This window comes from Microbacterium binotii (assembly GCF_021398715.1).
Lineage (GTDB): Bacteria > Actinomycetota > Actinomycetes > Actinomycetales > Microbacteriaceae > Microbacterium > Microbacterium binotii_A.
On the sequence record NZ_CP090347.1, the window covers coordinates 1,008,711 to 1,063,100 of the forward strand.

General features: G+C 67.2%; 59 protein-coding genes, 2 tRNA genes and 3 rRNA genes (2 of these 64 running past the window's edge). 36 read left to right on the top strand and 28 right to left on the bottom strand.

The window, feature by feature from the left end; translation table 11 throughout:
• From LXM64_RS05110 to LXM64_RS05130, 5 genes are all read left to right on the top strand, one after another.
• Nucleotides 1-23, top strand: partial view of a DMT family transporter gene (locus LXM64_RS05110; protein ID WP_234074899.1) — the 3' end only. The gene continues 913 nt to the left of window position 1, outside the view; only the last 23 of its 936 coding nucleotides appear in the window; its start codon lies beyond the left edge, outside the window; the stop codon is at nt 21-23.
• Nucleotides 20-613, top strand: a complete 594-nt coding sequence (locus LXM64_RS05115; protein WP_234074900.1) for a cysteine hydrolase family protein — start codon at nt 20-22, stop codon at nt 611-613. Before LXM64_RS05110 ends, LXM64_RS05115 begins: the two co-directional genes overlap by 4 nt.
• 142 nt (nt 614-755) lie before the next feature.
• On the top strand, nt 756-1,439 hold the full coding sequence (locus tag LXM64_RS05120; RefSeq protein ID WP_234074901.1) for a hypothetical protein: 684 nt from the start codon (nt 756-758) through the stop codon (nt 1,437-1,439).
• Nucleotides 1,440-2,978, top strand: a complete 1,539-nt coding sequence (locus LXM64_RS05125; protein WP_234074902.1) for a Y-family DNA polymerase — start codon at nt 1,440-1,442, stop codon at nt 2,976-2,978.
• Nucleotides 2,978-6,382: an error-prone DNA polymerase gene (locus LXM64_RS05130; RefSeq protein ID WP_234074903.1), complete on the top strand. Its 3,405-nt coding sequence runs from the start codon at nt 2,978-2,980 to the stop codon at nt 6,380-6,382. Before LXM64_RS05125 ends, LXM64_RS05130 begins: the two co-directional genes overlap by 1 nt.
• Nucleotides 6,383-6,428: 46 nt before the next feature.
• On the opposite strand, the gene LXM64_RS05135 is transcribed toward LXM64_RS05130, so the two are convergent.
• The 4 genes from LXM64_RS05135 to LXM64_RS05150 form a co-directional block, all read right to left on the bottom strand.
• Nucleotides 6,429-6,707, bottom strand: coding sequence for a Fe-S cluster assembly protein HesB (locus LXM64_RS05135; RefSeq protein WP_137417641.1), 279 nt, complete (start codon nt 6,705-6,707; stop codon nt 6,429-6,431).
• Nucleotides 6,708-6,820: 113 nt separating this feature from the next.
• On the bottom strand, nt 6,821-7,522 hold the full coding sequence (locus tag LXM64_RS05140; protein WP_234074904.1) for a hypothetical protein: 702 nt from the start codon (nt 7,520-7,522) through the stop codon (nt 6,821-6,823).
• On the bottom strand, nt 7,519-8,001 hold the full coding sequence (locus LXM64_RS05145) for a DUF6114 domain-containing protein (RefSeq protein WP_234074905.1): 483 nt from the start codon (nt 7,999-8,001) through the stop codon (nt 7,519-7,521). The genes LXM64_RS05140 and LXM64_RS05145 overlap by 4 nt, the downstream gene beginning before the upstream one ends.
• Nucleotides 7,992-8,588 (bottom strand): DUF6230 family protein, encoded by a 597-nt coding sequence (locus tag LXM64_RS05150; RefSeq protein WP_234074906.1) that lies wholly within the window; start codon nt 8,586-8,588, stop codon nt 7,992-7,994. Before LXM64_RS05150 ends, LXM64_RS05145 begins: the two co-directional genes overlap by 10 nt.
• A 142-nt stretch (nt 8,589-8,730) precedes the next feature.
• On the opposite strand from LXM64_RS05150, the gene LXM64_RS05155 reads away from it, so the two are divergent.
• The 3 genes from LXM64_RS05155 to LXM64_RS05165 all read left to right on the top strand — a co-directional run bounded on the left by LXM64_RS05155 (nt 8,731) and on the right by LXM64_RS05165 (nt 11,253).
• Entirely contained in the window at nt 8,731-9,321 is a 591-nt protein-coding gene (locus LXM64_RS05155) for a TetR/AcrR family transcriptional regulator (protein ID WP_234074907.1), read from the top strand.
• A gap of 66 nt (nt 9,322-9,387) precedes the next feature.
• Nucleotides 9,388-11,121, top strand: coding sequence for a ubiquinone-dependent pyruvate dehydrogenase (poxB, locus tag LXM64_RS05160; protein WP_137417636.1), 1,734 nt, complete (start codon nt 9,388-9,390; stop codon nt 11,119-11,121).
• A gap of 57 nt (nt 11,122-11,178) precedes the next feature.
• Nucleotides 11,179-11,253 (top strand) — tRNA-Arg (locus LXM64_RS05165).
• A gap of 21 nt (nt 11,254-11,274) precedes the next feature.
• On the opposite strand, the gene LXM64_RS05170 is transcribed toward LXM64_RS05165, so the two are convergent.
• Both LXM64_RS05170 and LXM64_RS05175 read right to left on the bottom strand, forming a co-directional pair.
• On the bottom strand, nt 11,275-11,529 hold the full coding sequence (locus tag LXM64_RS05170; RefSeq protein ID WP_234074908.1) for a hypothetical protein: 255 nt from the start codon (nt 11,527-11,529) through the stop codon (nt 11,275-11,277).
• Nucleotides 11,530-11,786: 257 nt separating this feature from the next.
• Nucleotides 11,787-12,407, bottom strand: a complete 621-nt coding sequence (locus LXM64_RS05175; RefSeq protein WP_234074909.1) for a hypothetical protein — start codon at nt 12,405-12,407, stop codon at nt 11,787-11,789.
• A 176-nt stretch (nt 12,408-12,583) separates the two neighbouring features.
• On the opposite strand from LXM64_RS05175, the gene LXM64_RS05180 reads away from it, so the two are divergent.
• Together LXM64_RS05180 and LXM64_RS05185 are read left to right on the top strand one after the other, a co-directional pair.
• The gene (locus LXM64_RS05180) at nt 12,584-13,030 is read left to right on the top strand and encodes a GNAT family N-acetyltransferase (RefSeq protein WP_234074910.1); all 447 of its coding nucleotides are present in this window, start codon (nt 12,584-12,586) and stop codon (nt 13,028-13,030) included.
• 302 nt (nt 13,031-13,332) lie between these two features.
• Nucleotides 13,333-14,031 (top strand): alpha/beta fold hydrolase, encoded by a 699-nt coding sequence (locus tag LXM64_RS05185; protein ID WP_234074911.1) that lies wholly within the window; start codon nt 13,333-13,335, stop codon nt 14,029-14,031.
• Here LXM64_RS05185 and LXM64_RS05190 read toward each other — a convergent pair.
• Nucleotides 14,028-14,696, bottom strand: coding sequence for a metal-dependent transcriptional regulator (locus LXM64_RS05190; protein ID WP_234074912.1), 669 nt, complete (start codon nt 14,694-14,696; stop codon nt 14,028-14,030). The genes LXM64_RS05185 and LXM64_RS05190 overlap by 4 nt on opposite strands.
• A gap of 5 nt (nt 14,697-14,701) precedes the next feature.
• Nucleotides 14,702-15,970, bottom strand: a complete 1,269-nt coding sequence (locus LXM64_RS05195; RefSeq protein ID WP_234074913.1) for a sodium:proton exchanger — start codon at nt 15,968-15,970, stop codon at nt 14,702-14,704.
• A gap of 290 nt (nt 15,971-16,260) precedes the next feature.
• Here LXM64_RS05195 and LXM64_RS05200 point away from each other — a divergent pair, with 290 nt between their 5' ends.
• Both LXM64_RS05200 and arr read left to right on the top strand, forming a co-directional pair.
• The gene (locus tag LXM64_RS05200; protein ID WP_234074914.1) at nt 16,261-16,635 is read left to right on the top strand and encodes a hypothetical protein; all 375 of its coding nucleotides are present in this window, start codon (nt 16,261-16,263) and stop codon (nt 16,633-16,635) included.
• A gap of 37 nt (nt 16,636-16,672) precedes the next feature.
• Nucleotides 16,673-17,089, top strand: a complete 417-nt coding sequence (arr, locus tag LXM64_RS05205) for an NAD(+)--rifampin ADP-ribosyltransferase (RefSeq protein ID WP_234074915.1) — start codon at nt 16,673-16,675, stop codon at nt 17,087-17,089.
• Between the two features lie 12 nt (nt 17,090-17,101).
• On the opposite strand, the gene LXM64_RS05210 is transcribed toward arr, so the two are convergent.
• Entirely contained in the window at nt 17,102-17,779 is a 678-nt protein-coding gene (locus LXM64_RS05210; protein WP_234074916.1) for a HEAT repeat domain-containing protein, read from the bottom strand.
• A 38-nt stretch (nt 17,780-17,817) separates the two neighbouring features.
• On the bottom strand, nt 17,818-18,624 hold the full coding sequence (locus LXM64_RS05215) for an alpha/beta fold hydrolase (RefSeq protein WP_234074917.1): 807 nt from the start codon (nt 18,622-18,624) through the stop codon (nt 17,818-17,820).
• An 81-nt stretch (nt 18,625-18,705) separates the two neighbouring features.
• Between LXM64_RS05215 and LXM64_RS05220 the strand changes: the two genes are divergently transcribed.
• Entirely contained in the window at nt 18,706-19,104 is a 399-nt protein-coding gene (locus tag LXM64_RS05220; RefSeq protein ID WP_234074918.1) for a VOC family protein, read from the top strand.
• Here LXM64_RS05220 and LXM64_RS05225 read toward each other — a convergent pair.
• The 3 genes from LXM64_RS05225 to LXM64_RS05235 are packed head-to-tail and all read right to left on the bottom strand — an operon-like array spanning nt 19,080 to nt 21,246.
• Nucleotides 19,080-19,760 (bottom strand): helix-turn-helix domain-containing protein, encoded by a 681-nt coding sequence (locus tag LXM64_RS05225; protein WP_234074919.1) that lies wholly within the window; start codon nt 19,758-19,760, stop codon nt 19,080-19,082. The genes LXM64_RS05220 and LXM64_RS05225 overlap by 25 nt on opposite strands.
• A 37-nt stretch (nt 19,761-19,797) precedes the next feature.
• On the bottom strand, nt 19,798-20,244 hold the full coding sequence (locus LXM64_RS05230) for an SRPBCC family protein (protein WP_234074920.1): 447 nt from the start codon (nt 20,242-20,244) through the stop codon (nt 19,798-19,800).
• Between the two features lie 45 nt (nt 20,245-20,289).
• Nucleotides 20,290-21,246: an epimerase gene (locus LXM64_RS05235; RefSeq protein WP_234074921.1), complete on the bottom strand. Its 957-nt coding sequence runs from the start codon at nt 21,244-21,246 to the stop codon at nt 20,290-20,292.
• Between the two features lie 86 nt (nt 21,247-21,332).
• On the opposite strand from LXM64_RS05235, the gene LXM64_RS05240 reads away from it, so the two are divergent.
• Nucleotides 21,333-21,722, top strand: a complete 390-nt coding sequence (locus LXM64_RS05240; RefSeq protein WP_234074922.1) for an ester cyclase — start codon at nt 21,333-21,335, stop codon at nt 21,720-21,722.
• Between the two features lie 5 nt (nt 21,723-21,727).
• Here the strand turns inward: LXM64_RS05240 and LXM64_RS05245 are convergent, their stop codons facing one another.
• Nucleotides 21,728-22,072 (bottom strand): histone-like nucleoid-structuring protein Lsr2, encoded by a 345-nt coding sequence (locus LXM64_RS05245; protein WP_234074923.1) that lies wholly within the window; start codon nt 22,070-22,072, stop codon nt 21,728-21,730.
• 27 nt (nt 22,073-22,099) lie between these two features.
• On the bottom strand, nt 22,100-22,948 hold the full coding sequence (locus tag LXM64_RS05250; RefSeq protein ID WP_234074924.1) for a LuxR C-terminal-related transcriptional regulator: 849 nt from the start codon (nt 22,946-22,948) through the stop codon (nt 22,100-22,102).
• A 131-nt stretch (nt 22,949-23,079) separates the two neighbouring features.
• Here LXM64_RS05250 and LXM64_RS05255 point away from each other — a divergent pair, with 131 nt between their 5' ends.
• Complete coding sequence (locus tag LXM64_RS05255; protein WP_234074925.1) at nt 23,080-23,433, top strand: DUF485 domain-containing protein; 354 nt, start codon at nt 23,080-23,082, stop codon at nt 23,431-23,433.
• Nucleotides 23,430-25,046, top strand: a complete 1,617-nt coding sequence (locus tag LXM64_RS05260; protein WP_137417608.1) for a cation acetate symporter — start codon at nt 23,430-23,432, stop codon at nt 25,044-25,046. Before LXM64_RS05255 ends, LXM64_RS05260 begins: the two co-directional genes overlap by 4 nt.
• 21 nt (nt 25,047-25,067) lie before the next feature.
• On the opposite strand, the gene LXM64_RS05265 is transcribed toward LXM64_RS05260, so the two are convergent.
• The gene (locus LXM64_RS05265) at nt 25,068-25,586 is read right to left on the bottom strand and encodes a methylated-DNA--[protein]-cysteine S-methyltransferase (RefSeq protein WP_234074926.1); all 519 of its coding nucleotides are present in this window, start codon (nt 25,584-25,586) and stop codon (nt 25,068-25,070) included.
• Nucleotides 25,587-25,785: 199 nt separating this feature from the next.
• Here LXM64_RS05265 and LXM64_RS05270 point away from each other — a divergent pair, with 199 nt between their 5' ends.
• Nucleotides 25,786-29,481: an AAA family ATPase gene (locus tag LXM64_RS05270; protein WP_234074927.1), complete on the top strand. Its 3,696-nt coding sequence runs from the start codon at nt 25,786-25,788 to the stop codon at nt 29,479-29,481.
• A complete protein-coding gene (locus tag LXM64_RS05275; RefSeq protein ID WP_137417605.1) occupies nt 29,468-29,650 on the top strand; it encodes a hypothetical protein in 183 nt (60 codons plus the stop codon). Before LXM64_RS05270 ends, LXM64_RS05275 begins: the two co-directional genes overlap by 14 nt.
• A gap of 4 nt (nt 29,651-29,654) precedes the next feature.
• Here the strand turns inward: LXM64_RS05275 and mscL are convergent, their stop codons facing one another.
• Genes mscL through LXM64_RS05290 form a run of 3 tightly spaced genes read right to left on the bottom strand, consistent with a single transcriptional unit; the run spans nt 29,655 to nt 31,029 of the window.
• Nucleotides 29,655-30,074 (bottom strand): large conductance mechanosensitive channel protein MscL, encoded by a 420-nt coding sequence (gene mscL, locus LXM64_RS05280; protein ID WP_234074928.1) that lies wholly within the window; start codon nt 30,072-30,074, stop codon nt 29,655-29,657.
• A gap of 34 nt (nt 30,075-30,108) precedes the next feature.
• Nucleotides 30,109-30,402 carry an FmdB family zinc ribbon protein gene (locus LXM64_RS05285; RefSeq protein WP_234074929.1) on the bottom strand — a complete coding sequence of 98 codons (294 nt, stop codon included), beginning with the start codon at nt 30,400-30,402 and terminating at the stop codon, nt 30,109-30,111.
• A 21-nt stretch (nt 30,403-30,423) separates the two neighbouring features.
• A complete protein-coding gene (locus LXM64_RS05290) occupies nt 30,424-31,029 on the bottom strand; it encodes a 5-formyltetrahydrofolate cyclo-ligase (protein WP_234074930.1) in 606 nt (201 codons plus the stop codon).
• 53 nt (nt 31,030-31,082) lie between these two features.
• Between LXM64_RS05290 and galU the strand changes: the two genes are divergently transcribed.
• From galU to LXM64_RS05330, 8 genes are all read left to right on the top strand, one after another.
• Nucleotides 31,083-31,967 (top strand): UTP--glucose-1-phosphate uridylyltransferase GalU, encoded by an 885-nt coding sequence (gene galU, locus LXM64_RS05295; RefSeq protein ID WP_234074931.1) that lies wholly within the window; start codon nt 31,083-31,085, stop codon nt 31,965-31,967.
• 16 nt (nt 31,968-31,983) lie between these two features.
• A complete protein-coding gene (locus tag LXM64_RS05300; protein WP_234074932.1) occupies nt 31,984-32,619 on the top strand; it encodes a GNAT family N-acetyltransferase in 636 nt (211 codons plus the stop codon).
• A gap of 57 nt (nt 32,620-32,676) precedes the next feature.
• Nucleotides 32,677-33,576 carry a large exoprotein gene (locus LXM64_RS05305; RefSeq protein ID WP_234074933.1) on the top strand — a complete coding sequence of 300 codons (900 nt, stop codon included), beginning with the start codon at nt 32,677-32,679 and terminating at the stop codon, nt 33,574-33,576.
• 46 nt (nt 33,577-33,622) lie between these two features.
• Nucleotides 33,623-33,695: transfer RNA gene (locus LXM64_RS05310), tRNA-Ala, on the top strand.
• A 934-nt stretch (nt 33,696-34,629) separates the two neighbouring features.
• Nucleotides 34,630-36,152 (top strand): 16S ribosomal RNA (locus LXM64_RS05315).
• A gap of 391 nt (nt 36,153-36,543) precedes the next feature.
• A 23S ribosomal RNA gene (locus LXM64_RS05320) occupies nt 36,544-39,648 on the top strand.
• 111 nt (nt 39,649-39,759) lie between these two features.
• Nucleotides 39,760-39,876, top strand: a 5S ribosomal RNA gene (gene rrf / locus LXM64_RS05325).
• The 16S, 23S and 5S rRNA genes sit together here, the layout of an rRNA operon.
• Before the next feature lie 81 nt (nt 39,877-39,957).
• Nucleotides 39,958-40,440, top strand: coding sequence for a YbaK/EbsC family protein (locus LXM64_RS05330; protein WP_137417598.1), 483 nt, complete (start codon nt 39,958-39,960; stop codon nt 40,438-40,440).
• On the opposite strand, the gene LXM64_RS05335 is transcribed toward LXM64_RS05330, so the two are convergent.
• The 3 genes from LXM64_RS05335 to LXM64_RS05345 are packed head-to-tail and all read right to left on the bottom strand — an operon-like array spanning nt 40,437 to nt 42,542.
• Nucleotides 40,437-40,901, bottom strand: a complete 465-nt coding sequence (locus tag LXM64_RS05335) for a SixA phosphatase family protein (RefSeq protein WP_234074934.1) — start codon at nt 40,899-40,901, stop codon at nt 40,437-40,439. The genes LXM64_RS05330 and LXM64_RS05335 overlap by 4 nt on opposite strands.
• A gap of 10 nt (nt 40,902-40,911) precedes the next feature.
• Entirely contained in the window at nt 40,912-41,259 is a 348-nt protein-coding gene (locus LXM64_RS05340; RefSeq protein WP_234074935.1) for a gamma-glutamylcyclotransferase family protein, read from the bottom strand.
• 8 nt (nt 41,260-41,267) lie between these two features.
• Complete coding sequence (locus tag LXM64_RS05345; RefSeq protein WP_137417595.1) at nt 41,268-42,542, bottom strand: DUF445 domain-containing protein; 1,275 nt, start codon at nt 42,540-42,542, stop codon at nt 41,268-41,270.
• A gap of 32 nt (nt 42,543-42,574) precedes the next feature.
• On the opposite strand from LXM64_RS05345, the gene LXM64_RS05350 reads away from it, so the two are divergent.
• On the top strand, nt 42,575-42,847 hold the full coding sequence (locus LXM64_RS05350; protein WP_137417594.1) for a metal-sensitive transcriptional regulator: 273 nt from the start codon (nt 42,575-42,577) through the stop codon (nt 42,845-42,847).
• On the opposite strand, the gene LXM64_RS05355 is transcribed toward LXM64_RS05350, so the two are convergent.
• The 4 genes from LXM64_RS05355 to LXM64_RS05370 all read right to left on the bottom strand — a co-directional run bounded on the left by LXM64_RS05355 (nt 42,848) and on the right by LXM64_RS05370 (nt 47,058).
• Entirely contained in the window at nt 42,848-43,852 is a 1,005-nt protein-coding gene (locus LXM64_RS05355) for an aldo/keto reductase (RefSeq protein ID WP_326490541.1), read from the bottom strand.
• Complete coding sequence (locus LXM64_RS05360) at nt 43,849-45,018, bottom strand: acyl-CoA dehydrogenase family protein (RefSeq protein WP_234074936.1); 1,170 nt, start codon at nt 45,016-45,018, stop codon at nt 43,849-43,851. The genes LXM64_RS05355 and LXM64_RS05360 overlap by 4 nt, the downstream gene beginning before the upstream one ends.
• Nucleotides 45,015-45,773: an alpha/beta fold hydrolase gene (locus LXM64_RS05365; protein ID WP_234074937.1), complete on the bottom strand. Its 759-nt coding sequence runs from the start codon at nt 45,771-45,773 to the stop codon at nt 45,015-45,017. Before LXM64_RS05365 ends, LXM64_RS05360 begins: the two co-directional genes overlap by 4 nt.
• A 79-nt stretch (nt 45,774-45,852) precedes the next feature.
• Nucleotides 45,853-47,058, bottom strand: coding sequence for an MFS transporter (locus LXM64_RS05370; protein ID WP_137417591.1), 1,206 nt, complete (start codon nt 47,056-47,058; stop codon nt 45,853-45,855).
• Nucleotides 47,059-47,426: 368 nt separating this feature from the next.
• Here LXM64_RS05370 and nrdH point away from each other — a divergent pair, with 368 nt between their 5' ends.
• The 5 genes from nrdH (at nt 47,427) to LXM64_RS16035 (ending at nt 51,667) form a co-directional block, all read left to right on the top strand.
• Nucleotides 47,427-47,660: a glutaredoxin-like protein NrdH gene (nrdH, locus tag LXM64_RS05375; protein ID WP_137417590.1), complete on the top strand. Its 234-nt coding sequence runs from the start codon at nt 47,427-47,429 to the stop codon at nt 47,658-47,660.
• 3 nt (nt 47,661-47,663) lie between these two features.
• Nucleotides 47,664-48,143, top strand: coding sequence for a class Ib ribonucleoside-diphosphate reductase assembly flavoprotein NrdI (gene nrdI, locus LXM64_RS05380; RefSeq protein WP_234074938.1), 480 nt, complete (start codon nt 47,664-47,666; stop codon nt 48,141-48,143).
• Nucleotides 48,125-50,281 (top strand): class 1b ribonucleoside-diphosphate reductase subunit alpha, encoded by a 2,157-nt coding sequence (nrdE, locus tag LXM64_RS05385; protein ID WP_234074939.1) that lies wholly within the window; start codon nt 48,125-48,127, stop codon nt 50,279-50,281. The genes nrdI and nrdE overlap by 19 nt, the downstream gene beginning before the upstream one ends.
• Nucleotides 50,282-50,342: 61 nt before the next feature.
• Nucleotides 50,343-51,320 carry a class 1b ribonucleoside-diphosphate reductase subunit beta gene (nrdF, locus tag LXM64_RS05390; protein WP_137417587.1) on the top strand — a complete coding sequence of 326 codons (978 nt, stop codon included), beginning with the start codon at nt 50,343-50,345 and terminating at the stop codon, nt 51,318-51,320.
• A gap of 212 nt (nt 51,321-51,532) precedes the next feature.
• Entirely contained in the window at nt 51,533-51,667 is a 135-nt protein-coding gene (locus LXM64_RS16035; RefSeq protein ID WP_267955134.1) for a hypothetical protein, read from the top strand.
• Nucleotides 51,668-51,736: 69 nt separating this feature from the next.
• Here LXM64_RS16035 and LXM64_RS05395 read toward each other — a convergent pair whose 3' ends face one another.
• The gene (locus tag LXM64_RS05395; protein WP_234074940.1) at nt 51,737-52,366 is read right to left on the bottom strand and encodes a sugar O-acetyltransferase; all 630 of its coding nucleotides are present in this window, start codon (nt 52,364-52,366) and stop codon (nt 51,737-51,739) included.
• Between the two features lie 132 nt (nt 52,367-52,498).
• Here LXM64_RS05395 and LXM64_RS05400 point away from each other — a divergent pair, with 132 nt between their 5' ends.
• Nucleotides 52,499-53,338: a helix-turn-helix transcriptional regulator gene (locus LXM64_RS05400; protein WP_234074941.1), complete on the top strand. Its 840-nt coding sequence runs from the start codon at nt 52,499-52,501 to the stop codon at nt 53,336-53,338.
• 52 nt (nt 53,339-53,390) lie between these two features.
• On the opposite strand, the gene LXM64_RS05405 is transcribed toward LXM64_RS05400, so the two are convergent.
• The gene (locus LXM64_RS05405; protein ID WP_234074942.1) at nt 53,391-53,726 is read right to left on the bottom strand and encodes a UBP-type zinc finger domain-containing protein; all 336 of its coding nucleotides are present in this window, start codon (nt 53,724-53,726) and stop codon (nt 53,391-53,393) included.
• 162 nt (nt 53,727-53,888) lie between these two features.
• Between LXM64_RS05405 and LXM64_RS05410 the strand changes: the two genes are divergently transcribed.
• From LXM64_RS05410 to LXM64_RS16040, 3 genes are all read left to right on the top strand, one after another.
• The gene (locus LXM64_RS05410; RefSeq protein WP_234074943.1) at nt 53,889-54,053 is read left to right on the top strand and encodes a hypothetical protein; all 165 of its coding nucleotides are present in this window, start codon (nt 53,889-53,891) and stop codon (nt 54,051-54,053) included.
• A gap of 65 nt (nt 54,054-54,118) precedes the next feature.
• Nucleotides 54,119-54,259: a hypothetical protein gene (locus LXM64_RS05415; protein WP_234074944.1), complete on the top strand. Its 141-nt coding sequence runs from the start codon at nt 54,119-54,121 to the stop codon at nt 54,257-54,259.
• A gap of 2 nt (nt 54,260-54,261) precedes the next feature.
• Nucleotides 54,262-54,390: the 5' portion of a hypothetical protein gene (locus tag LXM64_RS16040; RefSeq protein WP_267955135.1), read on the top strand. The gene runs 3 nt beyond the window's last position; the window shows 129 of its 132 coding nt (coding positions 1-129); its start codon is at nt 54,262-54,264; its stop codon lies off the right edge, out of view.

Sequence of the window (54,390 nt, forward strand, 5' to 3'; positions counted from 1 at the left end):
CGCGTGGTGGGATGAAGGCATGACGCGCGCGCTCGTGGTGATCGACATGCAGAAGGGGTTCGACGACCTGGAGTTCTGGGGGCCGACGGCGAATCCGCAGTGCGAGCGGAACGTCGCCGCGCTGGTGCAGTATGCAGAGGTCGAGGGCATCCCGGTCGTCGTGGTCCGTCACGACTCGCGCAGTGAGACGTCTGTGCTGCATCCGTCCGCCGCGGGCAACGCGCTCGTCGATGTCGTCGACCGCGCCCCGGCCGCGCTGCTGGTCACCAAGGACGTGAACTCCGCGTTCTACGGCGACCCCGACCTTCACGCCTGGTTGCAGGAGCGGGGGATAGGGGAGCTGCTGATCTGCGGTATCCAGAGCAACATGTGCGTCGAGACCACGGCGCGGATGGCGGGCAATCTCGGGTACGACACCACGGTGGTGTGGGACGCGACCCGCACCTTCGATCTCGATGCCGAGATCAGCGGTATGGGGCGTGTGACGCGAACGGCGGCGGAGATCATGGCCACCTCTGCGCTGGTCCTGCAGGAAGGCGGGTTCGCCCGCATCCGGACGACGGCCGAGATCGTCGAATCCGAGCGACGTGCGCACGATCGATCGCTGACCTGATGTCGCAGGCGGCACGTACGGTGCCGCCTGTCCCACCCCTCGTGCAGACGTCGCGGGTCGGCTCGCGAAGAGGATGTCCGAACTCGTTCGTATCTTCGAATCTGACATTGAAGAACTAGAACATCCGTTCTAGCCTGTCGGAGTGAAGGTGATCGTGCGAGAAGACGCCGTGGGCGAGGTCCATCGCCTCCGCGCGCAGCTCGAGCGCGTTCAGGGCCGGCGGATGGAAGCGGCCGTACGGCCGGTGCATCCGGCGCTGGCCGAGCTCCTTCCCGGCGGAGGGCTCCGCGCGGGTTCCGCCTACACGGTCGCTCCCTCGACGTCATTGCTGCTCTCGCTGCTCGCCCGTCCCTCGCGCGAGGGGGCATGGTGTGCGGCCGTGGGGATGCCCGAGCTGGGCGCCGAGGCCGCGGCGGGACTGGGGGTCGCGCTCGAACGCCTCGTTCTCGTCCCCGAGCCCGGCCCACGCTGGCTGGCCGTGGCCGCGACCCTCGCCGAGGTCATGCCGGTGGTCGCCGTGCGTCCGGCCGGCGCGGTATCGGATGCCGAAGCCTCCCGCTTCATGGCGCGACTGCGCGACCGCGGAGCGAGTCTTCTGGTGCAGGGGGTCTGGCCACAGGCGGAGGCCGCGCTGCAGATCGTCGACTCCCGGTGGGACGGACTCGGCGACGGCTACGGCTACCTGTCGTCGCGCACGGTGACGATCGCCGTGCAGTCGCGCCGCTCTCCCGTGCCCCGGCGGGCGCGTCTCATGCTCCCCGATCGCGACGGCGCGCTCACCGCCGTGGCTCCCGCCGCTCCCGTGCCCATGAGGGCGGTGGGCTAGATGCCCGTGCGCACTCTCGTCGTCTGGATCCCGGACTGGCCGGTGGTCGCCTTCGGACGCGAGAGCGGCGAGGATGCGGCGGCGGTCGCGGTCGTCGAGAAGAACGTCGTGGTCGCCTGCTCCGCAGCGGCCCGCGCCGAGGGGGTGCGTCGGGGCCAGCGTCGTCGCGACGCGCAGAGCGCCTGTCCTCGCCTGCAGATCGTGGCGATGGATGCGGCACGAGACCATCGCGCCTTCGCGCCGCTCGTGGCGGCGATCGAAGGTCTCGCGCCGCACGTGCAGATCATCCGCCCGGGGCTCTGCGCGCTGAAGGCGCGGGGGCCCGCCCGCTATTACGGCGGCGAGGAGGAGGCGGCGGACGTCCTGCGTGCGGCGCTGCACGAGGCGGGTGTGAGGGATGTCCGCATCGGCATCGCCGACGGCCCCTTCACGGCCGAGCAGGCAGCCCGTGCCGCAACGACCGCCGAGGCGCCGGTGCGGTGCGTGCCTCCGGGTCTTTCAGGACCCTTCCTCGCGCCCCTGCCCGCCACCTTGCTGCACGACGCCGGGGCCGAGACCTCGCTCGCCTCGCTGCTGGCGCGACTGGGCATCCACACGCTGGGCGCGTTCGCCGAGCTGCCGACCGACGGCATCCGCGATCGCCTCGGCGAGCAGGGAGTGCGGCTTCAGGCACTCGCCGCGGGAGCGGACTCCCGCACGGTGGCCCCCCGCGACGTCCCGCCCGAGCTCGATCGCGAGGTCGTGTTCGAGCCGCCCGTCGAACTCGCCGAGCAGGCGGCCTTCGGGATGCGGATGGCGGCGGAGGAGTTCATCGCGCGTCTCGACACGTTGCGGCTGGTGTGCACCGAGCTGCGTGTGGAGCTCGAGTCCGAGCGGGGAGAGCGCAGTGAACGGGTCTGGCTGCATCCGGGAACCTTTGACGCGGCGGCGGTCGTGGACAGGGTGCGTTGGCAGCTCGCCGAGCAGCAGGAGCTGCGCAGCCCCGTGGCCCGCGTGCGCATCTCGCCCGAGGCCGTCGACGATCAGGCTCACCACGTGCCGGGGCTGTTCGGCCGAGGCGAGCGCGAGAAGGTGCACCATGCGCTCTCGCGGGTGCAGGCGATGCTCGGGCATCGGAGCGTTCTGACGCCGGTCATCGCCGGTGGGCGCTGGCTCGATGAGCGCCAGGTGATGGTGCCCTGGGGTGACCGCGCGGTCGCCCCGCGCGACGCGTCGCTGCCCTGGCCGGGTTCGCTGCCGGCACCGCTGCCGACCACGGTGTTCCCCGTGCCCCGTCCGGCCGAGGTGCGCGATGCCGAGGGCGCCCGCATCCTCGTCGACGAGCGCGGGGCGCTGTCGGGCACGCCCGCCGACATCGCCGTCGCAGGAATCCGGCGCGGGGTGCTCTCGTGGGCGGGACCGTGGACGGTCATCGAACGCGAGTGGGATGCGGCCCGCCGCCGTGTGGCGCACCGGTTCCAGATCGTCGACGCCGCCCAGGTCGCCTGGCTGCTCGTGCACGAAGACGGTCGCTGGAGCATCGAGGCGAGGTACGACTGATGGGCTGGCACAACCCTCCCGTCCCGTGGTCGGAGCTCGAACGCGCCCTCAGCGACGCGCGTCGGCCGAGGCCCGTTCCCGCCGGGGCGGACGGCGGCGACAGCCCGGCGTGGTCGCACAAGCGCGGCCCCTACGTGCCGCCGGCGATCGAGCGCCCCGAGCAGGTCGTTCCCTACGCCGAGTTGCACGCGCACTCGTCGTACTCGTTCCTCGACGGGGCGTCCTCGCCCGAGGAGCTCGTCGAGCAGGCGGAACGACTGGGGCTGCACGCCCTCGCCGTCACCGACCACGACGGCTTCTACGGCTCGGTGCGGTTCGCGGAGGCGGCGGAGCCCCGCAAGTTGCAGACGGTGTTCGGAGCCGAGCTGTCGCTCGATCTGCCCGCCCCGCAGAAGGGACGCCCCGATCCGGTCGGACGTCACCTGCTTGTGCTCGCCCGCGGGCACCAGGGGTACCACCGTCTTGCCGGCGCCCTCACCCGGGCCCAGCTGCGGGGCGCGGAGAAGGGGCGTCCGGTGTACGACGTGACCGAGCTCGCCGAGCAGTCCGGCGGGCCGCGCGATCCGCAGTGGGCCGTGTTCACCGGATGTCGCAAGGGCGCCGTGCGCCAAGCGCTCGCGCTCGAGGGTCCCACCGGGGCGGCGCGCGAACTCGACCTGCTCATCGACCTGTTCGGACGGGATGCGGTGCAGGTCGAGCTCATCGATCACGGCGATCCGCACGACACCCGCACCAATGACGTCCTCGCCGCCCTCGCCGTCGAGCGCAGTCTTCCTGTCGTCGCGACCGGCAACGTGCACTACGCGGTGCCCGAGCGCCGGCTCCTGGCGGCGGCGATCGCCGCCGTGCGGGCGAACCGCAGCATGGACGAGCTCGACGGCTGGCTGCCGGCCCACGGTGGCGCCTTCCTGCGCTCGGGCGCCGAGATGGCCGCGCGCTTCGCCCGGTACCCCGGCGCGGTCGCACGCAGTGTCACGCTCGCCGACGAGCTCGCGTTCCCGCTGCGGAAGGCTTCGCCGGCGCTGCCCAAGCTTCCCGTTCCCGAGGGGCACACGCCCATGTCATGGCTGCGGCAACTGGTGTGGGATGCGGTGCCGCGCAACTATCCGAACCTCACCGAGGATCAGCGTCAGCGCATCGAACGCGAGCTCGAGGTCATCGAGATGAAGGACTTCCCCGGGTACTTCCTCATCGTCTACGGCATCGTGCAGGAGGCGCGGCGGCGCGGCATCCTCTGCCAGGGTCGCGGCTCGGCGGCGAACAGCGCGGTCTGCTATCTGCTCGACATCACGGCGGTCGATGCGATCGCCTACAACCTGCCCTTCGAACGGTTCCTGTCGAGTCTGCGCGACGAGGAGCCCGACATCGACGTCGACTTCGACTCCGACCGTCGTGAAGAGATCATCCAGTGGGTCTACCAGCAGTACGGGCGGGAGCGCGCCGCGCAGGTGGCCAACGTCATCCAGTACCGCCCCAAGAACGCCGTGCGCGACATGGCGCGGGCGCTCGGGTTCTCACCCGGACAGCAGGACGCCTGGTCGAAGCAGGTCGAGCGCTGGGGCGCGTCGCTCGAGAGCGCACCCGACCACGACATCCCGGATCAGGTCGTGGCCTATGCGACCGAGCTGCTCAAGGCGCCGCGACACCTCGGCATCCACTCCGGCGGCATGGTGCTCACCGAGCGGCCGGTGGGCGAGGTCGTGCCGATCGAGCATGCTCGGATGCCGGGGCGCACCGTCATCCAGTGGGACAAGGACGACGCCGCCTGGATGGGGCTGGTGAAATTCGACCTGCTCGGGCTCGGAATGCTCTCCGCTCTCCAGTACTGCTTCGATCTGATCCGGGCGGCGACGGGGGAGAGGTGGGAGCTGCGTTCGCTGCCGAAGGAGGAAGCGGCGGTCTACGACATGCTGTGCCGTGCCGATTCCATCGGCGTGTTCCAGGTCGAGTCGCGCGCGCAGATGGGGCTGCTGCCGCGCCTCCAGCCCCGGGCGTTCTACGACCTCGTGATCGAGATCGCCCTCGTCCGGCCCGGTCCGATCCAGGGCGGGGCGGTGCATCCGTTCGTGCGGCGCAAGCTCGGCCACGAGGAGGTGACCTATCCGCATCCCGACCTCATCCCCGTGCTTGAGCGCACCAAAGGGATCCCCGTCTTCCAGGAGCAATTGATGCAGATGGCGATGGTGGTGGGCGACCTCTCCGGAGAGGATGCCGACCTCATGCGCCGGGCCATGGGGTCCAAACGCGGTCAGGAGCGCATCGACTCGCTGAAGGAGAAGCTCTACGCCGGCATGGCGCGCCATGGCCTCGTCGGCGAGGACGCGGATGCGATCTACCGCAAGATCCAGGCGTTCGCGAACTTCGGGTTCGCCGAGTCGCACTCGCTCTCGTTCGGCCTCCTGGTCTACGCGAGCTCGTGGATCAAACTGCACTACCCGGCGGCGTTCCTCGCGGGGCTGCTGCGGGCGCAACCCATGGGCTTCTACTCGCCCGCGACGTTGACCGCGGACGCCCGGCGCCATGGCGTCGAGGTGCGCCGACCCGATGTGCAGCTCTCGGGCGCCCAGGCCGGACTCGAGCCGCTCGGAGACAGCACCGAGCCGACGGGGATGGACGTCTGCCGTGGTCCGCAGCCGCCCGTGGGGCCCTTCGATGCGGCGGCTCCCGACGAGTCCGCCGCGCATCGTCGTGACGGTGCGTTCGCGGTGCGGCTGGGGCTCGGAGCGGTGACCGGCATCGGTGAGAAGGTCGCCGCACGCATCGTCGCCGCGCGCGACGCGGAAGGGCCGTTTCGCGACATGCGCGATCTGGTGCGCCGGTGCGACCTCTCCGTGGCGCAGCTGGAGGCGCTGGCCACGGCCGGCGCCTTCGACTGTTTCGGGCTGACCCGCCGCGAGGCCATCTGGTCGGCCGGCACGGCTGCGCAGGACCGGGCGGAGTTCCTCCCCGACACCGTCATGGCGGTACAGCCGCCGTTGTTCCCCGACCCGTCGAGCTACGAGACGCTCGCGGCCGATCTCTGGGCGACCGGCATCTCCACCGACGATCACCCGCTGACCCATTACCGTTCCGCGCTGGATGCGCGGGGAGTGCTGACCTCGCGCGAGCTGCGCGCCCACGAGTCGGGGCGGCGCATCGAGGTCGCGGGGCTGGTGACCCACCGGCAGCGGCCGGCGACCGCATCCGGGATCACCTTCCTCAACCTCGAAGACGAGCACGGGCTGGTGAATGTGATCTGCTCGACCGGCGTATGGAACCGATACCGACGCATCGTGCGCGACTCGCCGGCGCTGATCGTGCGTGGGATGCTGGAGCGTTCGGTGGAGGGGGTCACCAACCTCGTGGCGGATGCGTTCGAGGATCTCCGGGTGGGCATCTCGCACCGTTCACGCGACTTCCGATGACACGGTAAAGACCCCCGGGCGAACCCGGGGGCCTTTGGGCGGGGTCTCAGCCCCGGACGCCGAGGGCGAAACGGACCGAGCCGTCGTCGCCGACCTCGGCATCGAGCACCCTGTCGTCGAGGGCATCCGTCGCACCGGAGTCCACGAAGACGCGAGCACCCGACGTCTCGACCACCGCGTCCTGCGGTTCGGGGGCGGCAGCGAGCGCGAGCTCGAATCCGGTCTCGGTGCCGGTGTCGCGAATGCGCAGCCCGCCACCTTCCGCCGGGATCTGGGACGAGATCGTCTTGACCGCCGAAGCAGCGTTCTCCGTCAGAGTGAGCATGGTGCTCCCTTCCATCGATGTCTGCGGACCGGCCACGATTCCGAGAATCCGAAGCGGAATCAACCCCTGCACGCGGATCGGATCGAACTCACACGAGGTTCACCGGGAACTTTTCAGGACGTCAGCCGCTGGTCGGTGTTCGAGTAGCTGATCGAATCGGCGGTCGCCCCGACGAGTCCGAGCGTGACGCGCAAGAGCGTCGGGGTGATGCCGTCGCGCGGCGGGGGAGTCTCAGCGCCGAGGGTGTACGACGTGCCATCGGCCCCGGTCGCGGTGAGGGAGTTCAGGTAGACCGACACATCGCCCGAGAGCGTCATGGTGTCCGCCGTGGTGACCAGGGCCGGGCCCTCGGCATGCCCCACGGTCAGGGCGAAGCCGGTGATCGTGATGCTGTCCGCACTGATCTTGAGAGCGTGGGTTCGGGTGCCGTCGGCGAGGGGGACGGTCACGAGCGAGATGCCTTTGAGTCCGCTGATCGACAGGCCGTCCGAGCCGAGTTGCGCCGGCGGCTGAGTGAACACGGGGGCACTCTCATCCGGTACCGCCTCGACGGGCGCCTCCGGTTCGGTGGATGCCTGCGGCGTGGGCGTCGCGCTCGGAGTGGGGCTCTGCCCGCCGAGGTCCGGGATTCCGGGCAGGCCGGGCTCCTCCGATTCGCTCGGCGAGGGCGTGGGCGACGGCGCGGGGGTCGGGTCGTCGCACGACATGAACAGCGGAATGCACCATGCCATCGGTCGCTCGGTCGGAGCGGCGGCGGCGCCGGTGCTCGCGGTCAGTGCCGCGACCAGGGCGACGGGCAGCAGGCGGCGGATCATGCGGTCTCCTTCTCGCCGTTGGTTCGCACCTCCCGCTCCTCGCCCGATGCGAGCGCGGATGCGGCCTCACCGGGCCGCGGCGCCCACGAGACGACCGTGATGCCGCCCACGCAGCCCAGCAGCATCCCGACGATGAATCCTCCGAGGTTGACGCCGACGATCGAGTACACGGCCAGACCCAGAGTGATCACGCCGTAGAAGATGCGGTGTGCGGGCATGAAGATCGACAGGGCGCCGAGCAGGACGAGAGCCAGAGGCACGATGGTCGCCTGCAGACCTTCGATGCCGAGCTGGATGTGCAGCTTGCCGAAGTCGAGCTGGCTGGACAGGAACATGACCAGGCCGGCGACGATGACGAGTACGCCGCCGACGAACGGGCGCTGCCTGCGCCAGGCGCGCCAGCGCGACGGCTTCTTCTCGGGCTCGTCCTCGGCCGCCTCGCGCTCGGCGAGGGAGCGACGCGTGGCGTTCAGAAGCATGTCTTCGTTCCGTCGGTCAGCTCCAGCTTCATCCCCGTCAAGGTGAAGGTCGACGCCTGCGTACTCCACGAGTTCTGCTGGAGGTTGGCGATGCTCACGGTGTCGGCATCCTGTGCGAAGTCGCCCGCGGAGCCCTTCGCGGCGGTGTTGACGGTGGACGCATCCACGCCGATGCGGATGTTGCCGAACGAGGAGTCGCCGCGCAGACCCGTCATGCCGATCTGCAGGTTCGTGGCGCTCGCCGGGTTGCCGCCGCCGCCGGCCGTGATGAGCACGCCGACCTTGCCGAGCGGGGTGTCGGACACGACGGACTGGCACAGGTCGGCCAGCGTCGCCGAGGCGATGTTGGCGATCGCGACCGAGTGCTGGGTGCCGGCCGTGTCCTGGGTCACACCGGCGTACTGCGAGAACCCTGTGCCCTCGAGCTGAGAGGCGCTGATCTGGAACTCGCTGCCGGATACCGCGAACGACACGGGGACGGCGCCCTGGGCGACGCCGCCGAACAGCAGACTGGATGCGGCCACGACGGGGATGGTGGCCAGGGCGACACGACCGGCGCGCGAGCGCACCATGTTGGGGAACTTCATCGATCCTCCGGGGGTGAGGGGACGGCGACGATGCCGTCGGTGAGTGAGCCTAGACCTCGTTGACGAACTGTCAATAGCGTGAGAGCCGGTATGAGAGGACTCTCACCCCGGGCGCGCCCGACCTCTCGCCTAGGCTCTGGCTATGGGGAGTGAGCGGCGCACCAGGCTGAGTCCGGAGCAGCGTCGCGCGCAGTTGGTCGCACTCGGCGTCGCCTTCTTGGCGGACAGACCGCTCGACGACCTGACCATCGAGGAGCTGTCGGAGCGGGCGGAGGTCTCGCGGGCGCTGATCTTCCACTACTTCGGCTCGCGCCAGGGCCTTCATCAGGCGGTGGTCGCGCGCGCGGGTGACGCGCTGCTGGAGGCGACCCATCCGCGCGAGGAGCTGGCCGCGGTGGAGCGGCTGCGTGACACCCTGCGCCGCATCGCGCTGTTCGTGCGCGAGAACCGCGGCACCTTCTTCTCGCTCGTGCGCGGCGTCGCCAGCGGCGACCCCGAGGTGCGGGTGGTCGTGGACCGCGCTCGGGATGCCAACGCGCAGCGTCTGCGCGAGGTGTTCGCCGAACTGGGAGTTCCCGCCAGCCCGCTGCTCGACGTCGCCCTGCGCTCCTGGGTGGCATTCGCCGAGGAAGTGCTGATCGAGCTGGCCGTCGATGACGACGTCGACATCGACGACATCGTCGGCTTCCTCGAGCGCAGCGTGCAGGGCGTCGTGTCCGCCGTGGCTCCCTGACACACGTCGGGGGGCCGTTCGTCAATCGTCTTAGCCGGATCCGTCGGTCCGCTTTAGCGTGGTGCCATGGCCGGAAACGTCGCAGAACTCTTCGTCCGCACTCTTCGTCACGCCGGGATCACCCGCATCTGGGGGTTGCCCGGCGACTCCTTGAACGCCTTCACAGATGCTCTCCGCAAGGACGGCGGCATCGAATGGCTGCACGCGCGGCACGAGGAGTCCGCGGCGTTCGCGGCGGGGGCCGAGGCGGAGATCACGGGCGAGCTCGCCGTCGTCGCCGGCAGCTGCGGCCCCGGCAACCTGCACTTCATCAACGGCCTCTTCGACGCGCACCGCTCGCGCGTGCCGCTGTTGGCGATCGCTTCCCACATCCCGTCCGCCGAGATCGGCAGTGGATACTTCCAGGAGACCCACCCGCAGGAGCTGTTCCGCGAGTGCAGTCACTACGCCGAGCTGGTCTCCGACCCTGCGCAGCTGCCGTGGGTGCTCGAGACGGCGATGCGCACCGCGGTCGAGAAGCGCGGGGTGGCGGTGGTCGTCGTTCCGGGTGATGTGTTCTTCGCGGATGCTCCCCATCGGCGCCCGTCCGCGCCGATCCGCGCCACGCGCCCCGTCGTCGTGCCGTCCGCATCCGAGCTGGAAGAGGCCGCCGCCGTGTTGAACGCGGCGGGCAAGGTCACGATCCTCGCGGGAGCGGGAGTGGCGGGCTCGCACGACGAGGTGCTGGCGCTCGCCGGCCGTCTGCAGGCACCGATCGTGCACGCCTTCCGAGGCAAGGAGCACATCGAGTACGACAACCCCTACGACGTCGGGATGACGGGTCTGCTGGGCTTCTCCTCCGGCTACCGGGCCATGGAGAAGTGCGATGCGCTGCTGATGATCGGCACCGACTTCCCGTACCGGCAGTTCTTCCCCGAGAAGGCGAAGATCGTGCAGATCGATATCCGCGGCGAGCAGTTGGGACACCGCACGCCCATCGACGTCGGGCTCGTGGGGGACGCGGGCGCGACCGCATCCGCTCTGCTGCCGCTGATCGATGAGGGCCGCAAGGAGCACCACCTGAAGGAGTCGGTCGAGCACTACCGCAAGACGCGGCGCGAGCTCGACGGACTCGCGAACGACGACGGCAAGAAGCCGATCCACCCGCAGTACGTCGCCCGTCTCGTGGACGAGCTGGCGGCGCCGGATGCGGTCTTCACGGCGGATGTGGGCACGCCCGTCATCTGGGCGGCGCGCTATCTGCACATGACCGAGCAGCGACGTCTGCTGGGCTCGTTCACGCACGGCTCGATGGCCAACGCGCTGCCGCAGGCGCTCGGTGTGCAGGCCGTCGACCGCTCCCGCCAGGTGATCGCGCTCGCCGGCGACGGCGGGCTGGCGATGCTTATGGGGGACCTGCTCTCGATCCGTCAGAACGATCTGCCGGTGAAGATCGTCGTGTTCGACAACTCCGCGCTGGGCTTCGTGGAGGTCGAGATGAAGGCGGCCGGGATCGTCAACTACGGCACCGATCTGCACAACCCCGACTTCGCGGCCGTGGCCGAGGCGGTGGGGATCACCGGCATCCGCGTCGAGAGTGCCGCCGACCTCGAGCCCGCGCTGCGGCGCGCGCTGGCCGACCCGGGGCCGGTGCTCGTGAACGTCGTGGTCGCCCGCGAGGAGCTGTCGATGCCGCCGTCGATCACCGCGGCGCAGGCCAAGGGCTTCTCGCTGTGGGCGCTGCGCACCGTACTCTCGGGCCGTGGCGACGAACTGCTGGATCTGGCCGACACGAACCTCTGGCGTCGTCTGTTCGACTGAGCGGGCGTCGTCGCGTCACCTGTCCATCGCGTCGCTGCCGATAGACTCGACGGGCCAGCCTCTGTAGCTCAGTGGAAGAGCCACTCCGTCCTAAGGAGCGGGTCGGGGGTTCGAATCCCTCCAGGGGCACCATCGCGTTCTGCTTGTCGGTGCTCACCCCTCCTTCGGGGCGTAGTAAGCGCTGAGCCAGAAGTCGCTTCCGTCCGGGACATCGATGCGCAGGGTCGTCGCTGCGGACGGAGCATCGAGGGGCACAGCCGCGATGGATGTGCCCTCCGTGCCGCAGGTGGCGCCGACCTCGTTCGGGTGGGCTTGCTCGACCGTCACCGAGTAGCGGCCGTCGCCGGTGCAGGTGAGGAGGAGCACGACGTCGACGGGAGCGGTCAGCTCCGCGGCGGGCAGAACCACGGTCTCATCCTGGCTCCCGGAGAAATCGCCCGCCGGAGCCGCGCTGGGGTAGCGGGAGAGAACCAGCTCTCCCTGCATCGCGAAACGTTCTTGGTCAGAAAGGACATCCGATGCGCTTGCGGATGACGTGGGGCTGAGGGCGTGCGATGGATCCGGCGCGGGCGATGCGCACGCCGTCAGTATCGCCACGAGGGCGACGGCTCCGATCGCATTCTGCGCACCACTCTTCATGTTGCTCCTCCGTTTCCCTTCGCAGGTCAGAAGCTTGCCAGCGCTGCCGCGTAACGGCGAGGATCTTGACGCGTACCGTCGGTGACGAGCAGTGCGGTGTCGGAAACACGCCGGGTGTACTCGCCGGTGCACGGGATCGTGACGATCACCGAGAGGCCGATGCGCCAGGCAGATGCCAGTTCCGTCACCGCGCGCCTCTCCGGAGTCTCCTCCAGCGGCACGGCGTCTGCGTCGCGGGTCCCCTCGAGCAACTCCTGCCGCCACGTGACGTATGACTCATCGAAGGCGTCGTCGCCGAAGCTGTCGCGCCAGCTCGCCCCCATCAGTCGCCTGAGGAGCTCCGCTCTCTCGGCCGATCCGAGAGGTGTGCTTCCCAGCCGCGCGATGAGTTCCGTCTCCGTGGAGCGGCCCGCGTGCTCGAGGCACGCGCTCCACAGCCGCGACCACTCATCCGCCCATTCCGGGGGAGCTGCCCGTCCGGTGCGATGGGGACTCGTCGCCAACGGCGGAGGGACGTCACCGGTCGGCCGCAGGTCCCATGCTTCACGAATCCAGAGCAGCTCCAGGAGCGGAGCGGAGTCGTTCTTCACCGTGACCGTCATGCCGGGCGGCCACAGGCCGTTCGGATCCGCGGACATCGCCTGCATCGCGCACTTCCTCTCGCTCGCGTCACCGTGCGCCATTCAACCCGCATCCGTCATTGCGAGACTGCATCTTCGCGACGAGATCATGGGGTTTACCCGTGATCTCGTGCTCGAAATGCAGTCTCGCGGAACGAAACACCGCCGTAGCGCCCGCGCGCTCGTCCGTCTACCGTGTGGGGATGGATCTGCGCATCCGCAAGGCCGCGGACATCGACCTCGTTCCGGTCGCCGAGCTGCGGTGGTCATCGATCGTCGACGAGAAGAACGCCGTGCCGGCGACGGAGCGCGATGCCTTCGTCGAGGCTTTCGTCGAGTGGGCGCGCGCCGCGCAGCACGAGTGCTACGTCGCCGAGATTGCGGGCCGCATCCGGGGTACGGCATGGGTAGTGCTCACCGAGCGCGTGCCGAGCCCTCGGTCTCTGGCACGCGTCACTGCCGACCTGCAGGGCGTCTATGTCGATCCGCTCTATCGCGGACGGGGGATCGGCCAGCGCTTGATCGCCCATGTGGTGGACGAAGCGACCGCCCGCGGAGCGGAGCGAGTGGTCGTCCACAGCAGCGACCTGGCGGTGCCGCTGTACGAACGCGCGGGGTTCACCTCGTCCCGCACACTGCTGCACCTCTGACGCCCCGCTGCGGTCGCGCACGCATCCGTCGCCTGCGTTGCCTCGGTCGCCGGTCCCCGGCACCTGCGCATGTCTCACTCGTGCATGCGTTCGGGCTCTGCGGCGTGCATAAGTGGGACACGAAGTGCGCGCGGCTCCCTGCGTGTCTCACTCGTTCACGTGTTCGGGTTCTGCGGCATGCGCAAGTGAGACACGGTTGTCGGGTGCCCGCGCGCAAACCCGCACTGGCCATCACCTGCGGTATGCAATATATTGCGTGTGTCGACGGTCGTCGGCGACACACACGAAGGGGGCAGTGGAAGATGGTTGACGCAGGTATCACCAACGTCGTGCTGGTGCACGGAGCGTTCGCAGACGGATCCGGATGGCGGGGCGTGTACGACGCGCTGACCGCTGCTGGACACCGCGTCTCGATCGCGCAGATTCCCCTCACCTCGTTCGAGGACGATGTCGCGGCCACCCGGCGCGTGCTCGATCGGCAGGACGGCCTGACGATCCTGGTCGGCCATTCCTGGGGCGGCACGGTCATCACCGAGGCCGGCACCCACGACAAGGTGGCGGGTCTCGTCTATGTTTCGGCGCTCATCCCGGATGCGGGACAGACGAGCGGCGAGCAATACGAAGGCTTCGCACCCACTCCCGAGTTCGTCATCGACGTCGGCGAGGACGGCTTCGGCTTCCTCAACCCGGAAGCATTCAAGCCCGGCTTCGCCGCGGATGCGAGCGATCGGGATGCGGCCTTCCTCCGCGACGCGCAGGTGCCGGTGAACATGGCGGTCTTCGCAGCGCCGGTGACGCGGGCGGCGTGGCGCGACAAGCCCAGCTGGGCGGTCATCGCCACCGACGATCGCGCGTTCGACCAGGCGATGCTCCAGCACATGGCGACGCGTGCCGGTGCCGCCATCACGAACGTCGCGGCGAGCCACGCGCTGTACTTCACGCAGCCCGAGGCCGTGGCCGAGGTCATCGCCACCGCAGCTCGTGACGCCGGAGGCCGTTAGGAGCGGGCCACCCGTACGGCGTCGGCTGCGGTGAGGCTCAGATCGACCGGTGTCGCATCGATCTCGACCCGGACGACCCCGGCCTCCCGATTCACGTGTCGCACCGTCAGAGTCCGATTCACACGGATGCCCACATCCTCGAGGTGACGAAGCACCTCGGGGGAGCGGTCGCGTACCCGGCTCACCTGTACGCGGATTCCCGATGGCGCATCGGGGAGTGCCTGGTCGTCGATCGCCGGAACGGTTCCATCGGCCTTCGGGATGGGGTCCCCGTGCGGATCGTTCTGCGGGTGCCCCAGTGCGACATCCATCCGGTCGAGGACGAGTTCGGATACCGCGTGCTCCAGACGGTCCGCCTCCTCATGGACCTCGTCCCACCCGAGCCCCAATCGCTGCACGAGATAGGTCTCGATCAGGCGGTGGCGTCGCACGATCGGCACCGCGATCTCCGTTCCGGCCGGCGTCAGCCGGATCCGACCGTACGGCTGGTACTCGATCAGCCCCTGTCTGTTGAGCTTCTTGAGATTGGCCGACACCGTGGATGCGGTGACGCCGAGCTGACGCGCCAAGTCGGTCGTGGAGGGCTCGGCGGACGGCCACTCCTGCGCTTTCCAGATCAGGGTGAGGTAGTCCTCGACGAGACGCGAGGGGTGCGGGTCGGACATCCCTCTCATCCTCGCAGGTCGTTCTCGAGGACGCGTTCGTCGGCACTCGGGAGCGGATGCTTCTCGGGTCGGAACGGTGCCGCGAGGGTCGGGACGATGTCGTGGCGGTGAATCCACAGGAAGGGGACCGCGGCGATCAGATGCACGGCGCTGAGCACGTATCGTCCTGTCGTATCCGTCACGAAGAACTGCACGGCGAACAGCGCGGCCAGCGCGATGGCTGCGGATCGGTGGAAGCGCAGGCCGATGATGATCGCCACGCCGAGCACCGTCTGCGTCGCGGTCAGGGTGAACTCCTCGATCTGCCGCGCGTCCAGCGGCAGACCGCCGGTGCTGCCGCCGCCCAGCACGTGGGCGATGGGCAACGAGCCGACGAGCAGACTCCACTGGTTCACCTTCGAGGCGATCAGCGTCCCGATCGCGAAAGCGCCCTTGCCTCGCAGCGCGAACATGACCGCGATGATGAACTCGGGCGCCTCAGAGGCGAGCGGAGCGAGCCACTGGACGAGGAAGAAGCTGTCGACCCCCAACGAGGAGCCGGCCGCCACGAGCGACTCGGCGAACGGTTCGGCCGACAGCAGGATGATCGCGGCGGCGACGACGAAGAGGACGGTCACCGTCCACCGGCGACCCGTCCGCGGCAGCGCCCCGATTCTGCCCGCCATGCCCACGAGCTCCTCCTCCTCGTCGTCGTGCACCCGGCTCGCGCGCCAGAGATAGAAGCCGAACGCGGCGATGAGGACCGCGCCGTACCAGACGGGGATGGAGCCCATCACGGGGATGGCGAAGGCGATGATCGCAAGAACCGCGAGGAACCCGATGTCGAGGCGCATCGACGGGTCGAGGACGAGCGAGCGCACCTTCTCGCCGGTGCCTCCGGCGCTGCGTCGCGCCCGGCGCGCGACCCAGAGCGCGACGATGACCACGAGAGCCCAGCCGAAGCCGAGGAGCAAGCGGTTCGAGCCCGTCATGTTCGCTGCCGCGAACTGTTCGTAGGCGGGCTCCGAACCGGAGCGGAAGGCGTAGTAGAGATCGACGGCATACTCCGGGAGCACCGCGATCAGGGCGAGGAGAGCAATCGCCAGCGCACCCGAGATGTCCTTCTGCGCGGCTTCCGCTCCCCACGCCAGAAGGAACGAAGCCGCGACCACCGCGGCCCCGAAGACGAACATGTCGAGCACCGCGTTCGGCATGAAACCTGTGGTGCGAAAGAGGATGGCAGGCAGGGCGATCGCCAGGCAGAGCACGATCTTCAGCCACGCGGTGCGGGTCACGGGGTTCCTTCTCTCACGCATGACCTGCGCCCGGGAGCGCTTCGGTCACGACGAATCGACCGAAGGTCTCGTTCGCCTCGCAAGCGAGGTGCGTTGCCGGGTCGGTCTCCGTGACCGCCAGTGTGTCGACGTCGCTCGTCCGCATGGCGGACGGAACTACTCCCCTTCGCCTCCTACCCTCGTCGCCGCCCGCGCGGTGTGTCTACGCACAACCCTGAGTGTGGGCTGTCACACATTGGATCGGTCGCACTGTCAACCAGCGCCTAAGTTCGGCTCCTAACCTGGGCGGCGTGTATCGCCGTCTCGCCGTCCTGCCCCTGCTCGCCGTGCTGGCGCTGGCCGGATGCGCCTCCGCCTCCGCGCGCACCAGCGCGGAGGCCTGCCTCAATGTCATGAACTCGTGGCAGGAGTACGCGAGCTTCGCCGAAACCCCCGGTCGCGCGGATGGTGCGGTGGCCGAGGGGCGCGCGGCGGTGCGGGATGCGGTGAGCCGCGCCTCGACCGGCGCGCCGGAGTGGATGCTGGCGCAGATGAAGGAGGCCGACAAGGCCCTCGACGCGGTGACCGCCGCACCCTCGAGCCCCGACGGCAAGGCGGCTTTTCAGGCCGCATCCGACGCGTTCGAGACGATCCGGGACCAATGCAAGGCGGACCGGAACCTCTAGCGGCGATCCTGCCGCTCGTAGGACTAACCTGTGCCGGGTGAGCGATGCACTCGACGACGGACCCTTCTTCCACGGCACCAGGGTGCGTCTGTCGCCCGGTGATCTGCTGGTCGCGGGACACCGCTCGAACTATCGTCCCGAGGTCGTGATGAACCACATCTACTTCACGGCGCTGGTGGACGGCGCCGGCCTTGCGGCTGAGATCGCGGCGCGTGGCGACGGAGAGATCCCGCACGTCTACGAGGTGGAGCCGACCGGGCCGTTCGAGAACGATCCGAACGTGACGGACAAGAAGTTCCCCGGCAACCCGACGCGCTCCTACCGCAGTGCTGCACCGTTGCGGATCGTTCGGGAAGTGACCGACTGGACCCGCCTGACGCCTGAAGCGCTGCAGTCATGGCGGGAACGCATCGATGCGCTGAATGAGAACCCGGACGCCCAGATCATCAATTGACCGCGCCCGCGATCACAGCAGGACGGACAGGCGCTTCTTCTTGCGGTTCTCCGCGATGATCCACGCGACGTCGGCATCCGACGGGTCGAGCCCCTGGAAAGCGGCCAGACCTGGTGCGGGATCGGCGGCGATCGCCACGCTCCAGCCGTAACCCAGCGCCTGACGCAAGGTGCGCACATCCGCATCTCGGCGCTCGGTGAGGGGCCGTCGGGCCAGCAGTTCGGTGGCGCGCCCGCAGACCCCGACGGCGACGGCGGCGGATGCGGGGGAGCGCAGCAGGCGCGGCTCGCAGACCGCCGCCACCGCGGCGCGCTGCACGAGCGGGTCGTCCGACTCGGCCCACGCGGTCACGATCTCGGTCAGCCGTGAGGCGTCGCGATCGCCCAAGAGCTGCAGTCCCATCGCCACCCCTTCGCGCACGCGCCATCGATCATCGGATGCGGCGCGCAGAGCGGCGGCGGCGTACTCCGCCTCGTCGGCGCGAGCACTGTAGGCCGTCGCGACGCACATCGCGGTGAACTCGTCGTCGCGGGTGCCGAGCATGCGGAGAGCGGACTCATCAGCGACCACCCCGAACGCCGTGGCCAGAGCGGTGTTCGCGCGGGGGCCGGGCAGCCCGGAGCTCGCGTCGAGGAGCGTCGTCCACTCCTCGACGGGCAGCTGGCGCAACCGCGTCTGCCAGTCGGTCATACCGCTGACCGTATCCCCGCCTGACGCGACCGGGGGCGTCAGGCGCCGGGAGAATGCCCGGATTGGGCGTGCGTATCCATGCGCCGCAGCCAATCGCGGATCAGCGCGGTTGTGATCTGCGGCTGCTCCAGGTGCACGTTGTGCCCCGCGAGGTCCAGGACCGCGTAGGTGCCGCGCGGATAGTGGTCGCGAAAGCGCCAGCCGTCCTCATAACCCACCACGTCGTCCTGTCGTCCGAAAAGGTGCAGCGCCGGCAGGGTGAACGGCTCGGGGTGCGCCAGTTCGGGGACCGCGGGCAGCGTGTAGTCGGCCGCGATGCGGTCGATGACGGTCTGGTCGGAGCCGCGCAAGCCGGGAAGGACGTACTCGCTGAAGGCGTCGAACGACGCTGCATCCTGCACCACGCTCACTTCGGCGAAATCGCCGCGGGCATCACCCGCAGCGTCGAGCACGGCATCGTCCACACGGAGCACCTGCCGCGGCGGCACGACGCGCGCGTCATGGCGGGGCTCGAAGACACCGGCGAGCGTGGCCAGTCCCAGCACCCGTTCGCGCATCTCGTGCGCCACGTAGCGGGCGATCATCGCGCCGAAAGAGTTGCCGATGATCGCGAACGGGGCCTCTCCGAGCGTCGAGCGCACGTCGTCGATGACCGATGCGGCGACCTCGAGAGCACTCGCGGCATCGGACAGCGGTGCGCCCTCAGCCCATGGCAGGTCGAGGTAGATGCGTCGCCAGGGGCGGTCGGCGATCGCTTCTTCGAGGGGAAGCATGATGCGGTGATCGACGCCGAAGCCGTGGATGATGACGATCGGGCGGCCGGATCCGGAGGTGCGTGCGATCACCCATCGAGCGTATGCCGCGTCTGCGACATCGTGGCCGTTCGGTTCAAGACCTCGCGGCCGCGCACACCTAGCGTGGGACACATGGCACTGAGACTCGGATTCATCGGCATCGTCACGCAGGACATGGCCGCGTCGCTCGCGTTCTACCGCTCGCTGGGCGTCGACATCCCGGGAGGACAGGACGACGCCCCACATGTCGATGCGCGGCTGGATGACGGGGTCGCGCTCGCGTGGGACACGCTCGACACCATCCACAGCTTCGATCCGGCATACGAGCCCGCATCCGGGGGTCATCGGATCGCGCTCGCGTTCGATCAGGGGGCGCCGGATCGGGTGGATGCGGTGTTCGCCGAGCTTGTGGATGCGGGCTACGCGGGGCACGTCGCGCCGTGGGATGCGCCGTGGGGTCAGCGGTACGCGACCCTCCTCGACCCCGACGGCAACTCGATCGATCTCTACGCGGCGCTCGACGCGAACTGAGCGGGGCTCGCGCCGACGAGGCGGCGAAACTCCCGCGTGAGGTGCGATTGGTCGGCGTACCCCGCCGCCGCGGCGACGTCGGCGAGCGTGCGGTCGCTCCGCAGGAGTCGCTGCGCGCGGCGCGCCCGCTCGAGGCGCACGAGGGTCGCGTACCCGTACCCGAAGCGCTCGCCCATCCGGCGGCGGAACGTGCGCTCGGTCTCATTCATCTCCGCAGCGATACGCGCCGCGGAGACCGCGCGTCGCGCGCCGATCTGGACCGCTCGTGACCATGGGTTCTCGACGGTCGCGCGGCCGGCGATCTCGACGAGGCCGGCGGTGGGATGCGGGCCGTCGCCGAAGCGAACCATCCGCTCGCGGAGGGTACGCGCCGCATCCGCGGTCACGGTATCGGCAAGGGGAACGAGTCGGTCTGCCAGCAGGGGAAGGGCGGCGCGGAATAACCCGTGTGCCCGACCAGGCGACAGACGCAGCCCGAAAGACCCGCTCTCCGGGTCGGCGACGGCGGCGATCCACCGCGTCGAGGGGCCGGCGACGTACACCGCGTCGTCCAGCAGGATCAGATCGACGCATCCGTCGGCGGGTACCGCGCCGCCCGCCCCGCCGCTCGAGCGCCAGAGGGCAGACCCGTCGGGCAGCGCGAGTTCGGTGTACACGCTGCCATTGTGCCCGCTGCCTGCGGCAGGCGTGCGGTCAGTCTCCCGCCGCCCGCACCAGAACGTCGTTGCGTTGCCGGATGAGCCGCCGCAGATACGGCACCAGCACGAGTCGTTCGGCCAGCCGGCCGAACACCGGCGATGCGATCGTCAGGACGTCGGTCATGACGGTCTGCCCATCGTGAGTCTCGAATCGGTGCTCGTGGCGGAAGGTGCGGAACGGACCACGCACCTGCTCGTCGACGAAGCGGTGAGGACGATCGAGCGCGGTGATCTCGGATGTCATCCGGAAGCGCCAACCGAAGTGCCGGGCGCTCCAGGTGACGGTCTCGCCCAGACCGATGAGGCCGCTCGTGACGCCGGCAACGGCGCGTTCACCGGAACGTGCCATCGACTCGAGGTGCGCGTCGATGCTGAGCGATTGATCGAACAGTCGCTCGACGGGCACCTGAGCGCGGGTGACGACGGTGAAGCTCGAGACCATGCATTGACTCCTTGTCTCCCTCGCGGTTCGGGCTGCGACCTCGCGTCAGATCGCATCCTCGAGATGCGGCCGGCGGAAGGTGTATCCGGCGGCGTCGAGCACGCCCGGAACGACCCAACGGCTCTTGAGGACGAGCTCCGGTTCGGTACGCAGCACCCACATCGCGGGCTCCAGCATCCATCGCCATGCGGGCAGCCCGATCGGCATGCCGGTCTTGCGGCGCAGCGCGCGCATGAGCGTGCGGTTGTCGGTCGGTTCTGGGCTCGCGAGGTTCACGGCGCCTGTGATCTCCTCATGCTCGGCGAGGAACCTGACGGCTCCGATCACGTCGTCGATGTGTATCCAGCTGAACTTCTGCCGCCCACGCGTCCGGTGCCAGCCGGAACGCGGGGATCCGGTCGGGTGCGACCCGATGCCGCGGTATCGACGGTGAGGGAACCAGGGCGAGTCGATCTGCGGCCCGCCCAGTCCCCACCGCGCGAGGCGACGCAGCATGTCGGGCGCGGGGCCGTCGCCGAACACGATGGCCATTCGCAGCGCCACGCGGCGCGTGCGGGGCAGCTCGTCGCTGAAGAACTCCCGTTCCCATTCCCGCGCGACATCCACGGAGAATCCCTCGCCGAGAGTTCCGGAGGCCTCGTCGTTGGCGCGCTGCTCCTCGTGCCGATAGATCGTGGCCGTGGAGGCGTTCAACCACAGCGGAGGCGGGTTCTCTGCGGCTGCCACGGCGTGGCGGAGGGCCCGCGTGGTCTCGACGCGAGAACGCAGGATCTCGTTCCGATTGACGTCGGTGTACCGGCAGTTCACGGACTTGCCGGCGAGATTGATGAGAAGGTCGGCGCCGTCGATCGCGTCGACGAGCGCCCGCGGATCGTTCCAGCCCACGCGCTCCGTGCGTCCGATGCGTCGCACCACGTAGCCGTCGGCTCGCAGCGCCTCGACGAGCTCGCGCCCCACGAACCCGCTCGCCCCGGCGACGACCGCCACCCGCTCGTCCGTCATGCGCTCCGCCCTCTGCCGACCTTCCGTGCCTCGACCGTACCGTCGCCTCGCGGCCCGGCCTCACCGCTCCCGGGATAATGGAGCGGATGGATCCGTGGGAACTGCGCGAGTGGCATGCCGAGTACCTCGACGCCTGCAACCGCCACGACCTGGACGCCGTCCGCGCGCTGATCGATTCGGACGTGCGTCGTGCGCACCTGCCGAGCGGTCGGGACGCGTGGATCGATGATCTCGCGCATCTGTTCCACGCCTTCCCGGATTGGCAGTGGCGACGCATCCAACTCGTGATCGAGGACGACCGGATCGCCGCACACCTGCGCGGCAGCGGAACCCACACCGGTGTCTACCGCGGAATCTCCGCCACACGTCGTCACGTGAATGTGGCGGAGTTCGCGATGTACCGGGTGGTCGGCGCTCGCATCGTCGAGTTCACCGGAACGGGCGACGCCGAACTGCGGCAGCAGCTCGGCGCATAGCCGCGTCAGTGCGCGGCGTCGTACGCGTCGATGACGGATGCGGCCACGCGCCCGCGCTCGGACACCTGGTGGCCGTTGGCCTTCGCCCACTCGCGGATGGCAGTGAGGTCTCGTGTCGAGGAGGTGGCCCGAGCACGCGGCTTGATGCTCGCGGTCGAGCGGCCGGAGATGCGGCGGGCCGCCGACACATAGGGGGCCATCGCGTCGCGCAGCGCCGCGGCGTTCGTATCCGAGAGGTCGATCTCGTAGGCGATGCCGTCGAGGGAGAAGAGCACGGTCTCGCCCTCGCCCACCTCCAGGACGGAGCCGTCGAGGTCGTCTACGAGCTGGTGGACGATTCTGCGCGCCATGACGTTACCATACAGATCGGCGGCGTCTCACGGCAGCAGCCGCGCCCGGCGCGCCTTCGCCACGGCCGCATGCCGCGTCGTGGCCTCCAGTTTCGACATCGCCGCCGCGAGGTACGACTTGACCGTCGTCTCCTTCAGCGCGAGCTCCTGAGCGATCTGCGCATTGGTCGACCCGAGCGCAGCGCATGCGAGCACGTCCAACTCGCGCGGTGAGAGCTGCACCGACGCCGATGAGGTGGACCGGTCGCCTGCCGCGACGTCCGCGAGGCGGCGTTCGACGGCGGCGAGGCGCTCGCGCAGTGCGGCGTCGCTGACCGTCGCGGAGATCGCACGAAGCTCCGCGAAGCTCTCCCGCACCTGCTCGCGCGCTGCGGCGTCCCACGCGCTCTCAGGGGCGGCATCCTGGGCGCGCTCGACACGGCGCGCGACCTCGTCGCGGATGCGGAGTTCGGATGCGAGGGCGTCGGCGATCTTCAACGCCGGCGCCGCCGTCACGTCATCCACGGCCGTCTGACCCCAGGAGCCGCAGTACAGCACGCCGCGAGTGCGGCCCGCCGCGACGACCGGGACCGCGAAGAGGGTCGCGATGCCTTCGCCGAGGATAGGGCCGTCGTAGTCGTGGGTGATTCCGCGTGCGCTCCGGTAGTCCAGAGCGAGGCGAGGGCGCTTCTCCGTCAGAGCTCTTCCGCCGAGCCCGCGCTGCTCGCGCACGACGAGACCTTCGATGGTCCGGCCGCGCGCTCCGACGATGGAACTGACGTGCACGGAGTGCTCGCGGACGAGTCCGCCGAAGGCGACGGGAAAGCGCGTGCGGGCGACCAGATCGTGGACGGCGCGCGTCATCAACTGCAGATCGCTGGTGGTTCCGGGGGACATAGGTGCTACCTACTTCCGGGGGTGTCGGCCTCGTTGCCGATTTTCGTAGCGTCGACCCTACCATCGCCGCGAAGAGGCGACGACGGCTCGGATGGACACCCCGCATCCGCGGCATGAGGCAAGGAGGCCACATGACTGAATCGCACGACCGCGCTGCCGACGGCGCGGGAATCGACTACATCGAGGTCGAGGAATCACCCCCGTTCCAACGCCTGAAACGAGCGCAGCGCGCGTTCGTCTTCCCCCTCGCGATCGCCTTCCTGCTCTGGTACTTCGCCTACGTGCTGCTCTCGTCCTTCGCTGCGGACTTCATGGCCACGCGCGTCTCGGGAGACATCACCGTGGGTCTGTTGCTCGGGCTCGGCCAGTTCGTCTCGACGTTCGTCATCACGATGGCCTACGTCGCCTACGCCAACCGGCGCCTCGACCCGCAGTCGCGCGCGATCCGTGAGGATCTGGAGCGGCGAGAGGCGGGTGCGCGATGAACGAGGTCTTCGGAGCCATCCACGCAGCTGTGCAGACGGTCGAGAACGATCCCGTCCTGAACATCTCGATCTTCGCGGCGTTCGTCGCCGTGACGCTGTTCATCGTGATCCGCGCGTCACGCAACAACAAGACCGCCGCCGACTATTACGCGGCCGGTCGCTCATTCACCGGGCCGCAGAACGGCTTCGCGATCGCCGGCGACTACCTGTCGGCGGCGTCCTTCCTCGGCATCTGCGGAGCCATCGCGATCAACGGCTACGACGGGTTCCTCTACTCGATCGGGTTCCTGGTGGCATGGCTGGTGGCGCTTCTGCTCGTGGCAGAGCTGATGCGCAACACCGGACGCTTCACGATGGCCGATGTCCTGTCGTTCCGTCTCAAGGAACGACCGGTGCGGATGGCGGCGGCCATCACGACCCTCGCGGTGTGCTTCTTCTATCTGCTCGCGCAGATGGCTGGCGCCGGCGGTCTGGTCTCGTTGCTGCTGGGCATCGGCGACCAGATCGGGCAGTCCATCGTCGTCGCCGTGGTCGGCGTGCTGATGATCGTCTACGTGCTCATCGGCGGGATGAAGGGCACGACCTGGGTGCAGATCGTCAAAGCGTTCCTGCTCATCGGCGGCGCTCTCGTCATGACCGTCTGGGTGCTCGCGATCAACGGGTTCAACCTGAACACGCTGCTCGAGAGCGCTGTCGCCGCCTCGCCGAAGGGTGAAGCGGTGCTCGGCCCGGGCCTCCAGTACGGCAAGAACCCGTGGGACTTCATCTCGCTGGCCCTCGCACTCGTGCTCGGCACGGCGGGTCTGCCGCACGTGCTGATGCGCTTCTATACGGTGCCCACCGCGAAGGAAGCACGGCGTTCGGTGGTCTGGGCGATCTGGTTGATCGGCCTCTTCTATCTCCTCACCCTCGTGCTCGGCTACGGCGCGGGTGCGCTGGTGGGGCCCGAGACCATTGCGGCTGCGCCGGGCGGCGTCAACTCCGCAGCCCCCCTGCTCGCCCTCTACCTGGGTGGTCCCGTTCTGCTCGGGTTCATCTCCGCGGTGGCGTTCGCAACGATCCTTGCGGTCGTCGCCGGCCTCACGATCACGGCGGCCGCATCGTTCGCGCACGACATCTACGCGAGTGTCGTGAAGAAGGGCAATGTGCCCCCGGACGGCGAGGTCAAGGTCGCGCGGCGCACGGTCATCGTCATCGGGGTGCTGGCCATCCTCGGCGGCATCGGCGTACAGGGTCAGAACGTGGCGTTCCTGGTCGCGCTGGCCTTCGCCGTCGCCGCCTCGGCGAACCTGCCCACCATCCTGTTCTCGCTGTTCTGGCGCAGGTTCACGACGCGCGGCGCGGTGTGGAGCATGTACGGCGGGCTCGGGGCGGCGATCGTGCTGATCGTGCTGTCGCCCGTGTTCTGGGGTACGCCCACGAGCGTGTTCAAGGACGTCGGTGTCGCGATCTGGCCGCTCAACAACCCGGGCATCATCTCGATCCCGCTGGGCTTCTTCCTCGGATGGCTGGGGTCGGTGACCTCACGTCGCGCCGAGGATCGCAAGAAGGCCGCCGAGATGGAGGTGCGCTCGCTCACCGGATTCGGGGCCGAGAAGGCGGTCGACCACTAGCGACATCGTCCGGCGGGCGGCCTACACGCCCGCCGGACGATGCGCGGCCTCGAGCTCGAGCAGGTAGCGCTTGTGCTCGGGGCGCCCGCCGTACTCGCCGATCGAGCCGTCGGAGCGGATGACGCGATGCGCGGGGATCACGAGCGAGATGGGCGTGTGGGCGCACGCGGATCCGACGGCGCGATGCGCCCGCGGAGAACCGGCCTCGACCGCGATCTCGCCGTAGCTGGCCGTCTCTCCATACGGGATGCGGGAGACCGCTTCCAATGCGTCGCGGGCGAAGCCGCTGACCAGACTCAGGTCCAGTTCGATGTCGAACGCCGTGCGCGCCCCCTCGAAGTACTCGTCGATCTGGCCGAGCAGCGCATCGGCGTCGTCGTCGATGGGTGCCGGCTCCCGGCCCAGACGCTGCGTCCACGCAGCGAGGGCGGAGCCGAGGGGCGCGGCGAGGAACTCGAAGCCGATGAGGCCGGCGTCGCTCGTCAGAACGAGGGCGTCGCCGAGGGGCGTCGGATGGATGCGGAAGCCGGTCGGGGTCATGTGCTCATCCTTCTCGTGCGCGCACTCCTTCCGCGGGGGAGAGCGTCCGCCCGGCGGACAACGCGCGGGCCGGGTGATCGTGGGGAGGAACGGCCGGTCCGTTCGGCGTGTCGCCAATCCGGCGAAACTCGGCCGTGGTTGAGCCCCGCTCGTCCATCTCACGCCTATGGTGACACGTGTGTGGCGTGGAGAAGGCACCATGATCTCTGGTGCAGACGAGGCGACGAATCCGGTGCGCCCGAGTGATCTCGGCGTCGCGGAGCCCGGTGTCGTCGTCGCGCACGTGGCAGACCCCGAGCGTGCGCGGTTGCGCGCGCAGGCCGCACTGCTCGGCGGGCGCTCGACACTCCTCTTCTATGAAGACTCGCCCGAGCGCGGCATCGACATCAACAAGGCTCATCCGGGGAGCCTCCCGCAGTTCCTGACCGGTCGGTCGACGCTGCTGTCCAACCTGTACCGCGACGAGGTCGCCCTGCGCACCGCGCGGATGGCGGCGGAGCGGATCACCGCCAAGAACGTCGAGTTGCGCACCGCGCGGGGTCTGGAGACCGTCTCGCTCGCTGTGGGCATGGCCTCCTGGCGCATCGGCGGGATCATGTGCACGGCTCCCGTGCTGCTGCGGCCGCTCGCGATCCGTCGCCACCACACCGACTTCGAGCTCAAGCTCCACGGCTCCTTCGTCGTCAACCCGGAACTCGTGCGCGCGTTGGGGACCCACTTCGGCATCCACCTGGACTCGGCAGCCCTCGCCGGTCTCGCTCACGATGGAGCGGTGTTCCGCCCGCAGCCCGTGATCGACCACCTGCGGGCCCTCACGACCCACATCCCGACCTTCACCGTCGTTCCGCGTCTGGTCGTGTCCAACTTCGTTGACGTCGGTTCGGGCATGGCTCGCGATACCGCCGACCTCGACCACCCGGTGCTGAACGCGCTCGCGGGGCATCCCGACGAGCGGGCGCGCCTCTCGGTGCGTCCTGCGCTTCCCCGCGTCACGAGCCCCGACGAGCGGACCCCTGCCGCCGACACGCTTCTGCTCGATGCGGATGAGGAGCAGGAGGCCGTGCTGGCGCGCATCGCGGCCGGTCATTCGCTCGCGGTGCACACTCTGCCCGGCACGGGAGGCACGCAGACCGTCATCAATGCGATCGGCGCCCTCGTGCAGAGCGGCCGTCGCGTGCTCGTGGTCAGCGCTCGCCGCTCGACCCTCGACGGCGTCCGCCATCGCCTCGCCGGCATCGGCCTCGATGCGCTCGCCGTCACGCCGCGACACCTGCACCGGGATCTGATCCGCGCGATCGGACGCAATGAGAAGGCGCAGCCGCCGAAGGTCGCGGAGATCGACGACGCACTGTTGCGCCTGCGCACGGTGCTGCGCGACTACCGCGGCGCGCTCACCGCCTCGCACCCCAGCCTCGGAACCTCGGCCCTGCAGGTCGTGCGCCGGCTGACCGAGCTGAGCGCCCTGTCGCCGGCTCCGTCGACCACCGCCCGGTTCGACATCGCCACCCTTGAGGCACTGCGGGATGCCCGGCCGCAGGCGGCGGCGAAGCTCGTGACCGCCGCGAAGCTGGGGGAGTTCCGCTTCGGTCCCGACGACTCGCCCTGGTACGGCGTGAGCTTCGACACCACCGAATCGGCGCGCGCTGCCCACGCGCTCGCGGGAAAGCTGAGCGGCCGCGAGGTTCCGAGCCTGCTCGAGCGCGGCTACGAGCTGATCGCGCAGACACGGATGCGGCCCTTCCGCACGATCGATGAGCTCGGCGACTATCTGCGTCTGCTGCAGGGCATCCGCGAGACCCTCGACAAGTTCACTCCGAGCGTGTTCGAGCGTCCTCTCGTCGAGCTCATCCAGGCGCACGCGCCCAAGCGTGATTCCGCCGACATGTCGAGCGCCAACCGTCGTCGGCTCAAGCGCCTGTCGCGCGAGTACGTGCGCCCCGGCGTGCACGTCGGCGACATGTACGAGTCGCTCGTGCGCATCCAGCAGCAGCGCGCCGATTGGCAGCGACTGGTGGATGCGGGCGTCGTGCCCGAGGTGCCGGTCGGTCTCGCCGACGTCCACGTCGCCTGGCAGCGCGTGCACGCGCAGCTCGGCGAGCTCGACCAGATCCTGCGGCGTCGTGAGTCGAGCCGCCTGGCCTCGCTCCCGGTGGCTCAGCTCATGCGCGTGCTGGCTGGGCTCGCCGCTGAGTCGGCGTACTTCGAGAACCTCGTCGAGCGTGCCACGCTGCGCACCGAGCTCGACCGCATGGGCCTCGCGCCCCTGCTCACCGAACTTTCGGTGCGCCACGCGCCCGAGGACCAGGTCGCGGCCGAGCTCGAGTTCGCGTGGTGGCAGTCCGCCCTCGAGCATCTGCTGCGCACCGACCGTGCGCTCCTCGGCGCGAACACCGCGGTGCTGGACCGTCTCGAACGCGACTTCCGGCTCGTGGACGAAGCGCATGCCGCCGCATCCGGGCCCGTCCTCGCGGCGCAGCTCGCGACGCAGTGGAAGATCGGCCTGGTCGACCACGCTGACGAGGCCGCCGCTCTCAAGCAGGCGCTGAAGGGCGGCGTCTCCGCCCCTGAGCAGCTCGTGCGGGCGGCGCCGACGCTCATGCGCACGCTCGCGCCGGTGTGGCTCGCCTCGCCCTACGAGGTGCCCGAGATCCCCGACCACCCGCCGTTCGACGTGGTGATCATCGCGGATGCGGCCGCCCTCTGTCTCGCGGAGGCGGCGCCCGCCCTGCGCCGCGCCCGCCAGGTGGTGCTCTTCGGCGACCCCGTCACCCAGAAGCCGACGCCCTTCGCCGTCGGCGCGGGCGAGCGCGCGGTCGCGGACGAGTTCGACGAGCCCTTCGACGAGGTCTCGGTCTTCGAGCGGATGGCGGAGCTGCTCGACGTCGCCACGCTCACCCGCAGCTACCGCGCCGGCGGCGAGGACCTCGCGCAACTCGTGAACGACGCGTTCTACGGCGGAGAGCTCGTCTCACTGCCCTGGGCAGGTGCCTACCTCGGACGGGGGAGCCTTAGCGTCGACTACGTCGAGGGTGGAACCGGCACGCCGGACCCCATCTCGGGCGCCGTCGAGAGCCCCGATGCCGAGGTCGCGCGCGTCGTGACGCTCGTGACCGAGCACGCGGTCAACCGTTCCGGTGAGAGCCTCATGGTCGTCACGGCCAGTAGACGCCACGCCGAGCGCATCCGTGCGGCCGTCGATGTCGCCTTCGCGGGCCGCGCCGACGTCGCGGACTTCGTCTCGCGCGAGACGGCCGAGCCGTTCGCCGTCCTGACGCTCGAGGAGTCGGTCGCGGAGAGTCGAGACCGGGTCGTCTTCTCGCTCGGGTTCGGGCTGACCAAGCACGGCCGCGTCCTCAGCGACTTCGGCGACCTCTCCACGGCGGACGGAGAGCGACTGCTCACGGTCGGAATGACCCGTGCGCGTCGCTCGATGGTGATCGTCTCCTCCATCCGCCCCAGCGCTTTCGAGGACGGCAGGCTCGAGCACGGCGCCGCGACGCTCATGAGCATCCTGGGTGGAGTGGCGGCACGAGCGCGTGAGACGCGTCTCGAGGATCTCGCCGACCCGTTGACCAGGGCCCTCGCCCGTGAGCTGCGTGCCAAGGGCATCAAGGTCGATCTCGACTACCGCGGGCTGCTGCCCTTGGTGGCGGGTCATGACGGCAAGGCCGTGGTGGTCGAGAGCGACCCGGAGACACGTCCCGAGTCCCTGCGCGAGTCGCTGCGTCTGCGCCCGCAGATCCTGCGACGGCTGGGGTGGCACTACCTGCGCGTGCACGCCTTCGATCTCTACAGCGACCCCGCGGCGGTCGCGGCGCGCGTCGCGACGCTGCTGGGCGTCGAGGCGGGGGCATCGCCGCAGGCGAGCACGCAGCCCATCGATGTCGCCGAGTGACGACCGCCAGCGCGTCGTCCGCGTGACGGGAGCGCGGCGCGCTCGGCTGACACCGGCGCCCGGCGCGGTCGAGGAGCCGGAGAGCAGAGACGACGACGCCGCATCCGCTGCGTCCGAGGCGGGCCCGAACGACGAGCGGATGCGGCGCGAGGTCCCGCCGCACTACTGAGGCGTCAGGGCCGGGTCTTGTTCTGCTGCTCGAGCAGGTCGCGGATCTGCACCAGCAGCTCCTGCTCGGTGGGAGCCGGCGCAGCTTCGGGCTCGCGGACACCGGCGCGTGCGGCCTGACGCGCCTTCCACAGGTTCATCGGCATGACGAACGCGAAGTACACGACGACCGCGACGGCGAAGAAGCTCACGATCGCCGTGATCAGCCCGCCGATCGGGAACGTGACCGTGCCGCCGTAGATGTCGGGCACGGGGATGCCGGGAACGCCGTTCTCGTCGGCCTTCCAGAAGATCTCGATGAGCGGCGTGATGATCGACGCGACGATTGCGTTGACCACCGCCGTGAACGCCGCACCGATGACGACTGCGACCGCGAGGTCGATCACATTGCCGCGGAGGATGAACTCCTTGAAACCCTTGATCATCGAATCTCTCCTCAGGTCGTCGGCGTCGGGCCGGTCAGGACGCCGCGGGGGCGGCGGGGGCAGTGGGAGCGGTGGCTCCCGTGCTCGATGATGCCCCGGACGAGCCGGAGTCTCCACCCGACGTGCCGGTCGCGCTCGAGCCGGACGCACCGGCACGCGAGTCCGTGCGGTAGAAGCCGGAGCCGTTGAACGTGACGCCGATCGAGCCGTACTCCTTGCGCAGCACACCGCCGCACGAGGGGCACTCGGTCAGTGCAGGGTCGGAGAAGGACTGGACGGTGTCGAAGCGGTGTCCGCAGGTCTTGCAGGCATAGGCGTAGGTGGGCATGGTGCCTCCGGGGTCAGGCGCTCAGCGGGCGCGCAGCGTCAGGGTGCGGGTGGGGGTGACGACGCCGTCGACGGGCTGGTCGTGCACATCCGTCGGGACGTCGTCGAGGATCTCGGAGTCGTAGACCACTGCGTACACCGGCGGGCACTTCTGCATCGAGCCGATGGTCTTGTCGAAGTAACCGCGACCCCATCCCAATCGCATCCCGCGGCGGTCGACGGCGGCGGCGGGCACGATCATCAGGTCGACGTCGTTGACGGCGATGGGGCCGAGCAGCTCTCCGACAGGTTCGGGCAGACCGAACAGGCCCTCCGCGATCTCGCCATCCTCGGTGGCGACGGCCCAGTCGAGCAGGCCGTCCACCCGCGTCACGGGCAGGAGAACCCGGATGCCGCGACGCACGGCCTCGCGCACGAACTCACGCGTATCGGGTTCAGTGTTGGTCGACAGGAAGCAGGAGAGCGACCTCACATGGTGCGCCGTCGTCAGGGCGTCGAGCTGCTGGTGGACTCCCGTGCCCGCGCTCTCCCGCGCGGCGGCCGACAGGGTCTGTCGCCGTTCCCGCAGATCGGCGCGGAGTGCGCGCTTGACGTCGTCCACTGCATTGCGATCGTCACCGTCTGACATGCACATGATTCTAAGGACCGCAACCGGGGAAGGCGTGCCGATAGGATCGCGGCATGAGTCACAAGCCCTTCAAGGCCGTCATTCCCGCCGCGGGTCTGGGAACACGATTCCTCCCCGCCACGAAGGCGATGCCGAAGGAGATGCTGCCCGTCGTCGACAAGCCGGCCATTCAGTACGTCGTCGAAGAGGCGGTCGAAGCGGGCATCCAGGACGTGCTCATCATCATCGGTCGCAACAAGAACAACATCGCGAATCACTTCGACGCGATGCCCGAGCTGGAGCAGAAGCTGCGGGAGAAGGGCGACACCGGCAAGCTCGCGAAGGTGGAGCACTCGTCCGACCTCGCCGACGTGCACATGGTCCGCCAGGGCGAGCCGAAGGGGCTCGGGCACGCGGTGCTGCGTGCTCAGGCCCACGTCGGAGACCACCCCTTCGCGGTGCTGCTGGGAGACGACCTGATCGACGAACGCGACCCGCTGCTGTCGAAGATGCTCTCCGAGTACGACAAGCGCGGTGCGGCGGTGATCGCCCTCATGGAGGTCGACCCGGAGAACATCCACCTGTACGGTGTCGCGGCGGTCGAGGAGACCGATGAGGACGGTGTCGTGAAGGTGACGGGCCTCGTCGAGAAGCCCAAGAAGGAGGATGCGCCCTCCAACCTCGCCATCATCGGCCGGTACGTCCTCGGTCCTGACGTGTTCGAGGTGCTCGAGCACACCGAACCCGGCAAGGGCGGGGAGATCCAGCTCACCGACGCGCTGCAGGAGCTCGCCACGGATCCCGAGCGCGGCGTCTACGGCGTGGTCTTCCGCGGCCGGCGCTACGACACGGGAGACAAACTCGACTACATCAAGGCGATCGTCCAGCTCGCCAGCGATCGCGACGACCTCGGCCCGGACCTGCGGCCGTGGCTGAAGGACTTCGTCGCCGGACTCTGAACCGGGGAGGTTCGAGATGGACCTTTCGGCACCGCGCGAGCACGGGCGGGTCGGCATCCGTCTGATCCGTGCGCGCGACGCGCGCGTGTTGCAGGATCATCTGATGTCGAACCGCGCATGGTTGCGCCCGTGGGAGGCGACGAGCCCGGACGGCGCCGTTCTGCTCGACATGAAGATCGGCATCCGCCGGCTTTTGCAGCAGTACCGCGATGGTGCGGGCGTCCCACTGGTCATGGAGTACGACGGGCGGGTCGCAGGCCAGCTGAACGTGTGGGGAATCGCTCGCGGGTCGCTCGCCTCGGCCACCATCGGATACTGGGTGGCCCGCGAATACGCCGGCCGCGACATCACGCCGACATCGGTGGCACTCGCGACCGATCTCTGCTTCACCGAGCTGCGGCTGCACCGGATGGAGATCTGCATCCGGCCGGAGAACGACGCGAGTCTGCGGGTCGTGCAGAAGCTCGGCTTCCGCTACGAGGGTCTGCGCCGGCGGTACATCCACATCGACGGAGACTGGCGCGATCACTACGCCTTCGCGCTCACGAGTGAAGAGGTGCCCGAGGGGGTGCTGGCTCGCTGGGTCGCCGGTCGCGCGCCCGCCGACGCCGCGACCGTGCCGGAGCGCGACCGCATCGGTCGCCCCGACTGACGCCGACACGCCGACGCTTGCCCGGTTCGCCGCGGTGCGTCGCCTACCGTTGACGGCATGGGCGGACAGGTGTTGGGCGGAGGAGTGATCTTCCTCGTCGCTGTGACGCTGTGGCTGCTCTACCTCCTGCCCTCCTGGCACAGCCGGCACCAGTACAACGCCGCCGAGCGCAATGCGGTTCGCCTCAATCAGGCCCTGCGGGTTCTCGCTGAGACCAGCGAGACGCCCGAGGAGGTGCGGCTGGAGCTGACGGCACGCACCGCATCCGCTCAGCAGAAGCTCGCCCGTCAGACGCTCGCCGAGCGTGAGCGGGCACAGCTCGAAATCGCGCGCCAGGAGCTCGCGGCCGCCAAGCAGGAGGCCCGTGCGGTGCGTGACCGTCCCGAGGTGCGCATGGCGCGGGCTCGCAGGCGCGCGCGATTGACGGCCACCGTCCTGGCGCTCCTCTCGCTCGGAGGGGCGGGGCTGGGCGTCTGGATGCAGCTGACCGCGGCGAGCACCACGTTGCTGTGGGCATCGGGTGCGGTCTTCGTGATCTCCGTGCTGATGCTGCAGCAGATGTCGCGTGTGGCGCGTCGGGCCGCTCGCCGGGTCGCTCCCGCGCCGCAGATCACCGTAGAGGCTCGTCAGGCGGATGTGCAGGATGTCGCTCTGCCGACTCCGGCAGTTCCCGCCACGTGGGAGCCGCGTTCGCTTCCGCGTCCGTTGGCAGCCACCTCCGGGTCACGGGCCTCTCTCGTGCAGGATGCGGCGGACGCGCGTGCGGCGCTTCGCCGTGCCGCCGTCGAGGAAGCCAAGCGCGAGCGCGCGGAGCAGGCAGCGCCGCCCTCGATCGACACCGCGCGGGTCGCGAAGGCGCCCGAGGAGTCTCCCTTCGCGCGGATGGGCTACGTCGACGACGCGGAGATCGAAGACCACGTTCGGCGCCTGCTCTCGACGGGTCGCGCGGCGGGTTGACGCGGTTCGTTCGCCTCTTCGGGCCGTGATAGGCTCGTTGAGTTCCGGGCCTGTGGCGCAGTTGGTAGCGCGCTTCGTTCGCAATGAAGAGGTCAGGGGTTCGAATCCCCTCAGGTCCACCGGAAAGGCCCCCGCTCAGCGGGGGCCTTCGTCGTTTCCAGCGTCCCCACTGTCCCTCACGGGCGGGGGAGCAATCTCACGGGGAGCGAGAGCGACGGTGGGGACGGAGCGATGGGCGCTGATCGGGGGATGGGCGAGCACCGCGGTGTCTGCGAACAGGGGGAGCCGGCAGACGGACCCTGTGGCGGCGGCTCTCGCCGATGCCGACCGCAACGGCATGATCCGGCCCGGGAGCGACGCGAGCCTGTGGAGCAATGACTCCCGAGAACGCTCGTCCTCCGCGGGGGTCCGGCCGGCACCGACCGCGAGACTGCATCGTCCGCACGAGATCACTGTCATCACCCGTGATCTCGTGACGCGTATGCAGTCTCGCGGTGAGAGGGGAGGGGGGAGAGGGAGAAGCGGGAGAGGACAGCGTCATCGGCCGGAAACATGCGCGACACGCCCGGGGGTTGCGCTCGAGTTGGCAGATGGCCGGAACCCACGTAACTTATTACTTGTTCGCCCCACAGGGAAGAACGGAGAGGCTGAAGCCCCGTTCCCCTCAAGCGGAGAACACACTCCCACACAAGCGAGAAGATCTCGGATCTGACGTGCGTGTGGGGTGCCGATCGTTCCGTCGATCGCCGCCTCGGCGGTGAGAACGATCCGCTCCGGCGGATTTGACACGGCGAGCGAAACGGCTAAGATGGAGAAGTTGCCCTGCGGGCGAGGCTGAGAAGCCGAGCGGCAGGAGCATCCGTTCCTTGAGAACTCAACAGCGTGCACTTGTCAAATGCCAAATAACCTCGTTCCAGCTTCGGCTGGGTGAGATTCCTTTGGATCAAGTCCAACCCTTTGGGGTTGGCGTTATGGATTGTCAGTAATGGCATCCTTTTGGTCAGTTCAAACTCGCTGCGCACTTCTTTTTCCGTTGTGTGTATGCATTTTTCTTTTACGGAGAGTTTGATCCTGGCTCAGGATGAACGCTGGCGGCGTGCTTAACACATGCAAGTCGAACGGTGAAGCAGAGCTTGCTCTGTGGATCAGTGGCGAACGGGTGAGTAACACGTGAGCAACCTGCCCTGGACTCTGGGATAAGCGCTGGAAACGGCGTCTAATACTGGATACGAGACGTGGCCGCATGGTCAACGTTTGGAAAGATTTTTTGGTTCAGGATGGGCTCGCGGCCTATCAGCTTGTTGGTGAGGTAATGGCTCACCAAGGCGTCGACGGGTAGCCGGCCTGAGAGGGTGACCGGCCACACTGGGACTGAGACACGGCCCAGACTCCTACGGGAGGCAGCAGTGGGGAATATTGCACAATGGGCGAAAGCCTGATGCAGCAACGCCGCGTGAGGGATGACGGCCTTCGGGTTGTAAACCTCTTTTAGCAAGGAAGAAGCGAAAGTGACGGTACTTGCAGAAAAAGCGCCGGCTAACTACGTGCCAGCAGCCGCGGTAATACGTAGGGCGCAAGCGTTATCCGGAATTATTGGGCGTAAAGAGCTCGTAGGCGGTTTGTCGCGTCTGCTGTGAAAACTGGAGGCTCAACCTCCAGCCTGCAGTGGGTACGGGCAGACTAGAGTGCGGTAGGGGAGATTGGAATTCCTGGTGTAGCGGTGGAATGCGCAGATATCAGGAGGAACACCGATGGCGAAGGCAGATCTCTGGGCCGTAACTGACGCTGAGGAGCGAAAGGGTGGGGAGCAAACAGGCTTAGATACCCTGGTAGTCCACCCCGTAAACGTTGGGAACTAGTTGTGGGGACCATTCCACGGTTTCCGTGACGCAGCTAACGCATTAAGTTCCCCGCCTGGGGAGTACGGCCGCAAGGCTAAAACTCAAAGGAATTGACGGGGACCCGCACAAGCGGCGGAGCATGCGGATTAATTCGATGCAACGCGAAGAACCTTACCAAGGCTTGACATATACGAGAACGCTGCAGAAATGTAGAACTCTTTGGACACTCGTATACAGGTGGTGCATGGTTGTCGTCAGCTCGTGTCGTGAGATGTTGGGTTAAGTCCCGCAACGAGCGCAACCCTCGTTCTATGTTGCCAGCACGTAATGGTGGGAACTCATGGGATACTGCCGGGGTCAACTCGGAGGAAGGTGGGGATGACGTCAAATCATCATGCCCCTTATGTCTTGGGCTTCACGCATGCTACAATGGCCGGTACAAAGGGCTGCAATACCGTGAGGTGGAGCGAATCCCAAAAAGCCGGTCCCAGTTCGGATTGAGGTCTGCAACTCGACCTCATGAAGTCGGAGTCGCTAGTAATCGCAGATCAGCAACGCTGCGGTGAATACGTTCCCGGGTCTTGTACACACCGCCCGTCAAGTCATGAAAGTCGGTAACACCTGAAGCCGGTGGCCTAACCCTTGTGGAGGGAGCCGTCGAAGGTGGGATCGGTAATTAGGACTAAGTCGTAACAAGGTAGCCGTACCGGAAGGTGCGGCTGGATCACCTCCTTTCTAAGGAGCATCTGAAGTCTTCGGACTTCCAGAACCCAGTTCGAAGGCACACGTTCTTCGCTGGGAGCTCATGGGTGGAACATTTGACGAGGCATCAGGGTCTGAGGGTTCTGCTGAGTACGCCGCTTGCGGTTGGAAAGGTGGGGTCGGAGGGGTTTGGTGCATGCACGCTGTTGGGTCCTGAGGGACCGGGTGTGACTCCTTTGGGGGTTGCGGCTGTACCTCTGGGCCTTCTTCTGCTGCTTGTGCAGTGGGGGTTGGTACCGCCCGTACTTTGAGAACTACACAGTGGACGCGAGCATCTTAGAGATGAATCTTCGGATTCATTTCACAGGTGATCTTTTTTAGATCATTTAGTCAATTTTCGAGTTGACGATTCAAACTCATGTGATTTCAAGTCTTTAAGAGCAAACGGTGGATGCCTTGGCATCTGGAGCCGAAGAAGGACGTAGCAATCTGCGATAAGCCTCGGGGAGTGGATAAGCACACTTTGATCCGAGGGTCTCCGAATGGGGAAACCCCGCTGGGCGGCGTGCCGACCTAGTGACTCCCGCCTGAATATATAGGGCGGGTAGAGGGAACGTGGGGAAGTGAAACATCTCAGTACCCACAGGAAGAGAAAACAACCGTGATTCCGTGAGTAGTGGCGAGCGAAATCGGAAGAGGCTAAACCTAGCGTGTGTGATAGCCGGCAGGCGTTGCACGTTGGGGGTTGTGGGACTTTCTTGATCATCCTGCCGGGTGATCGACGTGACAGAAGCGTATAGACGAATGGTCTTGAAAGGCCAGCCATAGTGGGTGCCAGCCCCGTAGTCGAAATGCGTGTTCTGGCGTGGAGAGTATCCCAAGTAGCACGGGGCCCGAGAAATCCCGTGTGAATCTGTCAGGACCACCTGATAAGCCTAAATACTCCCAGATGACCGATAGCGGACAAGTACCGTGAGGGAAAGGTGAAAAGTACCCCGGGAGGGGAGTGAAATAGTACCTGAAACCGTTTGCTTACAAACCGTTGGAGCCTCCTTAGTAGGGGTGACAGCGTGCCTTTTGAAGAATGAGCCTGCGAGTTAGCGATACGTGGCGAGGTTAACCCGTGTGGGGTAGCCGTAGCGAAAGCGAGTCTGAATAGGGCGATTCAGTCGCGTGTCCTAGACCCGAAGCGAAGTGATCTATCCATGGCCAGGTTGAAGCGACGGTAAGACGTCGTGGAGGACCGAACCCACTTAGGTTGAAAACTGAGGGGATGAGCTGTGGATAGGGGTGAAAGGCCAATCAAACTTCGTGATAGCTGGTTCTCTCCGAAATGCATTTAGGTGCAGCGTTGCGTGTTTCTTGCCGGAGGTAGAGCTACTGGATGGCCGATGGGCCCTACAAGGTTACTGACGTCAGCCAAACTCCGAATGCCGGTAAGTGAGAGCGCAGCAGTGAGACTGTGGGGGATAAGCTTCATAGTCGAGAGGGAAACAACCCAGACCACCAACTAAGGTCCCTAAGCGCGTGCTAAGTGGGAAAGGATGTGGAGTTGCTGTGACAACCAGGAGGTTGGCTTAGAAGCAGCCACCCTTGAAAGAGTGCGTAATAGCTCACTGGTCAAGTGATTCCGCGCCGACAATGTAACGGGGCTCAAGCACGCCACCGAAGTTGTGGCATTGACATTATTGGTAGGCCTTCGTGGTCCAGCCGTGTTGATGGGTAGGAGAGCGTCGTGTGGCCAGCGAAGCGGCGGTGTGAACCAGCCGTGGAGGCTACACGAGTGAGAATGCAGGCATGAGTAGCGAAAGACGTGTGAGAAACACGTCCTCCGAAAGACCAAGGGTTCCAGGGTCAAGCTAATCTTCCCTGGGTAAGTCGGGACCTAAGGCGAGGCCGACAGGCGTAGTCGATGGACAACGGGTTGATATTCCCGTACCGGCGAAGAACCGCCCAAGCTAATCCAGTGGTGCTAAGAGTCCTAGCCAGGAATGTGTGGATCCCTTCGGGGTGATGCCGTCTTGGTGAACGCTCGACCCCACGCTGGTGCGGTTAGCGTATTAACAGGTGTGACGCAGGAAGGTAGCCCAACCCGGGCGATGGTTGTCCCGGGGCAAGTGCGTAGGCTGAGTCGTAGGCAAATCCGCGACTCGTTCGGCTGAGACACGATGCGGATAAAAAGTGGGTGATCCTATGCTGCCGAGAAAAGCATCGACGCGAGGTTCTAGCTGCCCGTACCCCAAACCGACTCAGGTGGTCAGGTAGAGAATACCAAGGAGATCGAGAGAATCGTGGTTAAGGAACTCGGCAAAATGCCCCCGTAACTTCGGGAGAAGGGGGGCCATCCACTTATACGGACTTGCTCCGGAAAGGGTGTGGTGGCCGCAGAGACTAGTGGGTAGCGACTGTTTACTAAAAACACAGGTCCGTGCCAAGTCGCAAGACGATGTATACGGACTGACGCCTGCCCGGTGCTGGAAGGTTAAGAGGAGCGGTTAGCGTAAGCGAAGCTGCGAATTTAAGCCCCAGTAAACGGCGGTGGTAACTATAACCATCCTAAGGTAGCGAAATTCCTTGTCGGGTAAGTTCCGACCTGCACGAATGGCGTAACGACTTCCCAACTGTCTCAACCGCGAACTCGGCGAAATTGCATTACGAGTAAAGATGCTCGTTACGCGCAGCAGGACGGAAAGACCCCGTGACCTTTACTACAGCTTGGTATTGGTGTTCGGTGTGGCTTGTGTAGGATAGGTGGGAGACTGTGAAGCAGACACGCCAGTGTTTGTGGAGTCATTGTTGAAATACCACTCTGGTCACTCTGGATATCTAACTTCGAACCGTAATCCGGTTCAGGGACAGTGCCTGGTGGGTAGTTTAACTGGGGCGGTTGCCTCCCAAAAAGTAACGGAGGCGCCCAAAGGTTCCCTCAACCTGGTTGGCAATCAGGTGGCGAGTGTAAGTGCACAAGGGAGCTTGACTGTGAGACTGACAGGTCGAGCAGGGACGAAAGTCGGGACTAGTGATCCGGCAGTGGCTTGTGGAAGCGCTGTCGCTCAACGGATAAAAGGTACCTCGGGGATAACAGGCTGATCTTGCCCAAGAGTCCATATCGACGGCATGGTTTGGCACCTCGATGTCGGCTCGTCGCATCCTGGGGCTGGAGTAGGTCCCAAGGGTTGGGCTGTTCGCCCATTAAAGCGGTACGCGAGCTGGGTTTAGAACGTCGTGAGACAGTTCGGTCCCTATCCGCTGCGCGCGTAGGAAGTTTGAGAGGATCTGACCCTAGTACGAGAGGACCGGGTTGGACGAACCTCTGGTGTGTCAGTTGTTCCGCCAGGAGCACCGCTGATTAGCTACGTTCGGGATGGATAACCGCTGAAAGCATCTAAGCGGGAAGCCGGCCTCAAGATGAGACTTCCATACCTTCGGGTGAGAGGCTCCCAGCCAGACTACTGGGTTGATAGGCCAGATGTGGAAGCGCAGTAATGCGTGTAGCTGACTGGTACTAATAAGCCGATGACTTGATAACACTTCGTTTGAACTGAAGCTGTTCGCGTCCACTGAGTGGTTCTCGATGTACGGTCGAGAACCGCAGACAACATTCTTTTGTTGTGTGCATGACTTGAAACATCAATAGTGTTTCGGCGGCCATAGCGAGAGGGAAACGCCCGGTCCCATTCCGAACCCGGAAGCTAAGCCTCTCAGCGCCGATGGTACTGCAGGGGGGACCCTGTGGGAGAGTAGGACACCGCCGGACTCCTTTTAGAAAGGGCCACCCAAAGCTGGGTGGCCCTTTCGCGTTTCTGCATGCTTTTCTGGAAGGCCATACGCTGTCGCTATGACGTCAGGCCTTCATCCTCGCAGCCAGCTCGTCCACGATGCTCTACGTTCTGCCGGGATTGAGGGCGAGATCGTGGTGCTGCCCGACGCGGCGTCGACGGCTGCGCTTGCCGCATCCGCTCTCGGCGTCGACGTCGGTGCCATCGCCAATAGCCTGGTGTTCTGGTCGGACGACGAACCTCTGCTGGTGATGACCAGCGGTGCCCATCGCGTCGACACGAGTGCGCTCGCGGCGCGGCTCGGGCGTTCCTCTATTGTCCGAGCGACGGTGGAGCAGGTCCGCGCGGCGACGGGACAGGCGATCGGGGGAGTGGCGCCCACGGGCCACCCTGTGCCGGTCGTTACTGTCGTCGACGAGGACCTCGCCCAATACGATCAGATCTGGGCGGCCGGTGGCACGCCGCACACGGTGTTTCCCCTGTCGTTCGATGAACTCGTGGCTCTCACCGGCGGCGTGGTCGTGAAGGTCGACGCGGCCTAACGGGGCGTCTGGATGTTCCACTCGTCGACGACGGGTGGCAGGGCGGGCCAACGATCGCCCGGGATCGGGAACGTTGCCACGGCGCATGTCGTCATGGTGACAGGGCGTCCCGCGAGCTCGGATGCGAGCTCGCTCAGCCCGGGATCGTGGGCGACGATGAGCACGCTCCGTCCGCCCGCACCTGCCGCCGCGTCCCAAAGCTCCGGCACGCTCGCCCCGTACAACTCGGGCATGGTTTCGAGGGGGACGTCGAGCGACGCTGCGAACGCCTCCGCGGTCGTGCGGGCGCGCAGCGCCGTGCTGGTGAGTAGGCGGTCGGGGTGGAAACCCGTCTCCGCGAGAGCCGCAGCCATCAGGGGAGCGTCACGCTGACCGCGATCGTTCAGCGGGCGTTCGTGGTCGCTCAGCCCGGCCACGCCCCAGTCGGACTTGGCGTGGCGTACGAGGACGAGTGTGACCATGTTTCGCCTCCTATCCCACGTAGACCCAGGCGTCGCGTCCGCTCTGCAGGATGACGGACACCCGCGTGTACAGCGAGACTTCGTATTCGTCGGCTGCGTCCAGCTCATCGAGGGTCAGCGCCAGCACGCGTCCGGTGACCTTGTCGCTCGTGTTCCCGGTCCGACGCAGAACAGGATGCGTGGGCAGACCGGACAGGGCCACGACACGCGTGTCTTCAATCTCCGTGTACTGCACGTGATAGCCGGCGAGCACGTCCTCGGTCGACTCGATTCGGCGCCCGAAGAGGTCGAGCTGCACCTGCGGGAGCAGAAGTGTCCCGTAGGAGAAGAGGCGCTCGGACGTCGCCGTGGTGCTCATCCCGCCCCCTAGGCTCCGAAGACCGCGTGCGCGATCGCGAAGATCGTGAGACCCGCGAGAGATCCCACGATCGTGCCGTTGAGGCGAATGTACTGCAGATCGCGGCCGACCATGAGTTCGATCTTCTCGGTGGTCTCTTCGGGGTCCCAGCGTTCCACGGTGTCGGTGATGACGGAGGCGATGTCGTGCCGGTATCGCTCGATGACGAACACCGCTGCATCCGTCACCCAGCCGTCGACGCGGGCGCGCAGGGCCTCATCCCGTTCGAGACGGCGGCCGATGTCCGTCAGGGTCTCGACCAGGCGCCGGCGCAGCCCGCTCTGCGGGTCGCTGAGGCCGCGCGTGAGACCGTTCTTGGCTGTGCGCCACGCCTCGCCGGCCAGCTCTCGGACCCGAGGCGAATCGAACACTGTCGTCTTCGCGTCTTCGAATCGTCCGATCGTCGCGGCATCGTGCTGCAGGTTGTCCGCCAGACGCGCGAGGTAGCCGTCCACTGCGTGCCGTGCCGGGTGATCGGGATCGGCACGCACCGCGGCGACGAACTTGACGGCCTCGTGGTATGCGGCCTCATCGATCATCGTGTGCACCATCGACGGCACCCACGAGGGCAGGCGCCGGGAGATCAGGCCCGTGAATGCCGAGCGGTTCGCTCGCAGCCACGAGGCCATGCTGTCCGCGGCGAGGTCGACCGCGCCGTGGTGCGCACCGGAGTCGACCATGCGCTCGAGCCACCCGCCGAGCGGCGGTCCCCAGTCGGGAAGCACCAAGTGCTCGCGGGCGAGGTCGCCGAGCAACTGCTGTACGTCGTCGTCACTGAGCGCCTCGATGACGTTCGTGGCGATCGTCGCGCCCTCGGACGCGACGCGCTCGGCGTTCGCGGGCTGCGACAGCCAGGCGCCGAGACGCGCCGAGAGTGAGAAGGACTCGAGCTTGCCGCGGATGACAGGAGCGGCGAGGAAGTTGGTCTCGACGAACTCGCCCAGCGTGCGTCCGATCTCGTCCTTGCGGGTCGGGATGATCGCCGTGTGCGGGATGGGAAGGCCGAGCGGCCGCCGGAACAGCGCCGTCACCGCGAACCAATCCGCGAGCGCTCCGACCATGCCGCCCTCCGCCGCGGCGCGCACATAGGAGAGCCACGGATAGCGGCTCTGCAGCGCGAAGGCGATGACGAAGACGACCGCGAGCACGATGAGGGCTCCGAGCGCGATGCCCTTCATGAGCCGCAGCCCGCGCAACCGCTCCCGGTCGGCGTCGCTCAGCAGTGCTGTCGGTGTGCGGGGCATTTCGTCATCCTTCCACGGCGTACTCTGTCAGCGTGATCGACGACATCAAGAAGCGCGCCCTGCATCGTACGAGCATCCTGGAGGGACAACTACGCGGGGTGACCAAGATGATCGAGTCCGAGGAGTACTGCATGGACATCATCACGCAGTCACGGGCCATCCAGCGCTCACTGGAATCGTTGAATCGTCTGCTGCTCGAGAATCACCTGCGCACCCACGTGGCGCACATGTTCGAAGAGGGCGGCGAGGACCGGGAGCGCGCCGTCGAGGAGCTGCTGCGCGCGTTCGATTTCGCGGGGAAGTGATCAGCTCGCCAGATCCTCGCGCTGACTCGTCCACCCGACGTCGAAGCTGCGGTTGCCGCTGATCGCCGCCGCGAACGGCTCCACGGCCGACATGGTCTCCGCGTCCAGGACGAGTCCGGATGCGGGGAGCCACTCGTCCACGTGTCGCGTGAAGCGCGAGCCGGGGATGGGCGCTGCGGCCACTCCGAACTGCGCGGCGCGCGTGAACAACCAGCCGAGCGCGAGTTGCGCACCCGTCAGGCCGCGCTGGCGCGCCAGAGCGAGATAGCCGGCGCGGAGGTCCGCGTTGGCGGCGAGGTTCTCGGCGGAGAACCTCGGGAACCGCGGCCGACCGTCACCGGGCCCGATGTCGGCGGGGGAGAAGGCGTCGGTCAGCCAGGCACGGCTCAGCGGCGAGTACGGCACGAAGCCGATCCCGAGCTCGGCCGCCGTCGGAACGACGGACTTCTCCACGTCGCGGCTGACGACACTCCACTCGGTCTGGACGGCAGCGATCGGATGCACGGCGTGAGCACGGCGGATCTCGTCCGCGGTGGCCTCCGACAGCCCGATGTGGAGCACCTTCCCCGCGCTCACGAGCTCGGACATCGCGCCGACCGTCTCCTCGATGGGAACGTGCGGATCGACACGATGCTGGTAGTAGAGGTCGACGTGGTCGGTACCGAGTCGGGAGAGGCTCTGATCGATCTGCTCGCGCACGTAGGCGGCGTCGCCACGGATGCCGCGTGAGCCGATCGCACCGCCCGAGATCCCGAACTTCGTCGCCAGGGTGATCTCGTCGCGTCGGCTGGCGAGCAGCCGTGCGATCGTGCGCTCGCTGCGGCCCGCGCCGTAGATGTTGGCCGTGTCGACGAACGTGAGTCCCGCATCCACCGCGTGCGTCAGCGTCGCGAGCGCGGTCGCGTCGTCGACCGGCCCGTACACGTCGCTGAGGCTCATCCCGCCGTAGCCGAGTGCGCTGACCTCGAGGCCGTCGCCGAGAAGGACCCGACCCACGGCGCTCACTCGGACGCCCCCTGCTGGAGCGGTCCGAGCCACGCAGCGGCGACGGTCGCGTGCGCGGACTCCGGGTCGGAAGGATGGAACTGGCCGGCGAGGACGTCGCGGTACAGGCGGCCCAACTCGCTGGACGAGAAATACGACGAGCCCCCGGCTACGAGGATCGCCTCGTCGACGATCCGCTTGGCGCCCGCGGCTGCCCGGTGCTTGAGACCGGACAGCAGCGAGAACCACCGCGCCCCGTGGTCGACGCCGGCATCCACGTCGTGGGCGAGCGCGGCGATCTGAGGGACGAGGGCGTCGTACGTCAGCGCCATCTCCGCAACCCGCCACCGGATGTCGGGGTCCTGGCTGTACGACAGCCCCGTCTTGCGCGAGCGCCGCCGCGCGGCCGTCTCGACGGCGACGTCGAGCGCGCGTCGGCCGATGCCGGTGTAGACGGACGCGAGCAGGATCTCGAAGACGCTGAAGATGCCGAAGACGATCGGATCGGGCTGGGGGCCGGGCGCGACCCGGCGCACGATCCGATCGGCGGGAGCGACGGCGCCGTGGAGCTCCGTGGTGCGGGACTGCGTTCCTCGCATCCCCACCGTGTCCCAGTCGTCTCGGGTGCGCACCGCATCCGAGCGCGGCACGAAGCCGTAGACCAGCTTGGGTGCGTCGGAGGACGTGGTGTCGAGGCCGTGCACGCCGAGGTGCGTCCACACCGGGGCGAGCGAGGTGAAGATCTTCGTGCCGGTGAACGTGTAACCGCAGTCCGGGAGGGGGACCGCCTCGGTCGCGCTGTCGAAGAGCACGAGGTCGTTGCCCGCTTCGCTGATACCGAAGGCGAACACCTCGCCGGCCGCGGCACCGGTCTGAACGAACGCGAGATCGTCGATTCCGCGCTCGCGCAGCACCTTGGCCACCCCTGTCCAGACAAGGTGCATGTTGACGGCCAGCGCGGTCGCGGGCGCTGCCGTCGCCAGCCGCTGCTGCAGGACGGACGCCTCGGCGAGCGACAACCCCGCTCCACCGCGATCCGCGGGAACGAGGATGCCGAGATAGCCGGCCGCGCGCAGCTCGGCCAGATCCTCCTCCGGGAAGACGTTCTCGCGATCGGTGTCCGCTGCGCGCCCGCGGATGCGTTCGATCAGCTCATCGGGCAGGTAGGCGTTCGGATCGAAGGTCATGCCAGTGCCTCCCGCAGCGCCGCCACGGTCGCTTCCGGGCGATCGCGATGCGGCGAGTGCCCGGCTCCGGCCACGATCGAGCGTGTGATGCGGGCATTGCCGGCGAGGACCTCGTCCGCACGCGGTCCCGTGAACAGGCTGTAGACGGCGGGGTCGGACGCGATCACGTGGGTGGGCACCGCGAGGCGCGCGGCCGCATCCGTCACATCCCAATCGGGATTCTGCTCCAGCGTCTGCTCCACTGCCCAGGGGCTCGCGAGCTGAGCCGCCTGCGCCTTCAGCTCGACGTCCTGCGGGTGCCAGTGGGGATGCGCGGCACGCACCTCTTCGATGGTGGGTGAGTCGAACGCATCCTGCTGACTGCGTTCGACGACCGCACGGTCGGCCGGCAGGAGGTACAGCGCGGGATCGATGAGGACGAGCCGATTCGTCCACTCGGGATGCTCCGCCGAGGCGAGGGCGGCGGACGCGCCGCCGAGCGAGTGACCGATGACGAGGTCCCACGCGTTGCCGGAACCGGGAACCGTCTGGCTCACATCGGCGGCGTAGGCGGCGATCGTGTAGTCGAGCGTTCGCGGCGCCAGGCCGTGACCGCGCAGATCCACGGCGACGGCATGCCAGCCCGCCTCGGCCAGGGCTGTTCCGAAGCGCCACATCAGAGCGCCGGACGATCCCAGTCCGTGCACGAGGAGGGCGTGATGAGCGGATGCGGGGGAGCCCCACGCGAGGGTGGGAAGCGCGACGGATGCGGGCATGTCTACGAGCGTAGAACGCCTGCCGCCCCGCTCGCCCGTCTACGTCGCTCTATGGCGTTGCGCGGACGCCGGACGGCGCTCAGGTGATGATCGGCGTGGGCTCCGTGTCGGGGATGGGGCTCGGGTCGCGGTGGCGCAGATCCGGGAAGGCGCGGACGCACACGATGGCGACGATCGCGCCGGCGGCGGCGAAGCCCGCTGCCGCGATGAAGGCCCCGGGTGCTTCGACCGCGTCGATGAGGAAGCCGGCGACGGCGGAGCCCGCCGCGGCGCCGATGAGCTGGCCGGTGCCGATCCACCCGTAGGCCTCGGCGGTGTCGGAGAACTTGACACTCACGGAGGTGATCGCGAACAGCACCGCCAGGGCTGGGGCGATGCCGATCCCTGCGAGGAACAGAGTGCCCGAGAGCCACCAGATGTCGAGAGAGAACATGGTCAGCACCAGGCCGACGGCGACGATGCCCATGCGTCGCGCCATCGCCCAGGGCCCCATGGGCACGTGGCCGAATGAGAGGCCTCCGGCAAGGCTGCCGATCGAGAACACGGCGAGGACGATGCCCGCCTCCAGTCCGCCGTGGTCGAAGGTCGCGACGACACCCGCCTCGACGGCGGAACAGGCGCCGATGAGCAGGAACCCGATGACGGTGGCCAGCAGCACGGTGGGGCGCGTGAGCACCTTCCCGAAGCGTCGCTTGCTGCGAGGGATGCGCACCCGGCCGACCTCGGGGGAGAGGATGAACCACGTTCCGCCGCCGACGAGGATGACGGCGATCAGGACGAGCGCCTCCCACGTGCCGATCTGCGTCGCGATGAACGTGATGACCACGGGGGCGATGATCCAGATGATCTCCTGCAGCGACGCGTCCAGCGAGTAGAGCGGAGTGAGCTGACGGGAGTTGACCATCTTGGGATAGATCGTGCGCACGGCGGACTGCACCGGCGGGGTGGACAGTCCCGCGATGAGCCCGAACGCCATGAAGCCGGCCACAGGAAGATCGAGCAGGCCGATGGCGAGGATCGCCAGCGCGCAGACGATCATCGTCAGGCTCAGCACACGCCGCATCCCCCAACGGCCCATCCATCGGCTGGTGACGGGGCCCGAGACCGCCTGCCCCACGGAGGAGGCCGCGAGAACGAGGCCCGCGTAGCCGTAGGAGCCGGTCACATGCTCGACGTGCAGGAGGATCGCCAGGCTCGTCATCCCGTTGGGGAAGCGCGCCGTGAGCTGTGCGGCGATGATGCGCGCCACCCCCGGGGTGCGCAGCAATTCCTGGTATCCGGCCATCCCTTCAGGATATCTCGGCGGGCGCTTCGGCCGCCGGGCGGATGAGGGGGCGCGACACGCCGCGACACGCCGACGGCGGTTATCCACCGCGCGGGATCCGGGTGGCGGGACGCCGGTGTGGATGGTTTCGTCGTTCATTCAGGATTCGCCCGCGATTCAGGGTTTTTTCAGCCGCCGAGACACGCCGCGGCTGTGGATGAAACGGTGGACAACCTGTGTTGTATCTGGGGAGAGCGGCACGAAAATCACACGGATGTAACTACTACCCCTTGTGGTGCTATCCGATGTCCGTACCCATATGTAGTATTGAGGTCCCGGCGACGAGAAGTGCTGGGAACAGGTCCGTCCGAGGGGAGAAAGAGGTCGAAATGGCGATCACCGTCTACACCAAGCCGTCGTGCGTGCAGTGCAATGCCACCTACCGTGCACTGGACTCGAAGGGCATCGAGTACGAGGTCCTCGACGTCTCGCAGGATCCTGCGGCCCTCGAGCAGGTCAAGGCCCTCGGCTACCTGCAGGCTCCCGTCGTGATCACCGACGAGGACCACTGGTCGGGCTTCCGTCCCGACAAGATCGACGAGCTGGCCGCGCGCCTGGCCTGACCGATGGCAACCGCTGTCGCAGACCAGGTCGGCGCGGTTGCCCACTCCCTCCGTGAGCCCGCCCCGTCGGCTCCGCTCCTCGTCTACTTCTCGAGCGTCTCGGGTAACACCGCGCGTTTCATCGAGAAGCTCGGGATGCGGGCCGTGCGGATCCCCTTGCGGCCCACGGATCCGACCCCTCTCATCGACGAACCCTTCGTCCTGATCACCCCCACCTACGGGGGCGGTCAGGGAAGGGGCGAGGAGCGGGGAGCGGTTCCCAAGCAGGTGATCCGGTTCCTCAACGACGAGGCCAACCGATCCCTGCTTCGCGGCGTGATCGCCGCGGGCAACACCAACTTCGGTGAGCACTACGGGCTCGCCGGAGAGATCATCAGCCGAAAGTGTCGTGTGCCGCACTTGGATCGGTTCGAATTGTTCGGCACGCCAGAGGACGTCGAGCGCATCGGCGAAGGATTGGAACGATGGTGGAAGCAGCACTGAAGGACTTGGGCTTCAAGACCGAGGCGCGTTTCGAGGGGCTGGACTATCACGCCCTCAACGCGATGCTCAATCTGTACGACGCGAATGGGCAGATCCAGTTCGACGCCGACAAGCGTGCCGCGCGGGAGTACTTCCTGCAGCACGTGAACCAGAACACGGTGTTCTTCCACTCGCTCAAGGAGCGTCTCGACTACCTGGTCGAGAAGGAGTACTACGAGCCCGGTGTGCTCGCGAAGTACCCGCACGAGTTCATCCAGGAGCTCAACGACCGTGCCTACGGCAAGAAGTTCCGCTTCGAGACGTTCCTCGGCGCCTTCAAGTACTACACGAGCTACACACTGAAGACGTTCGACGGCAAGCGCTACCTCGAGCGCTTCGAGGACCGCGTCGTCATGACCGCCCTCGCGCTCGCCGACGGCGACCAGAAGCTCGCCGTGCAGCTGGTCGACGAGATCATCTCCGGTCGCTTCCAGCCGGCCACCCCCACCTTCCTCAACGCGGGCAAAGCGCAGCGCGGTGAGCTCGTCTCGTGCTTCCTGCTGCGCATCGAAGACAACATGGAGTCGATCGCCCGCGGCATCAACTCCGCGCTGCAGCTTTCCAAGCGCGGTGGCGGCGTGGCGCTGCTGCTGTCCAACATCCGCGAGTCGGGTGCACCGATCAAGCAGATCGAGAACCAGTCCAGCGGCATCATCCCCGTCATGAAGCTGCTCGAAGACAGCTTCAGCTACGCCAACCAGCTCGGTGCGCGTCAGGGTGCCGGTGCCGTCTACCTCTCGGCGCACCACCCCGACATCATGCGCTTCCTCGACACGAAGCGTGAGAACGCCGACGAGAAGATCCGCATCAAGACGCTCTCGCTCGGTGTCGTCGTTCCCGACATCACCTTCGAGCTCGCCAAGAACGGCGAGGACATGTACCTGTTCTCGCCGTACGACGTGGAGAAGGTCTACGGCGTGCCCTTCGGCGACATCTCGGTCACCGAGAAGTACCGCGAGATGGTCGACGACCCGCGCATCAAGAAGACCAAGATCAACGCGCGCGACTTCTTCCAGACGCTCGCAGAGATCCAGTTCGAGTCGGGCTACCCGTACATCATGTTCGAGGACACGGTGAACCGGGCGAACCCGATCAAGGGCCGCATCAACATGTCCAACCTCTGCAGCGAGATCCTGCAGGTGAACACGCCGACCACGTTCAACGAGGACCTCTCGTACGACCAGATCGGCAAGGACATCTCCTGCAACCTGGGCTCGATGAACATCGCCCTGGCGATGGACGGCGGAGACCTGGGGGAGACGGTCGAAGCCGCGATCCGTGCGCTGAGCGCGGTCAGCGACCAGAGCCACATCCGCTCGGTGCGCTCGATCGAAGACGGCAACGACCGGTCCCACGCGATCGGCCTGGGCCAGATGAACCTGCACGGATACCTGGCGCGCGAGCACGTGCACTACGGCTCCGAGGAAGGCCTGGACTTCACGAACATCTACTTCTACACGGTGCTGTTCCACGCGCTGCGCGCCTCCAACGCGCTCGCGATCGAGCGCGGCCACGCGTTCGACGGTTTCGAGGACTCGACGTACGCATCGGGCGCGTTCTTCGACAAGTACCTCGAGCAGGAGTGGGTGCCGCAGACGGAGAAGGTCAAGGAACTGTTCGCCGGGCACCACATCCCCACCCAGGGCGACTGGGCGGAGCTGAAGGCGTCGATCCAGAAGCACGGCATCTACAACCAGAACCTGCAGGCGGTTCCGCCGACCGGTTCGATCTCGTACATCAACAACTCGACGTCGTCGATCCACCCGATCGCGTCGAAGATCGAGATCCGCAAGGAAGGCAAGCTCGGCCGCGTCTACTACCCGGCGCCGTTCATGACGAACGACAACCTGGAGTACTACCAGGACGCGTACGAGATCGGCTACGAGAAGGTCATCGACACGTACGCCGCGGCGACCCAGCACGTCGACCAGGGCCTGTCGTTGACGCTGTTCTTCAAGGACACCGCCACCACGCGCGACATCAACAAGGCGCAGATCTACGCATGGCGCAAGGGCATCAAGACGATCTACTACATCCGCCTGCGGCAGATGGCGCTCGAAGGCACCGACATGTCCGAGTGCGTCAGCTGCATGCTGTGACGCGCATCGCGTCTCGACTCGCTCCGCTCGCTCAACGACCGATCTCTGCAAGGACACCGACATGACCCCCGAGAAGCTGAAGCTGATCGACCACGTCCAGGCGATCAACTGGAACCGCATCCAGGACGACAAGGACCTCGAGGTGTGGAACCGCCTCGTGAACAACTTCTGGCTGCCCGAGAAGGTGCCGCTGTCCAACGACATCCAGTCGTGGAACACGCTGACGCCCGACGAGCAGACGCTCACGATGCGCGTGTTCACCGGCCTCACCCTGCTCGACACGATCCAGGGCACGGTCGGCGCGGTCTCGCTGATCCCGGATGCGCTGACGCCTCACGAGGAGGCGGTGTACACCAACATCGCGTTCATGGAGTCGGTGCACGCCAAGAGCTACTCGTCGATCTTCTCGACCCTCGCGTCGACGCCCGAGATCGACGACGCGTTCCGGTGGTCGGTCGAGAACGAGAACCTTCAGAAGAAGGCCCACATCGTCATGGACTACTACCGTGGCGACGAGCCCCTCAAGCGCAAGGTCGCCTCTACCCTGCTCGAGTCGTTCCTGTTCTACTCGGGCTTCTACCTGCCGCTGCACTGGTCTGCCAAGGCGAAGCTCACGAACACGGCCGACATCATCCGCCTCATCATCCGTGACGAGGCCGTGCACGGCTACTACATCGGCTACAAGTTCCAGAAGGGCATGGAGCTGATCACGCAGGCCGAACGCGACGAGATCAAGGACTACACGTTCTCGCTGCTGTACGAGCTCTACGACAACGAGGTGCAGTACACGCAGGACCTCTACGACGCCGTCGGTCTCACCGAGGACGTCAAGAAGTTCCTGCACTACAACGCGAACAAGGCGCTCATGAACCTCGGCTTCGAGGCCATGTTCCCCTCGACGGTCACGAACGTGAACCCGGCGATCCTGTCGGCGCTCTCGCCCAACGCGGACGAGAACCACGACTTCTTCAGCGGGTCGGGCTCCTCCTACGTCATCGGCAAGGCTGAGGCCACAGAGGACGAGGACTGGGACTTCTGACACCCGCATAGTCCGCGGTTCCACCGCACTGACGAGGCCCCCGGCCGGTCGCCCTTCTCGGGCGGTCCGCCGGGGGCCTCGTCGTCGTCCGGGCGAGTCTCCACGCACATCGTCTCAACGAAAAAAGTCCCGGCCAGCGGTAAGTTGACTTCCTCGAGAACCGGGCTATGGTCGAAGGTCATCCGCCAGCCATCCAGGGGAAGCGAGTCCACATGTCCAAGAAGACGCCGAAGACGCGAGGTGCCAAGAAGGCTCCGCAGCTGTCGATCAAGGAGAAGCGAGCAGCGAAGCGCGAGAAGCGCGAGCCGGAGCTCTTCCTCAAGCCGCGCAAGGATGCCGGTCGCTGATCGCCGGGCCGGGAAGGGGTGGACGCTCGCCGTCCGCCCCTTCTGCGTTCCCGGCGCGTCGTGGGCGGCTCAGGCGGAGTCCTCCGACGTGCGGATGGGACGCAGGATCCGCGCGGGGTTGCCCGCGGCGAGCATGTTCGCGGGGATGTCGTGAGTGACGACGGAGCCCGCTCCGATGATGCTGTTGTCGCCGATCGTCACGCCCGGGGTGAGCGTCACCGACCCGCCGAGCCACACGTTGGAGCCGATGGTCACGGGTTGGGGGAGTTCCCACCCGGCGAGGCGTCGTTCGAGGTCCTCGGCGTGGTTCGGGGTATAGATGCTGCAGCGCGGGCCGATGAGGCAGTCCGCGCCGATCGTGACAGCGCCCCCGCCGATGACCATGAAGTCCGCGTTGATGAATGTACGATCGCCGATCGTCAGTCTGGCGCCGTAGTCGATCATGACGGGAGGGCGCACGTCGATGCCCGTGCCGGCGCCGGGTACGAGCTCGGCGAACAGGGCGCGCGCCTCGTCGGGTGCGGTGTCGTACAGCAGGTTGAATCGTGCGCACGTGGCGTGCGCATCCCGCGTCAGCTTCTGCAGGGCTGGTGAAGTCCGGTAGCGAAGCCAGTCGTGCGCCAGAAGCGCGCGCAGATCGTCGTCGTCTTCCGCCAACCGGGCCAGGTCATCGAGCGCTTCCTGCAGTGCCGGGGTCATGCCGTCTCCTCATATGTTGTTAAGCACAACATATCGATGGGGGCGTGCCCCGTCAACGCGCTGCGGTCGCCTCCCCGCGGACGATGTTTCCGCGAACACATCGAGTTAAGTTTGATTCCGATGGATGGATGGTTGCGCACCGAATCCGCCCTGCGCACGACGCTGGGCGGATTCCTCCGGGCGCGACGAGAGGAGCGCCAACCCGAACAGGTGGGGGTGGAACGTCAGATCGGCCGGCGCGTGCCGGGCCTGCGTCGCGACGAGGTCGCGACCCTCGCGGGAGTCAGCAGTGAGTACTACCTACGACTCGAACAGGGCCGTGGCAGCGCTCCGTCCATGCAGGTGCTGGCCGGACTCGCGCGCGCGTTGCGGTTGAGCGCCGCGGAGTCCGACTATCTACACCGGCTCGCCGGGCATGCGACACCTCGTCGGGTGGCGGCCTTCGAGCGCCCGCGCGCCGAGATCGAGGCGATCCTGCGGTGGTGGCCGGGTATCCCGGCCTATATCTCCGACGCGAATCTCGACGTCGTGGTCGCGAACGACCTCATGATGGCGATCACCGACGGCCGATTCGGGCCCGGCGCGAATGTCCTCGAGGAGACGTTCAACGCCTCGGGGAGGGAGAGGCTCGCGACCTGGGAGTCGCAGGCGCGGGACGCCGTCGCGCTCTTCCGGTACTCCGGTGACGAGACATCCGCACGCTATGGCGCCATCCTGCGCCGGTTGAGCGCGGATGCGGATTTCCTCCGCTTCTGGGGTCTGCAGGAGGTCACCCTGCCGCGTCCCTCGGAGATCACCGCGACGATCGAGGGGATCGGCCAGCTCTCGATCTCGGTGCGGGACTTCTTCGTTCCGGAGCTCCAGGGGCATATGGTCACCGTCTTCGATGCCGTGCCGGGATCCACCGCGGATGCCTTCTTCCGTCGCGTCTCCGATGCCCTTCGGCCGCCCAGTGACGCGCAGGGCGTCTGAGCGCACTCATCGGACGACGAGCTGGCGGCCCGACCGTGATCAGACGGGGCGTTCACTCGTCGAAGATGATCGACTCCCAGTTCGCCGGTACGTGACCGGACGGGCCGGGAACACCCTGGGTCGGGGGGTGGCTCGACGGACCAGGGAGCCCGACGCCGTCGACTTCCTGCTCCTCGACGTAATCCCACCACCACTCCTCCTGAGGCTCGAAGCTCTGCACGAACCGGTGCCCGGTGAGCTCGAAGTGACGCTGGGCATGATGATTCGGCGAGACCTCGCAGCAGCCGACATGTCCGCAGGTGGTGCAGCGGCGCAGATGCAGCCACCAGGCACCGGATGCGAGGCACTCCACGCATCCGGTTCCGCTCGGCGGCGGCGTGTCCGTCATGCCCTGCTCCGATCCGTGGTGTCTGATCTCCCGCCACGCTACGCCGTGCGCAGGAGGCCGGCTCGGACGCCTGACGAGGAACTGTTCGTCTGCCGTCCTGGCTGATCGCGCGCTCGCGTCAAGCCCCGAGCTCTCCCGAGCCGTGCCTCGTACAGTGCCCGCATGGGAATGAGCGACGAAGAGAAGCGGCACGACCAACTGACGCGTGCGCCCCACGCCACGGAGGAGGATGCGAAGCCCCGCATCGTCGTGTCGGAGCACGACGGCGTGACCCGCGTCGACATCGCGGAGGATGCGCCGGTACGACCGAGCGATCCTCGCGACTGACGAACGCGGAGTGTGGGGTGTCAACCCCGTCGGCCTGGCGGACCGACACGCGTGTACTGGGACGTATGAGCAACGACAAGCAGAACCATCACGGTCCGGACGATGAGCACACCGCACCCGGGATCTCGCCCGTCGAGCAGGATGCCGGCGAGGACATCACGACCGACGACGACGGCGCGCCCGTCGACAATCCCTCTGGAGGCTGACGATGTCGAATCCCGACGAGCGGCCGGGCGTCACTCCCGGCCCCGAGCCTGACACGACCACGGCTGCGGAGCCCGACGACCCTCAGTCGGACGGTGCGGAGTCCGTCCTCGACGGCAGTGGCGAAGACTCC

Bases quoted from the DNA above. Each gene is read 5' to 3' on its own strand.
- LXM64_RS05255 (WP_234074925.1), top strand. From the start codon at position 23,080: ATGACTGAATCGCACGACCGCGCTGCCGACGGCGCGGGAATCGACTAC.
- nrdF (WP_137417587.1), top strand. From the start codon at position 50,343: ATGACCCCCGAGAAGCTGAAGCTGATCGACCACGTCCAGGCGATCAAC.
- LXM64_RS05360 (WP_234074936.1), bottom strand. From the start codon at position 45,018: ATGACCTTCGATCCGAACGCCTACCTGCCCGATGAGCTGATCGAACGC.
- LXM64_RS05250 (WP_234074924.1), bottom strand. From the start codon at position 22,948: ATGTCCCCCGGAACCACCAGCGATCTGCAGTTGATGACGCGCGCCGTC.
- LXM64_RS05300 (WP_234074932.1), top strand. From the start codon at position 31,984: ATGGACCTTTCGGCACCGCGCGAGCACGGGCGGGTCGGCATCCGTCTG.
- LXM64_RS05220 (WP_234074918.1), top strand. From the start codon at position 18,706: ATGGCACTGAGACTCGGATTCATCGGCATCGTCACGCAGGACATGGCC.
- LXM64_RS05330 (WP_137417598.1), top strand. From the start codon at position 39,958: ATGACGTCAGGCCTTCATCCTCGCAGCCAGCTCGTCCACGATGCTCTA.
- LXM64_RS05210 (WP_234074916.1), bottom strand. From the start codon at position 17,779: ATGACCGACTGGCAGACGCGGTTGCGCCAGCTGCCCGTCGAGGAGTGG.
- LXM64_RS05395 (WP_234074940.1), bottom strand. From the start codon at position 52,366: ATGACCCCGGCACTGCAGGAAGCGCTCGATGACCTGGCCCGGTTGGCG.
- nrdI (WP_234074938.1), top strand. From the start codon at position 47,664: ATGGCAACCGCTGTCGCAGACCAGGTCGGCGCGGTTGCCCACTCCCTC.
- LXM64_RS05185 (WP_234074911.1), top strand. From the start codon at position 13,333: ATGGTTGACGCAGGTATCACCAACGTCGTGCTGGTGCACGGAGCGTTC.
- LXM64_RS05270 (WP_234074927.1), top strand. From the start codon at position 25,786: ATGATCTCTGGTGCAGACGAGGCGACGAATCCGGTGCGCCCGAGTGAT.
- LXM64_RS05370 (WP_137417591.1), bottom strand. From the start codon at position 47,058: ATGGCCGGATACCAGGAATTGCTGCGCACCCCGGGGGTGGCGCGCATC.
- LXM64_RS05340 (WP_234074935.1), bottom strand. From the start codon at position 41,259: ATGAGCACCACGGCGACGTCCGAGCGCCTCTTCTCCTACGGGACACTT.
- LXM64_RS05135 (WP_137417641.1), bottom strand. From the start codon at position 6,707: ATGCTCACTCTGACGGAGAACGCTGCTTCGGCGGTCAAGACGATCTCG.
- poxB (WP_137417636.1), top strand. From the start codon at position 9,388: ATGGCCGGAAACGTCGCAGAACTCTTCGTCCGCACTCTTCGTCACGCC.
- LXM64_RS05150 (WP_234074906.1), bottom strand. From the start codon at position 8,588: ATGAAGTTCCCCAACATGGTGCGCTCGCGCGCCGGTCGTGTCGCCCTG.
- LXM64_RS16035 (WP_267955134.1), top strand. From the start codon at position 51,533: ATGTCCAAGAAGACGCCGAAGACGCGAGGTGCCAAGAAGGCTCCGCAG.
- LXM64_RS05240 (WP_234074922.1), top strand. From the start codon at position 21,333: ATGGATCCGTGGGAACTGCGCGAGTGGCATGCCGAGTACCTCGACGCC.
- LXM64_RS05275 (WP_137417605.1), top strand. From the start codon at position 29,468: ATGTCGCCGAGTGACGACCGCCAGCGCGTCGTCCGCGTGACGGGAGCG.
- galU (WP_234074931.1), top strand. From the start codon at position 31,083: ATGAGTCACAAGCCCTTCAAGGCCGTCATTCCCGCCGCGGGTCTGGGA.
- LXM64_RS05265 (WP_234074926.1), bottom strand. From the start codon at position 25,586: ATGACCCCGACCGGCTTCCGCATCCATCCGACGCCCCTCGGCGACGCC.
- LXM64_RS05130 (WP_234074903.1), top strand. From the start codon at position 2,978: ATGGGCTGGCACAACCCTCCCGTCCCGTGGTCGGAGCTCGAACGCGCC.
- mscL (WP_234074928.1), bottom strand. From the start codon at position 30,074: ATGATCAAGGGTTTCAAGGAGTTCATCCTCCGCGGCAATGTGATCGAC.
- LXM64_RS05180 (WP_234074910.1), top strand. From the start codon at position 12,584: ATGGATCTGCGCATCCGCAAGGCCGCGGACATCGACCTCGTTCCGGTC.
- LXM64_RS05235 (WP_234074921.1), bottom strand. From the start codon at position 21,246: ATGACGGACGAGCGGGTGGCGGTCGTCGCCGGGGCGAGCGGGTTCGTG.
- LXM64_RS05175 (WP_234074909.1), bottom strand. From the start codon at position 12,407: ATGCAGGCGATGTCCGCGGATCCGAACGGCCTGTGGCCGCCCGGCATG.
- LXM64_RS05405 (WP_234074942.1), bottom strand. From the start codon at position 53,726: ATGACGGACACGCCGCCGCCGAGCGGAACCGGATGCGTGGAGTGCCTC.
- LXM64_RS05140 (WP_234074904.1), bottom strand. From the start codon at position 7,522: ATGATCCGCCGCCTGCTGCCCGTCGCCCTGGTCGCGGCACTGACCGCG.
- LXM64_RS05365 (WP_234074937.1), bottom strand. From the start codon at position 45,773: ATGCCCGCATCCGTCGCGCTTCCCACCCTCGCGTGGGGCTCCCCCGCA.
- LXM64_RS05410 (WP_234074943.1), top strand. From the start codon at position 53,889: ATGGGAATGAGCGACGAAGAGAAGCGGCACGACCAACTGACGCGTGCG.
- LXM64_RS05230 (WP_234074920.1), bottom strand. From the start codon at position 20,244: ATGGTCTCGAGCTTCACCGTCGTCACCCGCGCTCAGGTGCCCGTCGAG.
- LXM64_RS05415 (WP_234074944.1), top strand. From the start codon at position 54,119: ATGAGCAACGACAAGCAGAACCATCACGGTCCGGACGATGAGCACACC.
- LXM64_RS05155 (WP_234074907.1), top strand. From the start codon at position 8,731: ATGGGGAGTGAGCGGCGCACCAGGCTGAGTCCGGAGCAGCGTCGCGCG.
- LXM64_RS05260 (WP_137417608.1), top strand. From the start codon at position 23,430: ATGAACGAGGTCTTCGGAGCCATCCACGCAGCTGTGCAGACGGTCGAG.
- nrdE (WP_234074939.1), top strand. From the start codon at position 48,125: ATGGTGGAAGCAGCACTGAAGGACTTGGGCTTCAAGACCGAGGCGCGT.
- nrdH (WP_137417590.1), top strand. From the start codon at position 47,427: ATGGCGATCACCGTCTACACCAAGCCGTCGTGCGTGCAGTGCAATGCC.
- LXM64_RS05245 (WP_234074923.1), bottom strand. From the start codon at position 22,072: ATGGCGCGCAGAATCGTCCACCAGCTCGTAGACGACCTCGACGGCTCC.
- LXM64_RS05190 (WP_234074912.1), bottom strand. From the start codon at position 14,696: ATGTCCGACCCGCACCCCTCGCGTCTCGTCGAGGACTACCTCACCCTG.
- LXM64_RS05345 (WP_137417595.1), bottom strand. From the start codon at position 42,542: ATGCCCCGCACACCGACAGCACTGCTGAGCGACGCCGACCGGGAGCGG.
- LXM64_RS05125 (WP_234074902.1), top strand. From the start codon at position 1,440: ATGCCCGTGCGCACTCTCGTCGTCTGGATCCCGGACTGGCCGGTGGTC.
- LXM64_RS05145 (WP_234074905.1), bottom strand. From the start codon at position 8,001: ATGCTTCTGAACGCCACGCGTCGCTCCCTCGCCGAGCGCGAGGCGGCC.
- LXM64_RS05115 (WP_234074900.1), top strand. From the start codon at position 20: ATGACGCGCGCGCTCGTGGTGATCGACATGCAGAAGGGGTTCGACGAC.
- LXM64_RS05285 (WP_234074929.1), bottom strand. From the start codon at position 30,402: ATGCCCACCTACGCCTATGCCTGCAAGACCTGCGGACACCGCTTCGAC.
- LXM64_RS05290 (WP_234074930.1), bottom strand. From the start codon at position 31,029: ATGTCAGACGGTGACGATCGCAATGCAGTGGACGACGTCAAGCGCGCA.
- LXM64_RS05305 (WP_234074933.1), top strand. From the start codon at position 32,677: ATGGGCGGACAGGTGTTGGGCGGAGGAGTGATCTTCCTCGTCGCTGTG.
- LXM64_RS05335 (WP_234074934.1), bottom strand. From the start codon at position 40,901: ATGGTCACACTCGTCCTCGTACGCCACGCCAAGTCCGACTGGGGCGTG.